The organism is Ralstonia sp. 1138 (assembly GCF_040544795.1).
In the GTDB taxonomy this organism is placed as follows: domain Bacteria; phylum Pseudomonadota; class Gammaproteobacteria; order Burkholderiales; family Burkholderiaceae; genus Ralstonia; species Ralstonia flatus.
On record NZ_JBEPKQ010000001.1, the window covers coordinates 1,652,563 to 1,708,830 of the forward strand.

Sequence of the window (56,268 nt, forward strand, 5' to 3'; positions counted from 1 at the left end):
GAGCAGATTTCCGATGACGTGAGCCGGGCGTTGCAGGCAGCGGACGTGGGTGCGTATCGCGTGCGTTCGGTGCTGTCGCCGGCATGGACGACGGACTGGATTACCGCTGAAGGGCGCCGCAAGCTGCGCGACTTTGGCATTGCCCCGCCGGCGCACGTGGCGGACGAGGGCGGGGCTCGCCCGATTCGTCTCACGCGTCCCGCGCAGGCCGGGCAGATCGCCTGTCCGCAATGCGGGTCGCACGATACGGCGCTCATTTCCGCCTTCGGCTCAACGGCCTGCAAAGCGCTGTACCGCTGCCGCGCGTGCCGCGAGCCGTTCGACTACTTCAAGCCTTACTGAGCCCACCGGGCACGACCGCCATGACCCCGCAATTCCACCCCTTGCGTGTTGCCGAAGTGCGCGGCGAGACGGCCGATACGATTTCCGTGCGCTTTGACGTGCCGAACGACCTGCGCGACGCGTACCGCTTTACGCAGGGCCAGTTCCTGACGCTGCGCGTGCCGCCGGGCCACTTGCCCGGACATGAAGAACTGCGGCGTTCGTATTCGATCTGCTGCGCCGTGCAGGACTACGACGCGCACGGCGAGTTGCGTGTGGCAGTCAAGCGTGTCGATGCGGGGGTCTTCTCCAACCATCTGCACGACCGTATCCGCGTGGGCCAGACGCTCGACGTGCTGCCGCCGGATGGGCGCTTCTATGTGCCGCTCGTCGCCGAAAGCGCTCGCCACTACGTCGCCTTTGCGGCCGGCAGCGGCATCACGCCGATCCTGTCGCTCATCAAGACGACGCTGGCGGCGGAGCCGCAGAGCCGCTTCACGCTGGTCTACGGCAACCGCAGCGTCGACAGCATCATCTTTGGCGAGGCCCTCGAAGACCTGAAGGACCGCTATCTCGATCGCTTCGCGCTGTATCACGTGCTCTCGCGCCAGGCGCAGGAGATTGCGCTGTTCAACGGCCGGCTCGACGGTGCGAAGGTGCATGCGTTTCTGGATGCGCTGATTCCGCCGGACGATATCGATGCCGCTTTCATCTGCGGCCCGTCGACGATGATCGATGCCGTGGAAGCCGCGCTGCTTGAGCGCGGTGTGCCGCGCGAGCGCGTGCATGCCGAACGCTTTGGCGTACCGGTGGGCGATGCGACGGCAGCGGCCAAACCACGCAAGCATGCCGCCGTCGCGGGCGATGTGGCGCTGACCGTTGTGCTCGACGGCAAATCGCACGAGGTGCCGATGGCGGGTGACGCCAAGGTGCTGGACAGTGCGCTGAGTGCGGGGCTGGATCTGCCCTATGCGTGCAAGGGCGGCGTGTGCTGCACGTGCCGCGCCAAGGTGCTGGAAGGCCGTGTGGAGATGGAGAAGAACTTCACGCTGGAAGACTGGGAGATCCAGCAGGGGTTTGTGCTGACCTGCCAGGCGAGGCCGCTCACGCAGCGCGTGGTGGTCAGCTACGACGAGCGCTGAACGTCAGCCCTTCCTGCCGTCCGGGCCGCTCAGCCCCCCGAGCCCGCCCAGCCCGTTCTCCAGCATGTCGATCACCATTTCCGCATAGCCTTCATACGAAAGCGGCCCGTCGGGTTTGAGCCAGGTGAAGGTCCAGTTCATCATGCCGAACAGCATCATCGTGATGGGCGTGCGGTTGGCCTCGTCCACCTTGCTCGGATAAGCCGCCCCGAGCTGTCGGCCCACCGCGGCCACCACGTCGCGTTCACGCGCGAGCACGATGTCGCGCTGCTCCGGCGCCAGGTATTTCACATCATTGAGCAAGGCCACATGCCGCGTGCGCGATGTGGCGTATTCGGCCAGGAACGTGCGGATCAGCAGATGCAGCGTGGCGCGTGCCGAGAGCTTGGCGTGGCGCGCGTCGCTCTCGGCGCGTTCAACCAGATCGGCCAGCCGGCGCGTGTAGCGGTCGAGCAGGTCGAACAGGATGGCTTCCTTGCCCTCGTAGTAGTGATACAGGCGTGATTTGGAACCGCCGCATGCAGCGGCAAGCTGGTTCATCGACACGCTCGGGTAGCTGTCGGCCGCAAAGGCTTCGGCGGCGGTGTCGAGCACGCTTTCGCGGCGCAACTCGAATTCGTCTTCGTTCTTGACGCGGGACATGGCGGGCGGCACATCGGTTGGATGGCCGCCATGTTAACCGGCTGGGTTGCCGTGTGTCGATGCTGCGTCGAGGCGTCAGACGGTTTCGTGCACGCCCAGGAAATCCAGCACGGCTTCAGCAAACGCGTCCGGCAGCTCCACGTTGGCGAGATGCACGGTGTCGAGCAGGCGCAATTGCGCGCCCGGAATGGCAGCGGCAATCTCCTCGCCATGGCGGGCAGACGTCACGGTGTCGTGCTGGCCGGCAATGACGAGCGTCGGATGCGTGATCAGCGTGATCGTGCGGCGCAGGTCGGCATCGCGCACGGCTGCCCAGCCGCCGATGATGCCCTCGCGCGGCGTTGCCAGCAGCGTGCGGCGGAACGGCGCGACGGCCGGGTCATTGGCCTCCAGCATGCGCGCCGGAAACCAGTTGCGTAGAAACGTCTCCGTTGTTGCCTGCATGTCGGGCGCTTGCTGAAGCTCGGCGATGGCCTGATCGAAATACTGCGTTGGGCCGATGTGCGCGGCCGTATTGGAGAGGACCAGCCGGTCGATGCGTTCCGGCACATGGATCGCCAGCCACTGCGCCACGATGCCGCCGAGTGACAGCCCCAGCATATGCACGCGCTGGATGCCCAGCGCATCGAGCAGCTCGACCACGTCACGACCGAGCCGATCAATCGAATAGGCGCCGGCTGGCGCATCCGACGCGCCATGGCCGCGCGCGTCGTAGCGCAGCACGTGAAAGTGTTCGGCCAGGCGCGGCACGGTCACGTCCCACATGTGCAGGTCGGTGCCGATGGAATTGGACAGCAGCAGGACGGGCTTGCCGGCGGTGCCATCAAAGCGATAGGCGAGGCGCGTACCGTCACCGGCGGTGACGAAGGAGAGGTCGTTGCGGGTGGTCATGTCGGGCTCCTGGGAAAGACGGTGGAAACGATTGGGATGCCGTCATCCTAGAAGCCGACGCGGTTGGCGGATACTATGAAGTTTGGACGAACTTTGTAGGTTTTGCCGACAATGCAGAACTTCACGCTTCATGAACTGCAGTGCTTCGATGCGGTGGTCACCGGTGGCAGTTTCCAGGCAGCGGCCGAGCGGTTGCATCGCTCGCATCCGTCTGTGTTTGCGGCGGTCGCCAAGCTGGAAGGACAGTTGGGTCTAAACCTGCTGGATCGCAGCGGTTATCGCGTGCGCTTGACGGAAGCGGGACGATCGTTCCACCGCAAGGTGCAATCGTTGCTGCGTGAGAGCGAGGAGCTGCGGACCCACGCAAAACAGCTTGCGATGGGCGAGGAGGCCGAGCTGCGCGTGGTGCTGGGTGACCTGTGTCCACTGCAGCCCGTGCTGGCACTGCTGAGTCAATTCTTCGGCCAGTGCCCGCAAACGCGGCTGCAATTGCAGTTCGAAGCGGTCACCGGGCCATGGGAGCGCTTGCTGGAAGGCGATGCGGACCTGATCGTGCACCGCGTGCCGAAAGGCGACGTGCGCATGGAGTGGATCGACTTTGGCAAGATCGCCATGGTGCCGGTGGTGGCGCCGGGGTTTTTGCCGTTCGCCATCACGTCGGCCATCACGCCTCAGCAGATGCAGCGCTTCATGCAGTGCGTCATCAACGATTCCGCGCGAAACCCGCCGGAGCAATCCCATTACGTCATCGACGGTGCGCCGCAGTGCGCCGTGCCTGACCAATTGATGAAGAAAGAGTTGATCCTCCACGGCATGGCATGGGGGCATCTGCCGCGTTTCCTGATCGAGACGGAGCTGCGCGAGGGGACGTTGCTGTCGATTGCGGGGCGCCATTTTCCCGGCATGGTGCAGGACCTGGTGGTCGCGCGCCGGCGCGATCAGCCGCATGGTCCGGTCGCCAACCGGCTGTGGGATGTTCTCGGCCACCATGCGCCGGTGCTGAAGCCTGCGTTGGGCCGCATGCTGCGTCAGCCGGGCGCGGCTGGTCGAAAACGTGCGTAATGTGCTGACACGTCCCTGCCTGGGCAGGCTCGTCATCTAGTCGGCTTGGCGGAGTGCCCGCCGCGCGGTTCCGGACTATAACCATTCATGCCCGACCCTTTCACGGGCAAAGGTGGTGAATGATGCGCGCACATGGCACCGATCAGGTTTTCTCGGGTTCCATTCCCGAGCTGTACGACACACTGCTGGTGCCGCTGATCTTCGCGCCGTATGCGCAGGACATGGCCGCGCGGGCGGCGGCATGCCAGCCGCAGCGCGTGCTGGAGGTCGCCGCCGGTACCGGCGCGGTGACGCGTGCCTTGGCGCAAGCACTCCCTTCAACCACGGAGATTGTCGCGACGGATCTGAACCCGCCGATGCTCGATCGCGCGGCTGCCGTGGGCACATGCCGGCCCGTCACGTGGCAGCCGGCGGATGCGCAGCAGCTTCCGTTTGCCGACGGCAGTTTCGATTTGGTGATCTGCCAGTTTGGCGTGATGTTCTTTCCGGACCGGCCCAAGGCCTTTGCCGAAGCACGACGTGTGCTGACGGCGGGCGGCAAGCTGCTCTTCAGCGTGTGGGACCGGATCGAAGACAACGACTTTGCGAATGCGGTGACGAAGGCGCTGGCGAAACGCTTTCCCGAAAACCCGCCGATGTTTCTCGCGCGCACGCCGCACGGCCATTACGATCCGGCGCCGATTCAGGCTGACGCCCGCGCGGGCGGCTTCACCGCAGAGGTCACGTACGACGTTGTCACCGCACGCAGCCGGGCAGACACCGCGCGCACCGTCGCCACCGCCTATTGCCAAGGCACGCCGGTGCGCGCCGAGCTGGAGGCGATCGGTGGCAATGCACTGGCCGACGCCACTGACGTGTGTGCCGATGCGTTGGCCGCCCGGTTCGGCGCAGGGCCGGTCGAAGGCAAGATCCAGGCGTTGATGTTCAGCGTGACAGCTTGAGATGGGCGATCAAGCGGCTTGCTTGGTCGCGCTCATGTAGTTGCGGTTGTAGTTGAGCACGCGGCCGGTGGCCAGGTCATAGCCGACGCGCCCCGTCAGGGTTTCCAGCGCTCGGCCATACAGGTGGAAATGGCGGGTGGGTGTGTTGCCCAGCACGTGGATGCTGTGGATGTCGTCGTCGAGGAACGTGATGGGCGTGCCGGGCTGTACTACGACTTCGCGCGACAGGGCCAGTGTGGCGCGCTCGGGGTCGCGGCCGTCGTCGGTGCGTGTGTAGACGCGGTTCAACTCTTCGCCTTCGAGCGCGACGATGACGGCCCATGTGGTGTGGTTGTGCGGCGGCGTGGTCTTGCCCGGGTTGATGGAGTTCAGGTACAGCGCAAAGGTCTGGTCGGGCTCCACGTGCAGCAGGTAACGGCTGGAGGCATCGGCATCGCCCGCAGCGGGCGGCGGGAAAGCGTCGAGCGGGAACAACGCTTCCTGCGCGGCAAGTTCATGCAGGCGATCGGCAATGCGCGCAAGCGATGCCTGCGTAATGCCATCTTGCGCGGCAATGGCGCGGATGGCGACGAGGGTCTGGCGGACGGCGTGGTCGCGTTGCTGGGCGAGGCTCATGGCAGCTCAAAGCGGATCGGTGAAGCACTCAGTGTAGGGCGCCGGCACCGCACGACCAACGCAGCATCCTGCATATGGTTAGACGCATCGGTTCGTTCTCGGGCGCGGGGTGGCGTGCCTAACATGGGCGCCTTCAGAAACGCGCGAGGCCTGCATGACACGCTCTTCCATGGACGCCCATTCCAATGCGCCGGATGCCTCGAATTCTCTTGCAACACGCCTCATCCACGCGGGCAGCCCGCCGTTCGTGGAGGGCACTGCGCCGGTCAACGTGCCGGTGGAGCGCACCAGCACCGTCCGCCATGCAAGCACCGCCGCGCAGCATGACGTCCACGCGCGCCGCAAGGCCGGCGAGAACGTCGCCAGCTATGGCCGCCACGGTTCACAAACGCATCGCGCGCTGGAAGATGCGCTGCTGGCCCTTGAAGGCGGCGTGCGCGCGTTCCTTGTGCCATCGGGCTTGTCGGCGATTTCGCTGACGTTCCTGGCGCTGTTATCGCCCGGCGATCACGTGGTCGTGACGGACAGCGTGTATGCGCCCGTGCGCCGGCTCGACACCGGTCTGCTGCAACGCCTGGGCATTGAACTGACCTATGTGGACCCGCGCGAGGGGCAGCTCGAAGCGGCTATCCGGCCGCACACGCGGCTCATCTATACGGAATCGCCGGGGTCGCTGCTCTATGAAATCCATGACTTGCGTGCCATCGCCCGAATAGCGCAACGGCACGGCATCGCGCTGGCCACAGACAACACCTGGGCGTCTGGCATTCTCTTCCGGCCGCTCGATGCAGGTGCGGACATTTCAATCCTGGCCGCCACCAAGTACGTGGCCGGGCATTCCGATGTGATGCTGGGTGCCGTCATTGCCCGCACCGATGCCGTGGCCGCGCGTATTGCCGCCGCACATGACGTGCTCGGCCTCACGATCGGCGCCGATGATGCCTATCTGGCGCTGCGCGGCGTGCGGACGTTGCCGGTGCGCATGGCCCAGCACCAGCGCAATGCCACGCGCGTGGCGCAGTGGCTGCAGGCGCAGCCGGGTGTGGGGCGGGTGTTTTATCCGGCATTGCCGGGTGACCCGGGTTACGCGCTGTGGCAGCGGGATTTCTCGGGCGCCAACGGGCTCGTTTCATTCGTGCTGGAAGGCGCGGATCAGTACGCCGCAGAACGGGTCGCCGATGCCTTGCGCCTGTTCGCGATCGGCGCGTCGTGGGGCGGGTATGAAAGCCTCGTCACCGTGGTTGCGCCCGAAAGGCTGACGGACCACGCCCAGTGGGATCAAGCCGGTGCCGTGCTGCGTCTGCATGTCGGTCTGGAAGATGCCGATGACCTGATTGCCGATCTGGAGCAGGCGCTGCAGCACGCGCCCGTGGCCGCGCTGCACGCGATTGGCGGTTGAAGCTCACAGGTCACAGGTCAAACATCAGACGGCAAACGTCGCGCTGGTGAAGGCAGCGTGCCATGGTGCATGCACGGTCGGCCGCGCACCTGCATGACCCGATAGCGCGCGCGATAGGAATGCACGTGTGCGGTCGCTCGTCGGGGCGGAGAAAACCTGTTCTGCCGAGCCGCGTTCCACCACGACACCGTGTTCCGTGAACACCACCTCGTCGCTGATGGCCCGTGCGAAGGCCATTTCATGCGTGACCAGCACGCAGGTCAAGCCATCGTCGACCAATTCGCCGATGACGTTGAGCACTTCCCCCACCGTTTCCGGATCGAGCGCGGACGTCACTTCATCGAACAGGATCAGTTCCGGTTTCATGGCCAGCGCACGCGCAATGGCCACGCGCTGTTGCTGCCCGCCGGACAGCTGCCCCGGATATGCACGCGCCTTGTCTGCCAGACCCACTTTCTTGAGCAGCGCATGCGCCGTGGCTTCAGCCTCCGAACGCGCTTTGCCGAGCACGCGCACGGGCGCGGCGACCAGGTTGTCGAGCACGCTCAGGTGCGGAAACAGGTTGTATTGCTGGAACACGAAACCGATACGCTTGCGCAGGGCGATGGTGTCTTCTTCGGTGTTGAGCTGGTCGACGCGGATGCCGTCCACGGTGATGCTGCCTCGCTGCGGCCGAAGCAAGCCGCTGATGCAGCGCAGGAGCGTCGACTTGCCCGAGCCCGACGGCCCGATGATCGACACGGCCTGGCCACGCCGCACGTCGAGGTTGATGCCCGACAGCACCGGCGTGATGCCGAAACTCAGATGCACGTCGCGGAGTGAGACAAGCGGTGGGGCAACCGGCGTAGATGCATCGAGAGGAAGAAGATCAGGCAGCGACATGCGCGCGCTCCATGCGCCGGGTCAGGCGCGAAATCGGGTAGCAGTAAACGAAGAACAGGGCGAGCACGGTGAAGTAGGTCAGCACCGTAAACGGCGTGCGGTTGACCGTGTTGCTGGCGATCTGGGCGGTGTCGAGCAGATCGTGCACGCCCACCAGCGACGCCAGTGCCGTGCCCATGGTGATGACGGCGTACAGGTTCATCCACGAAGGCAGCATGCGTCGCACGCACTGCGGCAGCACGATGCGCCAGAGGATGTCGCGCCGTGTAAACGCCAGCGACGCTGCGGCTTCCCACTGCGTATGCGGGATCGACTGCACCGCGCCACGGAAGATTTCTGCCACGTGCGCACTTGCCGGTAATGCCAGTGCGAATGTCACCTTGAGCCAATCCGGAAACGGGATCACGTGGCCGCGCACGACAATTTCGAAGGGCACCGCGTACGCAATGCCGTAGACCAGCACAAGCCAAGGTGCATTGCGAAACGCAACGACATAGCCGCCGGCGAGCTGCCTTAGCCCGCGCACCGACGACAAATGCAGCGCGCCGATCGCCAGGCCGACCAGTGTGCCGAGCCCCACGGCCAGCAAGCTGATGCCGACGTTGATGCCCAGCCCCCGCAGCAAAGCGGGCGACCAATGCAGAAGCGTGGCGAGAAGGGTGTCAGGCATGCGCGGCGCTCCCCAATGCGGCGTGGCCAGCCGCGCCGTAACCGGGCATTCGCAGCCGGCGTTCGATCCATACGCCCAGCGCATGCACGGCATAGGTCACCACGCCGTAGAACAGCAGCAACAGCACCATGCATTCGAGCACGTTGTCGCGCTGTGTCCAGATCATCAGCGCGCTATACGTGAGGTCGCCCACCGCAATGGCGGATGCCAGCGACGATGCCTTTACCAGCTCGACGGTGTTGTTCATCAGGGAGGGCCATGCCGCGCGAAGTGCGAGCGGCAGTTGCACGCGCCACAGGCGCTCGCGTGCGCTGAAGCCGAGCGAGGTTGCGGCTTCCAGCATGGGGGGCGGCACGGCTTCAATGCCGGCACGCAGGGCTTCCGCATGAAACGCCGCCTTGTGTAGCGAGAGCAACGTCACCGCCCAGAAGAACGGCGTGAGCGGATTGGTCAACTGCCACTGCGCCAGCGTTTGCGTGATGAGCGTGTTGACGACGAGAAACGCGCAGCACAACTGCACGAGCGTGGGCGTGTTGCGCGTCAGTTCGATAAAGCCCTGCGCCAGCCATCGCACGCGCTTGTGCGGCGATACAAGCAGCCGCGCGAGCCCAACACCAAAGACGAGGCTCAGCACCACGGTGCTCAGCATCACCAGCAGCGAAACTTTCGCGCCTTGCAGCAGCGCATTCCGCTCGTACGCCTCGGCCAGAAAGCCGTAGTCGAGGCCGGTGTGGCGGACCAGCGCAATCGCCCGCGCGAGCAGATCGTCAGTCAACTGCAGCCTCTCGATCAGCCGCGCGTGGCCTTCAGCTTGTCATGCCATTCGACCAGCGCGGGCGACGGCGGCAGGATGCCGTTCTTCTTCTCCGTTTCGATCAGCCAGCCGGTGCGGTGCCAGCCCTGGACGATCCGGTCGAGGGCGGCCACGGTGTCGTTCTCGCCCTTGCGCGCCCAGATGACCGTGGGCGAAGGGATGAGGTCCGGGCCGACGATGCGGTAGTCCTTCCATTCGGGGTTGCTGCGGGGCAGCGGCTGCAGCAGCGTGGCGTCGTGCACGGCAGCAGCGCAGTTGTTGCCACGCAGGGCCAGCAAGGACTCGGCCGGGCTCTTGAACCCCTTGGGCGTGGCACCAATGTCGGCGGCCAGCGGCTTGGCGTAGCTGCTGCCTTGCGACAGGCAAACGTCCTTGCCTTTCAGGTCGCTCCACTGGTGCACCGGGCTGTCTTTCGGGACCAACGCCACGCCGCCCACGCGGTAGTACGGGGTCGGCACGTGGGCGAGCAGGTCCGCGCGCTCGGGGTTCAGCTCCATCGCAGCAACCAGGACGTCAACACGTCCCTGCTGCAGAAATTGCACGCGGTTGGAAGGTTGCACCTGCACCGTCTCCACTTCCACGCCAAGCCCGCGCCCGAGTGCCTGTGCGAGGTCGATGTTGAAGCCCGTACCGCGCTGTGTAACGGGGTCGATGGAGCCGAATGGCCCGCCCGACAGCACCACGCCCACGACAAGCTTCTTGCGCTGCTGGATCTTGTCGAGCGTCGCATCAGCATGTGCCGCTGTTGCACTGAATGCGGCGGCCGCTGCCAACGCGACGGAGGCGAAGACGGATCGGCGGAACGAGGAAGAAGGGGTGGACATGGCACGCGACAGATTGTTTCTGAAGCAGCCATTGTCCGAGACGCCCGTCGCGCAACGAACGAATAAAAACCGGAAACGTTATGCGCCGCTCAGGGCTTTTGCGGCCCGAGGCGCGTGCGGAAGGCCCGCCGACGGTGGCGCATCCAGTCGATGGCGCGGCGGCCGAGGGCGATGGATGGCAGTTCGACATAGCGATGCAGCAGCACGGCCAGCGCCAGCGTGAGCGCGAGGTTGACGGCAAACAGCATCAATTGCGTGCCGAGCCACTCCGGCGCGAGCCTACCCACCACGCGATGCGTGGCTTCAATCACGCTCGGGTGCACGAGGTACAGCGCATACGACAACTCGCCCAGCCAGACGGCGACGCGCGGCACGCGAAGCTCGCCGCAGTGCTCCATGGCCACCATGCCGATCAACAACGCGCCGGCGGGCAGGCCCCGCGCGAGCAGATCGAATTTCGGGACCGGGCCGACGACCGACATCACGAACGTTGCCGCGCCAATCGCCATCAGGACACGCGCAACGGCCGGTGTCAGGCGATGCCGATGTGCCGCATACAGCCATGCCAGCCCCGCGCCCAACAGGAACTCCAGCACCAGCGGGTTGGCTGCCATGGCCTGCAATGGCGTGGCCCAGTCGTACAACGCTTCCGGGTTGCGCTGAACGACGCCGTTGTGCCAGAACGGCACGATGATCGTTGTCGTGAACAGCGCCAACGCCACCAGCCCAAGCGCGCGCCGTCCGAACAGCGCCAGCCCCACCGCGCACAACGCGTAGAAAAACACTTCGTAGTTGAGCGACCAGCCGACGTACAGCGCCGGATAGCCGAAGTACGGCGCATCCACATTGGCCTGCGGCAAAAACGCCAGCGAAGTGAGCAATACGCCCGACGAGACGGGATTGAGCCACGTGCAATGCAGCACCGACATCAGCCAGTAGGGCGGGGCCAGGCGGAACGCCCGCTTGACGAGAAATTCGTCGGCCGGTTCGGGCCCCTTGGGGCCGAGGATGGCCACCCACGCAATGATGAAGCCGCTGATGACGAAGAACACGTCCACACCGACATGCCCGCGCTTGATCACATGCGACGTCAGCCACGCAAGCGCAGGGACGTCGACATGGGCCAGGGCAAGTCCGGAATGGAACACCACGACATACAGCGCGGCGAAGCCCCGCAGCGCCTGGATGCTGAGTAGAGAAGACGAAGAACGGTTCACGCGGGACGGCTATCGATAACGCAGAGAGCAACCCACGCTGGAAAGCAAGCTACGTGCCCATCACGTCTTCGTGTGCCGGTGTTGCGGGCGTTGAGGCAAAAGGTGATGTGCGCGGCGCGCCCACCTCGCCCAGGCGAATCAGCCGGGCGCGCACCACGTTGCGGCTGACCCCGAGCACGCGCGCGGCGTCGCTTTGGCTGTAGTGGCAGTACCGGAAGACCTCCCGGAACAGCGCGTCTTCCACCACCTGATAGACACTCCCGACGCTGTCGTTGCAGAGGTGCTGGATCGCCTGGCATAGCAGGGCAGCTTCGTCTGCACTGGAGGGGTCGGGCGGTTGCGCGGTCGGCGGGGCGGTGGAGGCGATTGGCGGCTCGGTCTCGGGCCGGGCCTGCGCCACCGCCTGCGCCGGGGAACTGGCAGGGCGGCTGGACAGCCGCAGGTCGGACGCGTCGATGGTGTTTCCATCGCAGAGCAGGAGCGTCCGATGAATGACGTTTTCAAGCTCGCGCACGTTGCCGTGCCAGGGGCTCTGCGTCAGCAGGCGTTCGGCCGCCGGTGTGAGGGTCGCGCGCGCGTGGCCGAGTCGCTTGCTGTAGGTGTTGATGAAGTAGCGTGCCAGCGGAACGATGTCGCCCGGACGCTCCTTCAGCGTGAGGACGTTGAGGTTGACGACATTCAGCCGGTAGTAGAGATCCTTGCGAAAGCGCTTCTCCTGGACCAGCGTTTCCAGGTCGACGGTCGTGGCCGCGACGATCCGGAGATCGACGGGAATGGGCGTGCGCCCGCCCAGACGCACGATTTCACGCTCCTGCAGCACGCGCAGCAGCTTGTTCTGCACAGGCAAGGGCAGGTCGTTGACCTCGTCGAGGAAGATCGTCCCGCCGTTCGCCTGCTCGAACCACCCCACCTGCGTGCCGAATGCGCCGGCGAACGCGCCGTTTTCGTGGCCGAAGAGTTCTGCATCGACGAGCGTGTCGGAGAACGCGCCGCAGCTCACCACCACGAAAGGACCACCCTGCCGCGCGCTGCGGTTGTGCAGGTAGCGGGCAATCAGCTCTTTGCCCGTGCCGGTTTCACCAGAGATCAGCACCGCCGCGTCGCTGGGCGCGACCTGTTCGACTTCATCGAGCAGGGCACGGGAGCGCGGGTCCTCGAAGATCCATTCTGGCGTGCTGGCCGCCGGCTCCTGGCCAGGCGGCGGAGGCCATACAGGGAACGTCGCCATGATTTTCCATTCAGCGCGTGGGGTCAGGAATAGAAGGAAGGTTCGGGCAGCGTGCCGTTCAGCGCCCAGTCGCCCAACTCGTGCAGCTTGTAGTCGACAGGGTCGTGCAGCGTCTGCGTGCGCAGGTTGCGCCAGAAGCGGTCCAACGCGAGCGCGCCGTGGGTGGCGCGTGCGCCGGTGGTCTCGAACATTCGGCTGGTCAGATCGAGCCCGACCCGCGTGGCTGCAACCTTGGCGGTGGCGATGGCAACACCAACGTGGCCGCGCGCGCGTGCCGTCAACGACGGGCCTTGCACCCACGCTTCGTCAAACCGTGTGGCCGCTTGCCGCGCCAGCAGGCGCACGCTCTCCAGGCCGACAAAGAACTCACCGTAGTGGGCCAGCGTGTACGGGTCTTCGCTCGCCCGCTTTGCTGCAGAGCGATGCCACGGTCGCGCCTCGTGCAGCGTGTAGTGCCGGGCCTGCTCGAACGCACCTTCTGCCAGACCCAGGAACAGATGCACGAACACCAGCTGCGCCAGCAACGGGCGCAACGACGAAAAAGGCGTGGTGAGCGGCCCCGGATCGCGGAGCAGTTCGTTTTCTTCCACACGGACCTTCTCGAACAGCGCGCTGCCGCTGTCGGTCTGGCGCTGCCCGAAGGCGTTCCAGTCGTGGTTGAGCGTGATACCGGCGCGTGCAGTCGGCACCGCTGCAACCAGCAGCTTGCGACTGTGTTCATCGATGCCCGAGGCAATCAGCATTTGCGAATCCAAGGCGCCGGAGCAGAAGCTCTTCTTGCCGGAGAACTCGTACCAGCCGTCGAACCGGCGCACGATGGTGCGATCGTCCAGCGGGTTCAGCGCGTTGCCCCAGAACCAGTGCTTGCGCGCGGTCTGCTCGTACCACGGCTCCCACTGGTCTGGCCGCGCAAACAGGCGCACGGTCGCCAAGAGCAGATGGTGGAAGCCGTAAACGTGGGCGATGGAGCTATCCACCTGTGCCAACTCGCGCACGGTGTCCAACGTCTCGGCCCAACTGGCACCGTGCCCGCCATAGCGCTTGGGAATCGCCAGGGAGAGCAGGCCGCTACGCCGCAACGCGTCGCGTTCGGCCAAGGGCGTGCCGCCCGCGGCATCGCGCTCCACGGCCGTCCGGGCGAACTCGGCAGCCAGTGTCTTGGCGGATGGCGGGGCCGGCACTGCAAGGGTTTCGGTGTCAGGAAAGATTGCCGTTTCTGTTGTCATGAACACTCGGGAAAGACGAATGGACGCCGCTCACGCCAAGGCTGGCGCTTGGTGTGCAACATCGCGGCCGAAATAGAAATGCTGGATGTCCTCACGCTCGCGCAACGCTTCAGCCGTGTCATTGAGCACGGTGACGCCTGCCTCCAGCACCGTGGCGCGATCGGCGTATTGCAGGGCCACCGTGGAGTTCTGTTCAGCCACCAGGATCGACAGCCCGTCTTCACGATTGAGCTGCCGCAGCCTCGCAAAGATGTCCTGCACGACCAGGGGCGCGAGGCCCATCGACGGCTCGTCCAGCACCAGCAGGCGCGGGCGTGACATCAGCGCGCGCCCAATGGCGGCCATCTGCTGCTCACCGCCCGACGTGAGGCCGGCGGCAACCCGGCGCCGTGCTTTCAGGCGCGGGAAGATCGCGTACACGCGTTCCAGGTCGGCGGCCGTCTCCGCGCGCGAAGCGCTGCGCCCGAGCGCACCGGTAACGAGGTTCGCCTCGATGGACAGGTTCGGAAAGCAGCGCCGGCCCTCCAGCACCTGAACGAGCCCCAGGCGCACCAGCTGCGCAGGCGTGGTGCGAGCGACGTCATGCCCGTCGAAACGGATGGTGCCCGCAGTGACCTGTCCGCGTTCGGGCACCAGCAGGTTCGAGATCGCCTTGAGCGTGCTCGACTTGCCCGCACCGTTTGCGCCCAGCAGTGCGTGAACCTCACCGCGTTGTACGGTGAGGTTCACGTTGTGCAGGGCGACGATGGCATTCTGGTACGTCGCTTCGACTCCGTCGACGTGCAGCAGCACAGCAGGGTCGCGCATCGTCATCACGCTCAGGCCGCTTTGGCGATGGGCGGTGTCGCCGTGGTACCGGGCCCCGCACCGATCTGCCAGACATACGGCGGTTCGGTGCCGTTGATGTGCCAGTCGCCGATGATGCGCGCCTTGTAGATCAGCGGATTGTGCGAGGCCACCGTGCGCGCGTTGCGCCAGTGGCGGTCCAGCGCCTTGCCCGAGGCCGTGGCGGATGCGCTGAGCGCATTGAAGAACTGCGTGGATGCGCGCAACACGAGATCGGAAATCGCCACCTGCCCTTGCGCGGATTCGAGTTCGGCGTCGATGTTGGCCTGGCGCTCCTGCGCAGCGTCGCCGGCCCAGCGGGCGTCATAGGCACGCTGCGCGGCGAAGGTGGCGCGAATGGCCGTGGCCTCCGCCGCGTAGGCCAGTGCCGACACCTCGCCAACCACCTGCTGCACCTGCACGTCTTGCGCTACCGCCGAGGCGTTGCCGGTGCTGAAGATGCGTTTGCGCTCGCGCACCTGCTGCGCAACCTCGCGCGTGATGGCGCGCGCAATGCCGGCCAGCGTGGCCAGGTGGAACAGCTGGTAGAACGCGGTCTGATACTTGAAGCGGCTGCTGAACGGGAAGATGTTTTCGTCTTCCACGGCGGCGTTCTCATACACCGAGGTGCCGCTGCCGGTGGTGCGCTGGCCGAAGCCGTTCCAGTCGTCGTGGTGCGTCACGCCAGGCTGGTGCGAGCTGACGGCGGCAATCACGTCGGTGCCGTCTTCCAGGCGCGCATACAGGTCGACCCAATCGGCAAAGATGCTGCCGGTGCTGTAGTACTTGCGCCCGTTGGCAACCCAGCGGCCGTCCCGTTTGGAGATGCGCGTGATGACATCGCCAATGGCCACGTCGCCGACTTCCGTCCACGCGTTGCCGACCAGGTCGCCGGCCACGAAGCGCCGCAGCCAGACTTCGTTGCCGGCATCGCGCGGTGCGTTCAGGCGATCTTCCACGAAGGCGAAATGCCCGCGCAGCGCCTGCACGATGTTGGAGTCGGCGTCGGCCAGCTCAATCAGCAGCTGGAACAGTTGGGGCAGCGTGGCGCCGTCGCCGCCGTATTCCACCGGCACGCGCACCGCGCCGAAGCCCGCCTGCTTGAGCCACTGGATGGCATCGACGCCGAGCTGGCGGTTGTGCTCGCGTTGCAAGGCGGTATCGCGGATGCGCTGGAAGACGGGGCGGTACTTCTGCGCAAGGGTTTCGTAGGGAGTGCCGAACAGGGTCTCGGCGTGCGGCTGCGTCATGGCGAACCTCCAGGTGGGTCGGGCAGGGTGGAGAGACGGCGGAATTCAATCGTTGATGCTCGTGCGCACCTTGACGTTTTTCTCTTTGGCGTACGCCAGCGACGATTTCTCGATGATGGGCCGCAGCAGTTTCCAGTCCGGTGCGATCCAGTCGGAGATCACGTTCCATTTGGTGCCATCCCACTGCTGGAAGGCGACGCGGCCGTCTCCTTCATGGTTGTCCCACGTGACGTTGATGGAGTGGAACAGGCCCTTGGCGCCCAGCGCAGCGGCGCGGGCTTCGTCAATCTTCAGGTTCTCCAGGCCCCAGCGGACTTCGTCGCCGGTCAGCGTGCGCTTGCCGAACTTGGCCTGCGCGATGCGGATGGCTTCCACGTTCAGGATGCCGTTGAGCACGCCCAGGTTGTGGTACACGCTGCCGATGCGCTTCTTGTCTTGCAGGTTGCCCTTGCCGTGGTCGTACAGCGTCTTGGTGATCTGCTGGACCACCGGGTATTGCGCACCCGCGGCCACCGTCGTGATGGCGACGTAGCCCTTGGCGGCATCGCCGGCCGGGATCACGTCTTCTTCGGAGTTGGACCACACGTTGCCGATGATGTGGTCGGCCGGGAAGCCCGTCTTCTGCGCCGTCTTGAGCGCCACGGGGTTCATCACGCCCCAGCCGCGCAGCACGACGTAATCGGGTTTGGCGCGGCGGATGGCCAGCCACTGCGACTGCTGCTCATTGCCGGGGTGTGGCACTTCGATCTGCTGCACGGTGAAGCCGTATTTCTTCGCCAGCAGTTCATAGATGGGGATCGTCTCCTTGCCGTACGGCGAGCCGTGATACAGCACCACGATCTTCTTGCCCTTGAGCTTGTCGACGCCGCCTTCCTTGGTGCCGATGTAGTTGACGATGCCGGAGGTCTCGCTGTACGGGTTGAGCAGCAGCGGGAAGATGTACTTGAACACGCGGCCGTCCGTCGTGTCGGTGCGGCCGTGGTTGATGGTGAGCAGCGGCACCTTGTCGGCAGTCACCCGGTCGAGCAGCGCATACGCAATGCCGACCGACAGCGGATTCCATGTGGCGATGCCGGGGTGCGTCTTCAGGCGTTCGTACACCTCCACGCCGCGTTCCACTTCGTACTGCGTTTCGCCTTCTTCCCAGGTCAGCTTGACGCCGCCCACGCCGCCGTCGCGCGTGTTGACGAGGTTCAGGTAATCGATGAAGCCGCCAAAGAACCCCGTGCCGCCGGCTGCATACGGGCCGACGCGGTAGCTTTGCAGCGGAAAGAACTGCTCATCCGCATGGGCGGCTTGTACGCCCAGACCGGTCAGGCCAGAAAGGGCCAGCGCGCCGGTCAGCAACGCCATCTTGATGGTGCGGGGGAGGGACATGGTGCAGATGCTCCTGGTATCGATGCGACGTAGGTTGAGTGGAGACAGAGGACGGAATCAGCGCCGGGAAGCGGGGCGCACGACATTGCTTATCCGGCGCAGCACCCGCTGCCACAGGGCGGCAAGGCCCTGCGGCTCGGCAATCAGAAAGGCCACGATGAGCGCACCGATCACGATGCGCTGGCTGAGGTCCAGCACGCCGGAGTCGAACCGGCTGCCGAACACGAACGCGCCAAAGCGGGACAGCAGCAGCGGAAACACCACCACCAGCGCCGCCCCCAGGAACGCGCCCCGGATGGTTGCCAGGCCGCCGATGATGACGATGAACAGGATCTGGAACGATCGATCGAGATTGAAGCCCGCGGGCTCCACCGTGCGCAGATAGACGAAGCCCCACAGCACACCCGCCACGCCAATGACGAACGATGAGATGGCAAAGGCGAGCAGCTTGGTCCGCAGTACGGGCACGCCCGTAACGCGCGCCGCCATTTCGTTGTCGCGCACGGCAATGAAATGGTGTCCGGTGGGCGTTTGCACGAGCCGCCAGACCAATGCCGTGAGGATCGCCACGACCGTGAGCGCAAACACGTAGCGCAGCGCTGGCGTGTCGAATGCGAAGCCCGCCACCACGATGGGCGGCGCGTCGATCACGCCCGATGCGTTGTTGTTGCTGAACCAGCCGTACTTGGTCAGTGCCCACTGCACGAAGAATTGCGCGGCGAGGGTCGATACGGCCAGGTAGAAGCCGCGCAGGCGCAGGCTCGGCAACCCGAAGGCGACGCCGATGGCGGTGGCGGCCAGCCCGGCCAGCACGATGCTGACAGGCAGCGGCAGACCGTCAACGCGCAGGTTGAAGTTGTACGCGGCGAACGCGCCCACTGCCATGAAGGCGGCCGAGCCCACCGACAATTGGCCCGCGTAGCCCGTCAACAGGTTCAGGCCCACCGCCGCAAGCGACAGCGCGAGGAACGGAATGAGGATGGCATCCAGCCAATAGTCCGATGCGACCAGCGGCACGACGAAGTAGGCCAGCAGCAGCGTCAGCGCGGGCGTTGCCCATGCGGGCCAGGACAGGTGCGTCCGCGCAGTAGAGGGGCGCGTGGTGTGCCCGGATGGGGCGTCCAATGCAGTCGACATGGCTCAGGCTCTCTCGACAGGGCGCAGGCCGAACAGCCCGCCCGGTTTGACCAGCAGGAAGGCCAGCGCGGCCACATAGGCGATCCAGCTCTCGATGCCGCCGCCGACAAATGGCCCCAGGTACACCTCGGCGAGCTTCTCCAGCGCGCCGATGATCAAGCCACCGACCACCGCGCCCAGGATCGAATCGAAGCCGCCCAGCACCAGCACCGGCAGCGCCTTGAGCACCACCAGCGATAGCGAGAACTGCACCCCCAGGCGTGCGCCCCACAGCAGCCCCGCCACGAGGGCGATGACGCCGGCTGTGGCCCAGACCGTTGCCCAGATGCGCGGTAGCCGCAAGCCCACGGCAATGGCGGCGAATGTGTCGTCCGCCACGGCACGAAACGCCAGCCCCACGCGTGTGTAGCGGAAGAACACCGACAGCGCCGTCACCATGACGGCTGCGGTGGCGGCGGCAAACAAGTCAAAGCTGGAGACGAGGATGCCGCCGATCTGGAGCGGCGCATCGGAAATACCGAGGTTCAACTCGTGTACCTGTGTGCCCCACACCAGCTGCGCCACGCCCTCGATCACGTACGACAGGCCGAGCGTCGCCATGAACAGCGTGATGGGCGGCTGGTTGACCAGCGGCCGAAGTACCGCGCGCTCGATCCCGAGCCCCAGCAGCACCATCAACGTGAAGGTGAGCAGCAACGCGAGCGGGAACGGCACGCCGCGCTCGAGCAGGCTCACAAATGTGAGCGCAGCAAACAGCAGCTGCGCGCCCTGCGCGAAATTCAGCACGCCCGAGGTCTTGTAGATCAGCACAAAGCCAATCGCCACCAGCGAATACATCACGCCGGACAGCAGGCCGCCCACCAGCACCTCGGCAAAGAACGCCAGGTCGAAGTCGCCCATCATTGGGCCTCCGCCGCGCTTGGCGCGTCGTGTGCGACGCCGAGGTAAGCATCGATGACAGCCGGGTCGTCGCGCACGGCTTGCGGCGTGCCGTCGGCGATCTTGCGGCCGTAGTCGAGCACCGCCACGCGATCGGACAAGCCCAGCACGATGCCGATGTCGTGTTCGATCAGCACGATGGTGGTGCCCCACTGGTCGCGCGCCGCGCGGATCAGGTCGGCCATCTGGACCTTCTCCGTCACCGTCATGCCGGCGAGCGGCTCATCGAGCAGCAATAGGCGTGGCCGCGCGACCAGCGCACGCGCCAGTTCAACGCGCTTTTGCAGCCCATAGGAAAGCGTGCCCGCGAGCTGGTCCTGCACGTCCCCCAGGCCGACAAAGTGGATGACCTGTTCCGCACGCTCGCGCGCATCGGCCAGCTCGCGGCGCGCGCGGCCCAGCCCGATCAACTGCTCGACGAAGACGGAGCGGGTGTGCTGTACGCGGCCGAGCGCAATGTTGTCGCGCACGCTCAGGCCCTTGAACAACGCCAGGTTCTGAAACGTGCGTGCAATGCCAAGACCAGCCAATCGCGCCGGCGACACCTTGCGCATGGCACGGCCATTGAGCCAGATACTGCCGCGGTCCGGCTGGTACAGGCCGCTGATGATGTTGACCAGCGAGCTTTTGCCCGCGCCGTTGGGGCCGATGATCGCGCGGATCTCACCCGGCGCCACCGTGAGGTCGATGCCCTTGAGCGCCTGAATGCCGCCGAACGACAGGTCGATGTCGGCCAGCCGCAACGCGGGTGCCGCGGCCGGTACGGCATGGGTGTCAACGCTGCGCGCAGGCGATGGCGCATCGGCGTGACGCGTGTCGGCGTAGCGTGCGAGCGGCGGTGGCGGGGCAGCAAGTTCAGCGGACGTGTGAGACATGGCGGTCTCCGCAAAGCGACAGGCAACAGAACTCCCCCGCGCCCACTCAACTGAGCGGGCGCGTGCGGGAAACGCGGGTATCAGGTCAGGCGGTCAGGCAGTCAGGCGGCTGACGTGGCGGCCTCGGCCTCGCGCGTGTCGGCGCTTGTGTCGGCGCTTGTGTCGGCGCCTGACGCAGCGCTTGTGGCAGCAGCGCGTTGGGCTTCCAGCTCGCGCACCAGCGGCAGCACCTTGCGACCGAAGTACTCGACTTCTTCGATGAAGTGCAGGAAGCCCGCCAGGACCAGGTCAACGCCGATCGACTTCAGGTGCACGATGCGCTCCGCAATCTGCTGCGGCGTGCCGATCAGGTTGGTGCGGAAACCGTCGTTGTATTGAACGAGATCTTCAAACGTGGATTTCGCCCAGTTGCCTTCGCCTTCGGGCGATGCCTTGCCGGCTTGCTTCACCGCATCGCCAAAGGCATGCACGGCTTCCACGTGCGCATGCTTGATGATGTCGTCCAGCACCGCCTTGGCTTCTTCCTCGGTATCGCGCGCGATGATGAAGGCGTTCACCCCGATGCGGACCTTGTGGCCGTTCTCGCGGGCCTTCGCCTGGATATCGTCGATCTGCGCCTTGATGCCTTCGGGCGTATTGCCGTTGGTGAAGTACCAGTCCGATACGCTGGCTGCGTTGTCGCGTGCGGCACGCGAGCTGCCGCCCTGGAAGATCTCCGGGTGCGGCTTCTGCAGCGGCTTGGGGCTCAGCGTGTAGTCGTTGATGCGGTAGAAGTCGCCCTTGAAGGTGAACTTGTCCTGCGTCCAGATGCCCTTGAGCACGCGGATGAATTCGTTGGAGCGGCGATAGCGCTCATCGTGTTCGAGCCAAGGCTCCCCGAGTGCCTGGAACTCGCCCTTGAACCAGCCGCTGACGACGTTGATGGCGATGCGGCCGTTGGAGATGTGGTCGATCGTGGCCAACTGCTTGGCCACCACCGCCGGATGCCAGGGGCCCGGCAGGATGGCGGCCAGCACCTTCAGCTTGGTGGTGGCGTGCAGGATGGCCTGGCTGAACGACACCGATTCGTGCTGATGCTCGGCGCCGTAGCCGGCGGTAAACCGGATCTGGCTGAGTGCATAGTCAAAGCCGGCTTTCTCAGCCGTCTGCGCCAGCTTCTGGTTGTATTCGAGGCTCCAGTCGGTGCGCTGCGGGATGGTGCTGACGACCAGGCCGCCGCTGACGTTCGGCACCCAGTAGGCAAACTTGATAGTGGCGCTGGAAGAAGATTGGCTCATCGCGATGGTCCTTTGCTCTGTGCGGGATGGGAACGAACGAAGCGGCGCTTCAGGCGGCTTGCGCCACCGGGGCAGTGCGAAGGTCTGCGGCCGGCGCCGTGCTCAGCAGCGGCAACGCACGCGTGACGGCCAGGGCGATCCGGTCACGCAGTGCCTGACTGGTGATGTCGTAGCCGCTGAAATCCTGCTCCGATGCATACACGCCCAGCGGCAATGTGCGCGCCTGGAAGAAGCTGAAAAGCGGCCGCAGCTGATGATCGATCACCAGCGCGTGACGGTCGCTGCCGCCCGTGGCGGCCAGCAGGACAGGCACGTCGATGAGCGCTTCGTGGTGGACCAGATCAAAAAGATGCTTGAACAGACCCGTGTATGAGCCGCGATACACGGGGCTCGCGACCACGAGCACATCGGCCGATTCAATGGCGGCAAGTTCCGCCTGCACCCGGCCCGGCAGCTGGTCTCGATACGACGTGCCGCCAATGGCTGGAGCCAGCTCTTCCAGCGTGATCAGGTGGACATCGATGGGAAGAACCTCGGCGAGGGCGGCCAGCAGTTGCTCGACCAATACGAGTGTCCGCGAGGGGCGCTGCACACTGCCCGAGACGGCCACGACCTTGAACTTGCGACTCATTGTGAGTACCTCTGCGCTTGCGCGATCGACGGAACGATGTGAATGCATGAGCGCGGCCGGCCTTGAGCCATGTCCTGCGCTTGCAAATCATTCTGCGTCGCACCATGCGCAGCGGCATACGTAGAAATCGGAGCATCTATATTTCAATGCTCGCGTTTCACGCTAAGTCTCTGAGCTGTAAAGAGAATTGAATTCAGTCTTCGGCGGTGGCGCGGTGTTGCCAATCCGCAATCGCGCGATGTCATATCGAAAGACGAATTCCGGATGCGTGCACGCGCGCAATCTGCTGGAAACTTGCTTCCAAAGCATCACGATCAACGTGCAGGTCGGTGTGATGATCGACAGCGTCAGCCGCGGGCAGTGCACCCGGCTGCGCGCTCGAGGAGCAGCGCACGCTCCTGCCGATTGTGCGTGAGTGCAGCAGCACGCTCGTACTCCGCACGCGCCTCCTCCATGCGGTTGAGGCGTGCAAGAAAATCGGCGCGGACGCTGGGCAGCAGGTGATAGCTGCGCAACGCCGGTTCGGCGAGCAGCGTATCGACGATGTCGAGGCCCGCTTGCGGCCCATACGCCATTGCCACCGCAACGGCGCGGTTGAGTTCAACGACGGGCGAGGGCGTGAGTTGCGCGAGCGCGTCGTACAGCGCGGCAATGCGCGTCCAGTCGGTTTGCTCGGCGGTGCGTGCGCTTGCATGACAGGCCGCAATGGCCGCCTGCAGCCCATACGGGCCGAGCCCTCGCCCGCAGGCTTCAGCCTGCGCGAGCGCTGCAAAGCCACGCTGGATGAGCAGGTAGTCCCAACGGCTGCGGTCCTGATCCATCAGGAGGATGGGGCGGCCGCCGGGGCCCACGCGTGCACGCAGGCGCGAGGCCTGCAGCTCCATCAGCGCGAGCAGGCCGTGCACTTCAGGCTCGCCGGGCATGAGACCGGCGAGGATGCGGCCGAGGCGCTGCGCTTCTTCGCACAGCGTGGGGCGCGTCCAGTCGTCGCCGGCGGTGGCGGCATAGCCTTCGTTGAAGACGAGATAGATCACCTGCAGCACGGCCGACAGCCGCTCGGGCAACGCATCGGGCTCGGGCAATTCGAAGGGCACGCGCGCGGCGGCAAGCGTCTTTTTCGCACGCACGATGCGCTGCGCCACCGTCGGTTCGGGCACCAGAAACGCGCGGGCGATTTCGTCCGTCGTCAGCCCGCCAAGCAATCGCAGCGTCAGCGCCACGCGGCCTTCGTGCGGCAGCACCGGATGACAGGAAATGAAGACCAGCCGCAGCAGATCGTCGCCGATGGCCTCGTCACGTGCGGCTTCGGCATCGGCCTGGGCCAGCTCGTGTTCGATCTCCAGCTCGATGGCAAGCCGCGCATGTTTCTGCTCTGCCAGCGTGTGATGCCGCAGCCGGTCAATGGCGCGGTGTTTGGCGGTGGCCGTGAGCCACGCGGCCGGGTTGTCGGGGATGCCGGATGCGGGCCATTGCTCCAGCGCCGCGACCAGCGCATCCTGCGCCAGCTCTTCTGCCAGGCCCACGTCGCGCAGCAGGCGCGCAAGCCCGGCAATGATCCTGGCCGATTCGATGCGCCACACCGCGTCGATGGTGCGGTGGATGGCGGGGGCGGCCTGCGTCGAATCGGCCATGACGGCGCCGCCTATTGCTGCTTGGCCGCCAGTTCGGCGCGCAGGCGTTCTTCACGCTCGCGGGCTTCGGGCGTGAACTCCGCACCAAAATCTTCCGCTTCAAACACGCGCCGGATTTCGAGGCGCACATTGCCGCCGCCATCCAATGCCGGCCAGCGCTTGACCCATTCGAGCGCTTCTTCTTCCGACTTGACCTGCAGCATGGTGTAGCCGGCGATCAGCTCCTTGGCTTCGGTAAATGGACCATCGATCACCGTCGGCTTGCCGCCCTTGAATTCCACACGTGCGCCGCGCGAGCTGGGGTGCAGGCCTTCGCCGCCCAACAGCACGCCCGCCTTGGCCAGCTCTTCCATGTATTTGCCCATGGCGGTCAGCAGTTCTTCGCTGGGCATCACCGAGGCTTCGGTGTCTTGGTCGGCCAGTCGCAGGATCATGAATCGCATGGTGTTTCTCCTTGGTTCGGTTGGGTGAGAGGCTTCGCAAGATGTTTGCGCCTCTACTTGCACGTCGAATGAGGGGTGGGCGAAATCGACACGCTACGACTTAGAAGATGTAACTGCATGTAACTGCGACGCGGTGTGAGGCGAGCGGCGCCTTAGGCCGCCTTTTTCGGCAGCCCTCGTGTGACTTCAAGTCGCCATGGCCTCGCCACGCGCGCATTCCGGTACTTCGGCCGGCTCGCGGGACATCTCGCTCGTGCGATACGACTCGCCCCATTCGCGCAGGCTGATCAGCACCGGCGCGAGCGATTCGCCCAGCGGGGTCAGCACATATTCGACTTTGGGCGGCACCTGCGGATACACGTGCCGCGCGATGACGCCGTCCGCTTCGAGTTCGCGCAATTGCAGCGTCAGCATGCGCTGCGTGGCATTCGGAATCAGGCGGGTCAGCTCCATGAAGCGCTTCTTCCCGGACAGCAGGTGGAACAGGATCACGGGCTTCCAGACCCCGCCGATCACGGAAAGCGTGACTTCGACGGCGCAGCCGCTTTTGCCGTCCAGACGTTTCAGACGCATGGTTTTATACCTACAAAATTGATAGTACCGGTGAAAATTGTACGTTTTTGCGGTGCGGGAGGTACGCCGTGACAATGCCTGCAATGCGGTATCGCTGCAAGTTTTTGCGGCGCTGCCGTTTCGCAACCTTTCCACTTTCCATTCAGGACGTCGTGCTCATGAAAGCCATTACCCTGCGCCAGCCCGCTGGCCTCGACAAACTTCAGCGCGTTGATCTGCCCGACCCCGGCCAGCCGGGCGCCGGAGAAATCCGCGTGCGTGTGCATGCCAGCTCGCTGAACTTCCACGATCTGGGCGTGGTGACCGGCCGCATGCCCAGCGCCGACGGCCGCATCCCGATGTCCGACGGCGCCGGCGTGGTGGAGGCGGTCGGCGAAGGCGTGGACGAGTTTGCCGTGGGCGATTCGGTTGTCTCGACGTTCTTCCCGACCTGGCTGGATGGCGGCCCGACCCTCGCCGATTTTGCGACCGTGCCCGGCGACGGTGTTGACGGCTACGCACGCGAATACGTCGTTCGCCCGGCGCATTGGTTTACGCACGCACCGCGCAGCTACAGCCACACCGAAGCCGCAACGCTGACGACGGCCGGGCTGACCGCATGGCGCGCGCTGGTAGTCGACGCGCGCTTGAAGGCGGGCGATACCGTGCTGGTGCTCGGGACGGGCGGCGTGTCGATCTTTGCGCTGCAATTTGCCAAGAGCATGGGCGCCACCGTGATCGCAACCTCGTCCTCCGACGAGAAACTCGCGCGTGCGCAGGCGCTCGGTGCCGATTTCACGATCAACTACCGGCGCGATACCGACTGGGCGGCCAAGGTGCTCGAGTACACGAACGGCCGGGGCGTCGACAACGTGATCGAAGTGGGTGGGCCCGACACGCTGAGTCAGTCCATCCAGGCATGCCGCACCGGCGGCCATATCGCCCTGATCGGCGTGCTGACCGGTATTGCAGGCCCGGTGCCGACGGTGGAGCTGATGCGGCGCCACCAGACCCTGCAAGGTTTGATTGTCGGCAGCCGGAGCCACCAGCGCGACATGGTGCGCGCCATCGACGCAACCGGCATCAAGCCGGTGATCGACCGGACGTTTGCGCTGGAAGACATTGCCGATGCGTTTGCGCATCAGGCGGCGGGCAAGCACTTCGGCAAGCTCTGCCTGTCGATTTGAGTGGGGCGGGGTGGCGCGGGGCGGCGCCGCCCCGCATCTGCCGGCCCATGCGCCGGCGTGATGGTTGCCCTTATCCCGTGAAATATTCGGGCCGCTGCCGGCGCGTGATTTCCAGCACCGGCAGCACGTGATCCAGATGTTCACGCATGGCACGCACGGCGCTTTTCGGGTTGTTGGACGCCAGCGCGTCGATGACCGCGCGGTGCTCGGCCAGCACCTCGGTCATGCGGCCCTCCAGGGGCAGGGTGAGCAGCCGGTAACGATCGATCTGCGTTTTGACTTCCAGGATGATCTGCCAGACGCCGGGGTAGCCCGACAACTCGGCCAGCGTGGCGTGAAAGGCTTCGTCGGTGCGGAAGAAGCCGCGCCGGTTGCTCTCGCGCACGCATTGCGCCTGCCGCTCCAGCACGACATTGAGTTTGTGGATGCCTTCGGGCGTCATGCGTTCGGCGGCCTTCTCGATGATGGCGACTTCCAGCGCGCTGCGCACCAGCATGGCCTCTTCGAGCGTATTGAGCGGAATGCGCGACACGAATGTCCCGACGCGCGCCTGGACGTCGATCAGCCCTTCCTCGGCCAAGCGCTGGACCGCCTCGTGCACGGGCGTGCGGCTGGTCCCGAATTCTTCCGCAAGGTCCTTCTCGACAATGCGCGTTCCGGGCAGCAACTCCATCTCGACAATCCGCTCGCGCAGGCTCAGATACACGCGTCGGGCGGCGGTCATGGTGGCTTCGTCCTCAGGTGAGGCGCGAAAGGGGCGCGAAGTCATGCAGCGAGCAACGGGTTGAGGGGCGTGGAAGGGATCGCAATGGCGCGGCCTGAGGTCAATGCGACCGGAGACCCGCAGCCGCGCGGGCACCATGATAGCGGCAAACTCCGCACGCTTGAATTGCGATTCAATCCAATCAGGATCGAATATCCACGGTTTAAAGAAATGCCACTGTCACACAGCATTCCTACCATGCGGATGCCAATCGATGTGACCGATTCATTTTATGAATCGCAGGCAATCAATACAGCATCGAACGCATTCGCTAGCTGAGTTTTTTTGAGAATTGTTCGTCTCGGATGCTTGGCGCGGTTGATCTGTGTCGATGAGAATTGCCACTTTTCAGGCATGACGTTCATTTCCCTTCGCACGTTGGACCAGCCTGCGAATTGCGACGGCAATCGCTTTGCCTTCTGGGTAGCCCAAAACGTAACGGAGAGAACCATGTCAATGAAAAGTCGGGCCGATCAACAGCCGGTGACGCTGGACGATCTGGCGGCTGTTCCTGAATTGAAGCGGCGGCAGTTGCTGCGCATGATGCTGGCTTCGACCGCGGTCGGCCTGTCGGGCGCGCTGGGCGGGTGCGGTGGTGGCGATGCATCGGACGCGTCGACGGGTTCCGCCTCAACGGGTACGGGCACGTCCCCCGGCGCGGGCAATCCGGGCATCGGTACGCCAGCGCCAAAAATGGTGTCGTCATTTACGCTGGCGGCCTTGCCGGATACGCAATTCTATCCGCGCTATGCATCGGCAAAAATGGGCGAGTTGTATCAAAAGAATTATCCGACCATCAATCCGCAATTCGATAATCCATTCAAATCGCAAACGCAATGGATTGCCCAGAATGCAAAAGCGCTGAAACTGGCCTTTACCACCCATCTTGGCGATATTGTCGATCAGTCCTGGTATTACACCTCTGAGGGTTCGGCACCGTGGAGCGCGAGTACCGATCTGCTGAGCAACAGCCAGCTCAGCAACGGCACCGTGACCAAAGAGTGGGAGCTGGCGAGCCAGGCAATGCAGGTGCTGGAAAAGGCCAACTGCAACTATTCGATTTGCGCGGGCAACCACGATATCGGCGCCATCGGCTCGTCGATGCAATGGGGGCCGGACTGGGGCGTGGGCGTTTCCGGTTTCGACAACACCGACGGATACCAGGACGGCGGCAGCCACCGGCAAGGTCTTCTGGAGCCGTATCTGAAAGTGTTTCCGACCGCGCGTGCCCAACAGCAGTCAACCTTCGGCGGCCGCCACGGTTCGGGCTTTCACGAGTACCACGTCTTCCAGGCGGAGGGAAACCAGTTTCTGGTGCTGTCGATGTCGTGGCGCGCTTCGGACGATGCGATTGCCTGGGCCAACTCGGTCATCGCAAAGAACCCCGGCATTCCGGTCATCCTGATTTGCCACCAGCTCGCGGGCATTGGTTCCGATGGTGTGACGGCAACCGATACGGCCTATTCGAGCTACCTGTGGGACAAGCTGATCAAGAACAACGACCAGATTTTCATGGCCGTGTCGGGTCACTATCACGGCGCGTGCAAGATGACGAAAAAGAACGCCGCCGGCAACGACGTCATCTTCATGGTCGTCGATTATCAGATGGCGTATATGGGCGGCAACGGCCTGATGCGCCTGTTCGAATTCGATCTGACGAACAACAGGATCGTCGCCAGTTCGTTCTCGCCGTGGGTGCCGGTCAAGCCGGAAGCGAGCCTCACCCCCTTCGATTCGGCGTGGCTGACGGCGGATAACCAGAACTTCTCAATCGACATCGATTTTGCCAAGCGCTTTGCCGGCTTCAATCCCGGCTTCAAGGCCGCGGCGGGCTCGGTGTCGGGCAGCCTGACCGACGTCGCCAAGGGCCTGATCCTGGCGAACTATCACAACCCGCCGCAGGTTGCGGGCAAGCCGGCGTCGGGCCCGAACGACTACCCCGTGGTGCCGAACACGCTGGCGCACTGGCGGTTCTACAACACGGCTGCGGCGGAGGGCCAGGCACTGTCTCCGTATCAGCCGGGCTTCCAGATCAAGGATGCCTCCGTGCCGGGCGATACCACGGCGGGCGCGAATCCCATTTCGCTGAACACCTGGATGGGCGGGCAACCCGGCGATCTGGTCTGGTCGAAGGATCATCATCCGCTGTCGTCGGCCCCGGGCAGCCTCCAGTTCAAGAACGCCAACCAGACAAGGTCTTCGTACTTCACAACCGACACGACTTCGCCGCTGAATGTGCAAACGTTTGCCAATGGCTACACGATCGAGGCGTTCCTGAAGATCGATTCGGCGTGGACCGCGCAGAACAATGCGTGGATGGGCATCCTGTATCGACTCGGTGCGCGCAGCGCGGCCACCGGCGTGTCGTGGCCGGGCGATGTCGACCAGGGCGACACGATGGCGATGTTCGCGTTTTCCAACTTGATGGAGTTCCAGTGGGAGGTCATCCCGACCGACAACACCGAGAACCTGGCGTGCTGGTCAGGCGGTGTCTCGGCAGGGCAGTGGCTGCACGTTGCCATCGTCAACGATGGGAAGGGCAGCACGACGATGTACGTGGAAGGCGCGCCCATCCTGCGCAACAACAGCGGGATGGACGGCATCCGCTACGTGGCGAGCAACCAGCAGATGGCCATCGGCTGCGCGCAATACGGCGGCAGCATGGGCAACGGCTTCTTCGGCAGCCTGGGCGAGATGCGGATTGTCGGTGCGCCGCTGCCGCCCAGCCAATGGCTGACGGCGCGCGCTTCGTAAGGTAATGGTGCTCCCGCCCTTGCGATGCGGCGGGAGCGCAGCCGGAACGCGTCGATGTGGCAGGTGTGCGGGCGGCCTGAGCGTCGAAATGACGACTCAATTCCGACTCATTCGTCCTCAAAAAGCGCGTTTTACGCTTCATTTCATTGACGATGTTGGCGGCACAGCGTTTCATGTCAGCAAAGCAGCTCTTGCATGGAGACGCACGTGCCACACGAAGACAACGCGGCGCCGATGTACCGAAGCGGAACCGCCGCCCGCATGGCCAAGATGCCTGTATCCACCCTGCGTGTGTGGGAGCAGCGCTATGGCGTGATTTCGCCGGCCAAATCGGAGTCCGGCCAACGGCTGTATTCGAGCGAGGACGTGCGGCGGCTCGCGCTGCTGCGTGCGCTTGTCAACCAGGGGCACGCAATTGGTGCGATTGCGCATGCGGACAGCGCCGAACTCCAGCAGTTGCTGGAATCCTCTGTAGCCGTGGAGGCGCCTGCACCCGCGCCGTCCACCGCTGCCATTTCGCTGGCCGTCTGCGGAGCATTACTGGCAGAGCGCGTTCGGCGCAGAAAGAGCACGCTTGCGTCGCTGGGCATCGAGCCCGTCACCGAGCTGCCGTCGCTCGACGGTGAGGACCTCCTCGACCCGCCGCCGCGCACCGACGCATTGGTCGTGGAAGCAGCCTCCCTGCATCCGGAGACAGCAGAAGCCGTGCTGGCCGCCGCACGCCGTTGCGGCGCCAGTGCTGTCGGCGTGATCTACAGCTTTGGCACGGTGCGTGCCACCGACATGCTGCGCGCAGCCGGCGTGCGGTTGTATCGCGAGCCCAACGCCCAGGGCGAACTCGACCAGGTTCTGCAGGAGTTGGCGCAGCTCGTACGCGTGGATGCCGTGTACGGAAAGCTCGAGCCGTTGCGGCGCAATGCGCGCAGGTTCACGGACCGCCAGCTGGAGATCTTCGCCAACGCCTCGCAGACGCTCGCCTGCGAATGCCCACGGCATCTTGTCGGGCTGATCCGCCAGCTCGACGCATTCGAGCGGTTCAGCGATGGCTGTGCGGTGCGGTCGTCGCTCGATGAACAACTTCACCGCTATCTCGGTGATGTCGCCAACCGCGCCCGGTTGATGCTCGAAGACGCGATGGAATTCGCCATTCGGGCTGAGACGCTGCATCCACCTGCGGGTTAGCTGCGTATAGGTGGATATGCGTCCCATCCACCTCGCGCGCAGCTTGCCTGAGGCGGCATGGGCGGTGAAAGCACCGCCGACTTTTCGGAGGCAACTTCAATGAAACTGACTTTGGATCCGCCCGGATTTTCCGGCGCGGTTGGCAGCGTGCCGCTTTCTGTCCGGATTCGCGAGCGGTTGATGAGCGCCGGCCACCGCTTTCACGCCAACGACAACATCGCCGCCTACCTGCGCGATGGTGAACTGGATCTGCTCCAGGCAGAGGTGGAGGAGCGCCTGCAGGCGGTGCTGCGCGCGCTCGTCATCGACGTGGAGCAAGACCACAACAGCCGGGAAACGGCGCGCCGCGTCGCCAAGATGTTCGTGCGCGAGGTGTTTGCCGGGCGCTACGTCGAAGCCCCCGAAGTGACGGCGTTTCCGAACGCGGAGCGGCTCAACGAGCTGATGGTGGTCGGGCCGTTGCGGGTGCGCAGCGCCTGCTCGCACCACCTGTGTCCGGTGATGGGGCGCGCGTGGGTCGGCGTCATGCCGCGCCAGGACTCCCAGTTGATCGGGCTGTCCAAGTACGCCCGGCTGATCGACTGGGTCATGAGCCGTCCGCAGATCCAGGAAGAAGCCATCAAGCAGATCGCCGACTTGCTGGAAGACCGCATGGCGCCCGACGGTCTGGCCGTTGTGCTGGAGGCCGAGCACTACTGCATGCACTGGCGCGGCACGAAAGACGACGAGTCGCGCATGGTGAGCAGCGTGATGCGCGGCGTGTTTCTGACCGATCCCAGCCTGCGGCGCGAGTTTCTTGCGCTGCTGCCCGGCCGCCACGGCGGATGAGCGCCCAGCCAATCCAAGAGGCATCGCCTTGAACATTCTTCAGTTTCCTGCAAAGCGCATCGCCGTGGTCGGCTCCGGCATCTCGGGGCTGGCGGCGGCGCATTTTCTTGCGAAGCGGCATGCCGTGACGCTGTTCGAGGCCGCGCCACGGCTTGGCGGGCACACCAATACGGTCGACATTGAGGAGGGCGGGCAGGTCTTTGGCGTCGATACCGGTTTTCTCGTGTTCAATGCCCGCACGTATCCGAACCTGATTGCGTTGTTCGACGAGCTTGGCGTAGCGCATTGCGAGAGCGACATGTCGTTCAGCGTGTCGGTCGACGGCGGGGCGCTGGAATGGGCGGGCACCAGCCTCAGCACGGTCTTTGCACAGCCGCGCAATCTGGTCTCGGCCCGGTTCCTGTCGATGCTGAGCGACATCCTGCGCTTCAACCGCCAGGCGCACGCCAACCTGGCCGTGGCCCGCAATGAACGCCACAGCCTCGGCACGCTGCTGGCTGCCGGCCGCTATGGCGAGCCGTTCTGCGCGCACTATCTGCTGCCGATGGCGGCTGCCATCTGGTCGACGCCGAGCCGCGAGATCCTGGCGTTTCCGGCCGAAACATTCCTTCGGTTCTGTCTGAACCACGGCTTGCTGCAGGTCTTCAACCGGCCGCGTTGGCGGACCGTCAAAGGCGGCGCGCGCAGCTATGTGCAGGCGATTGCCGGCCGGCTGGCCGATGTGCGTGTCGGCACACCGGTGCGAGGCATCCGCCGTGCAGAAACCCATGCCGATGTCCGCACGGATGCGGGAAGCGAGCGATACGACGCCGTGGTGCTTGCCACGCATGCACCGCAGACGCTGCAGCTGCTCGACGATGCCACCGACGACGAGCGCGCCGTGCTGGGCGCCTTCCGGTACCAGCCCAACACTGCATTCCTGCATCGGGATACCCGCCTGTTGCCGCGTCGGCGGCGCGTGTGGTCGGCATGGAACTATCTGGATGCGCCCCACGCCGGCACAACGGCGGGCGCGCCGTGCGTCAGCTACCTGCTGAACCAGCTGCAACCGCTGCCGGTGTCGACGCCCGTGGTGGTCACGCTCAATCCATCCGCGCCGCCCGCGCCCGAGCTGGAGTATCGGCGCTTCGAATACGAGCATCCGGTGTTCGACCAACCGGCCATCGACGCGCAGGCCCGCCTGCCGGCATTGCAGGGCCGCAGCCGAACCTGGTTTGCGGGCGCCTGGACCGGCTACGGATTCCACGAAGACGGGCTGAAGTCCGCGTTGCGCGTTGTGGCGGATTTCGGCTGTGCTCCGGCCTGGGCACAGGTGGCGCCATGAATGGCGACGCGCAGCTTCTCGTCGGCCAGGTCATGCACCGTCGCCTGCGGCCGGTAATCAATCGCTTCGTCTATCCGGTCTTTGCCGTGCGCGTGAAGCTTTCCGCGCTCGGGCGCCTGACCGGGACGTGGTTCGGCGTGGATTGCTTCCGCCCGCTGTCCTTGCGCGCGCGCGATTACGGCCCCCGAGACGGCACGGACCTGCTCACCTGGATACGTGGCGTGCTGAGCAGTGCGGGTTTGCCTGCCGATGGCGAAGTCTGGCTGCAGACCTTTCCGCGCATTGCCGGCTGGATGTTCAACCCCGTCTCGTTCTGGTATTGCCACGACGCGGCCGGCACGCTGCGCGCGGTGTTGGCCGAGGTCAACAACACCTTTGGGCAGCACCATCGATACCTGCTGTGCGCGCACGACGGCGGGGCCATTGACGCGCACACCGTGCTGACGTGCCGCAAGCAGCTGCATGTCTCGCCCTTCTGCCGGGTCGAGGGCGGTTATCGGTTCCGCTTTGCCGAGGGCGCTGCAACGGCGCTGGTGCGCATCGATTATCACGACCGCGACGGCGCCTTGCTGCAGACCGCCATCGGTGGCCGGTTGCAGCCTTTCGATGCCGCCCACCTGCGGCGCGCGCTGCTGCGCCAGCCTTTGCTTGCCCTGCAGGTCATTGGCCGCATCCATTGGCAGGCCCTGCGCCTGTGGCTCAAGGGCGTGCCGTTCTTTGGCCGCGCCCCGCACGACAGAACTTCTCCGGAGAACTCCCGATGACAGCCTCAAGCTCCCTCGCCTGGGTGCCGTCCCATGTTCCTGCTGCCGGCCGGCTGTTTCTGGCGCTGGCCGGTCGGCTGCGGCACGGCGTCCTTCACCTTGTCACGCCCGATGGCGATGTGCAGATTGGCGATGCCGCATCGCCGCTCGTGGCAGATCTGCGCATCACCGACTGGCGCGCCTGCGGACGCATCCTGCGCAGCGGCGACGTGGGCTTTGCCGAGGCGTATCGCGACGGATGGATCGACTCGACCAACCTTACCAACCTGCTGCGGCTGGCCATCGTGAATGCCGCCACGCTGGACCAAGCGATCTTCGGGAATGCACTGGCGCGCTCCGTCCTGCGCTTGCGCCACCTGCTACGCCGGAACAGTCGCCGCGGCAGCCGTCGCAATATCCATCTGCATTACGACCTGGGCAATGACTTCTATCGCCTGTGGCTGGACGAGGGCATGGCGTATTCCTCGGCCTGGTTCAACGGCAATCTGCGGCATGGGCTTGCCGAGGCGCAAGCCGCCAAGTACCGGCGCGTGTGCGACCTGCTGAGGGTGGAGCCCGGCATGGACGTACTGGAAATCGGTTGCGGATGGGGTGGCCTGATGGAGATGGCCTGCGCGCGCGGTGCACATGTGCATGGCATCACGCTCTCGGAAGAACAGCGGCGCTACACGGCCGAGCGCCTGGCCGACGAGCCCCGCGCCCGCATTGAGCTGCGTGACTATCGGGACCTGGACGGGGCGTACGACGCCATCGCATCCATCGAGATGTTTGAGGCCGTGGGCGAGGCGTACTGGTCGGGCTACTTCCGGACGCTGGTGCGCTGCCTGCGGCATGGCGGCCGCGCGCTGGTGCAGAGCATCACCATCGACGAAGCGCATTTCGAGCGCTACCGCGCCGGCACCGATTTCATCCAGCAGTTCATCTTCCCGGGCGGCATGTTGCCCAGTCGCGAGCGCTTTATCCGGCTGGCGGAGCAACACGGCTTGCGTGTGGTCGACCGCCTTGACTTCGGCCGCGACTACGCAGAGACATTGCGCCGCTGGAGCCAGCGTTTCGAAGCCCGCCTGGAGGCCGTGCGCGCACTCGGCTTCGACGAGCCCTTCATCCGGATCTGGCGCTTGTACTTCGCGTACTGCGAGGCCGGCTTCGACGAAGGCCGGATCGGCGTGTCGCAGTTCCTCCTGGAGCGGGGGTGACGATGTCGGCGATGGGCGTTGCACTCGTTGCGCTGGTGTTCCTCGTGGCGGTGTTCAGTGCGGTGTGGGCGTGGCAGCTGCGCACGAGGAACGCCGGCATGGTCGATCCGATTTGGGCGTTCTCGCTGGGCGTGGTGGCCTTGCTCTATGCGGCGCTGAGTACAGGTTCGTTGCCGGCACGCTTGCTGGTCGGGGCCGGCGGCGCGGTGTGGGGTGCGCGCCTTGGCTGGCATCTGTGGCGGCGCAACGCCGGCAAGCCGGAAGACGCGCGCTACCGCAAGTTGCGCGAGGAGTGGGGCGCGGCCGCATCGCGAAACATGTTTGGTTTCTTCCAGTTGCAGGCGGCGGTCTCGATGTTTCTGTCGATCGCGTTTGCCGTGCCGAGCTACCGGCCAGATTCACCTGGCGCTTTTGCCATGGCGGTGGCGGTTGCGCTGTGGCTGATTGCGGTGATGGGCGAGGCGGTGGCGGACGGGCAACTGCGCCGCTTTGCAGCAGACGCGGCCAACCGCGGCAAGACGTGCCAGGTGGGGCTGTGGCGCTATTCGCGGCATCCCAACTATTTTTTTGAATGCGTGCACTGGCTGGCCTATGTGCCCCTTGCGATCGGGGCGCCTTGGGCAGGGCTCACGCTGTTGCCGCCCGTGGCCATGGCCTGGTTGCTCGTCAAGGTGTCGGGCGTTCCCATGCTTGAGGCCCATATGCACGCCACGCGCAGTGACTACGCCGAATACGCCCGCACGACGAGCGTGCTGATCCCCTGGCCGCCGCGCCACTGACAACAGACGTACAGATCCAAGGAACCGACATGACTGCACTGTCCACGCCGACCCTACCGCCGCAGGCTGCGGCCGACGCCAGTGACGGCTGGCTCATCCAGTGCTGTGAGCGCGGATGGCTGCCGGATGGGCTGGTGCGCGCAGGCATGCGTGCCCTCATGCGCCAACGCCTGCGAGACGAAGGTCTGAACGACGGCGAACTGCGTTCGCGGCGTTTCAATGCGCTGCTGGACGAGCTGCACAGCAGCCCGATTGCCATTGAGACAGACGCGGCCAACACGCAGCATTACGAATTGCCGCCCGCTTTTTTCGAGGCTCACCTGGGGCCGCAGTTGAAGTACTCCTGCGCCCTGTACCCGACCGGCAACGAAACGCTGGCCGAGGCCGAAGAGGCAATGTTTGCCTGCTATGCCGAGCGTGCCAGCCTGGCCGACGGTCAGTGCATTCTGGATCTGGGCTGCGGCTGGGGATCGTTGTCGCTGTGGATGGCCAAGCGCTATCCCAACGCACGCATCGTGGCGCTGTCGAATTCGCGGGGCCAGCGCAGCTGGATCGAGGCTCGCGCTGCCGAGCGGGGTCTGACGAACCTGACCGTGCACACCGGCAACATCGTCGATTTCGAGTTTGCCGAGATGCCCAAGGGCGGCCGCTTTGATCGTGTTGTCTCGATCGAAATGTTCGAGCACATGAAGAACTACGGCCTGCTGTTGAGCAAGATCGCGCGATGGATGCGACCGGACGCGGTGCTGTTCGTGCACATCTTTGCGCATCGCACGCTGGCGTATCACTTTCAAGTACAGGACGGCACCGACTGGATGTCGAAGTACTTCTTCACCGGCGGCACGATGCCATCGGAGGCGTTGCTGCTCGAGTTCCAGGACGACCTGCGCATGGCGCGGCACTGGTGGGTCAGCGGCACACACTACGCGCGCACCGCCGACCATTGGCTCGCCAACCTTGACGCGGCCCGTGATCGTTTGATGCCGGTGTTCGTCCAGACCTATGGCAAGGCCCAGGCGGCCGTGTGGTTTCAACGCTGGCGCATGTTCTACCTGGCAGTGTCGACGTTGTTCGGCTATGCAAACGGCAACGAATGGGGCGTGGCGCATTACCGGTTCGTCAAACGGTAGTGCGCGCGGCGGCAGTCAGGGCGAAATGCCGATGCCATCGCTGCGCTCGCCCATCCACACCAGCAGCGGCATCCATATCGCCCAACCGACAGCCAGCGCGCCCAGCGTGGCAGCCATCTCCGAAATGTGGGCTGCCCCCAGCGCGGCGCCCGCGCGAAACGAGAGCGGGCCGGCAACGGCCCCAAGCGCCATCGCCAGCCACCATCTGCCGCGTAGCCAACGAAAGAGGACATTCACTTGGATCGCGAACAGCACCCACAGCGCCAGCAGCCAGGGCGGTGCGAATCCGGCCCACAACGTGCCGTGCGGATAGGCGATGAGGCCGGCGCGTATCAGGAGCGTTTCCCACGGCGCCGCCAGCACCACCACCCACACCACCAGCCGCAATTCGCGTTGCGGTTGGCGGGCTTGCCGCAAGTGCAGCGCGAGCAGTACGGCCACGAAGACGATGCCGATCCACGCGGCGTCGCGCGCGGCACTCAGCACGCAGACAAACCAGCCGGCCTGTCCGGCCACCGCATAGAGGAGAGCACGATGAGAACGCATCAAAGAGGCCCTCGTGGGGTCAACCTGTCAGGTTGGGCACGTTGTTTGGCGGTAGCCGCGCTGGCGCTGGCCGCCGCTGCCTGCTCCGGGCCGCCGCCCAATCCCAATCCGCGCGCGGCGGTGCCGTTGCAGACGGTGCCGGTTGACTTGCCGCGCTACATGGGGCGTTGGTATGTCATCGCCAACATTCCGTACTTTGGCGAGCGGGGCAACGTCGGCAGCTATGCCGAATGGTCGCTGCGGCCCGATGGCCGTATTGACGACGCGTACGTCTATCGGCCCGGCAGTTTTGACGCACCATTCAAACGCATGCAGTTCGTCGATTCGGTGGTGGACGGCAGCGGCGGCGGCGAATGGCGCGTGCGGTTGTTCTGGCCCATCTACGTGTCGCAGCTGACGCTGTATGTCGACCCCGAATATCGCGTGACGCTGCTTGGCTATCCGGACAAAAGCCTCGGCTGGGTGTTCTCGCGCGAGCCCAACATGAGCGATGCGGACTATCGCGCGGCACTGAGCCGTTTTCAGGCGATGGGTTACGACATTTCGCGTTTCCGGCGCGTACCGCAGTTCCCGAGCCAGATCGGGCAACCGGGCTTCCAGTCGCCGGGAGACGCCAACTAGCCGTACGCGCATCAACGTGACTTGCCCAGAAGGTGACGACGCAAGGACGGAGCGCGCGTGCCGGGTGCCAGCCAGATATCGAAAAAGGCGCGCGCGAAGGCGGGATCGTTCACCTCGGTCGTCAGTTGTCCATTTGCGTAGAAGCGTGCGCCGCGCCCGGGCAGATACACGCCGCACAAAGTGTCGCCCGGTTTGACATCGGGAAAGGCGGGCGTCATCGCACGCTGCCATTGCGCGAGGGTGTCGTCGGGCGGGACGGGGGTCTGGAGCCGCCGGATCTCGTCGATGGCGGTTTCGATGAGCCGGCTTCGCTCGATTGCGCGCCGGTATGTCACTTCCAGCGCAAAGGGCGCGTCATAGCTGGGCGGCAGCTCAGCGCTCCACAACTGCGCGTCGTAGAGGCAGAACCCCAGCAGGCACAGCGCTCCCTTGCCTGACAGCTGCGGCGCGGGCACCGTGTCGCGGCAATCGGCCCGGGCGCCGACGCTCATGATGGAGGACAGAACAAGGGCCAGGGCTCGGCCGGCGTGAACGCGTTTGGCAGGCATCTTGCAAGGGCGTGCGTGGAGTCAAGCGTTGAACAGGCTGCTTTCGGAGTCTACTGACGGAGCCCCCGATGCGGAGACGCTGGTACGAAATTTTCTCGATGCAAATCGTGCTCACGACTTACACCGATCTGCAACGGGATTCATCGGGTGTAGACGCATTTGCCAACGCAAAGCGTGTTCACTGGTTGGAATGCGCCGCGGGTTCTGCTGCATTTCGTTGACGCGCTGCGTGGTGCAGCGTTTCATGTCGCCATGGGCGACATTCATGTTGGGAGGATTTGAATGGCAGGTGCGTTGACAACCGCGTTTCAACGCGCGAAGCAGGGGCTGCGTGCAGTGCGCACGCGCCTGCAATGGCTGGCCCCGCTCCTGGCGGGCGCGACGCTTCTGGCAGGCTGTTTGCCGACGAGCCCGCCCGAAGGCATCACTGCTGTCACGCCGTTCGATCTTCAACGGTATCAGGGGCGCTGGTACGAGCAGGCACGGCTCGATCATTCGTTCGAGCGAGGCTTGACCGACGTATCGGCCACGTACCAGCCCCAACCCGACGGCAGCGTGCGTGTGGTCAATCGTGGCTTCGATCCGGCCAAGAATGAATGGCGCGAGGCGGTCGGCAAAGCGCTGTTCGTGGGCAGCCCCGATACCGGCTCGCTGAAGGTGTCCTTCTTCGGTCCGTTTTATGGTGGATATCACGTGGCGGCGCTCGATCCGGGCTATCGCTGGGCGCTGGTTGTCGGGCCGGACCGCAGCTACTGCTGGGTGTTGACGCGGGACAAGCAACTCGACCCCGGGCAGCGTGAGGCGATCTTCGCCCGCGCACGTGCGCTGGGCATTGATACGAAGGCGCTCATCTCGGTATCCCATGAGCGGCAGGATCCGTCTCAGTAGCGCGAGGGCGTATGCACAAGACCGAAGGCGAGCACGCCGCGCAATGACATGAACCAAGGCGCAAAGATTCTCCGGCTGGTGCTGGGCGATCAGCTCAACCCGCTGCATTCATGGTTTGCGGAGGTGGACGCCGACGTCGTCTACGTGCTGATGGAAGTGCGTCAGGAAACGGACTACGTCCTGCACCATGCGCAAAAGATCCTTGCCATCTTTGCGGCCATGCGCGACTTTGCGCGCGGTCTCCGGGCGGCGGGGCACCGCGTGCGGTATGTGGCGATCGACGATGAAAGCAACCGCCAGTCCGTGACCGAGAATCTCGCCGCGCTCGCCCGGCACTACGGCGCCGAGCGGGTCGAATGGCAATCGCCTGACGAGTGGCGCCTGGACGATCAGTTGCGTCGTTGGGCGCAAGCGCAAACGCAGTCGCTGTCGACGTGCGAAGTCGAGTCCGAACACTTCCTGACGGGCAGGCATGACTTGGCCGCCATGTTTGACGGCCGCAAGCAATGGCTCATGGAGCGGTTCTATCGTGAGATGCGCCGCCGCTTCGACGTGCTCATCGATGGCACGGGGGCGCCGGAGGGCGGGCAGTGGAATTACGATCATGACAACCGCAAGCCCTGGCGCGGCACGCCTCCGGAGCCCGCCGACGCCCGTCCTGTGCATGACCACCGCGCTTTGTGGGAGACCATCGAACGCAGCGGTGTGAAGTCGTTCGGCAACCCGCAGGCCGGGGCATTCCGGTGGCCCCTGAACCGCGCGCAAGCGCTTGTCTGCCTGGATGCATTTGTCGAACAGGTGCTGCCGCACTTTGGCGATTTTGAAGACGCCATGAGCAGCAGCCACGAGCGGTTGTTTCACTCGTTGCTGTCCTTCTCGCTCAACGTGAAGATGCTGCATCCGCGCGAGGTGATCGACCGCGCCGAGGCAGCGTATCGGCATGGCAGGGCGCCATTGCCCGCCGTGGAAGGGTTTATCCGCCAGATCCTGGGCTGGCGCGAGTATGTACGCGGCATCTACTGGGCGCAGATGCCCGGATACGCTTCGAGCAACGTGCTGAACCACAATACGCCGCTGCCGTCCTGGTTCTGGAGCGGAAAGACGCAGATGCGCTGCCTGCAACTCGCCATCGGCCAGTCGTTGCAGACCGCCCATGCCCATCACATTCAACGCCTCATGGTAATTGGCAACTTCGCCTTGCTGGCGGGGCTCGCACCCGACGAGGTGCATCGCTGGTACCTCGGCGTGTATATCGACGCATTCGAATGGGTGGAGCTGCCGAATACCGTAGGCATGAGCCAATGGGCAGACGGCGGCCGCATTGCCACCAAGCCGTATGTCAGTAGCGCCGCTTATCTTTCCCGCATGAGCGATTACTGCAAGGGCTGCCACTACGACAGCAAGCAGCGCGTCGGTGAGCGCGCATGTCCTTACAACGCGCTGTACTGGGATTTCTTTGCGCGCCACAGTGAAGTGTTCGGCCGTAACCCGCGGCTGTCGATGGTCTATCGACAACTCGCGAAGATGGAAACCGAGGAGCGCGACGCCCTGCGCAAGCGCGCCGACGAAGTGCGTGCAAGGCTGGAAGCGTTATGACAGCGTTGAACCGCAATAAGGAGGTCGCCCCATCGTGCGCATCCTGCTGACCGGAGGCACCGGATTGATCGGGCGGGCGCTGTGCCGCCACTGGCAGGCACAGGGGCACGATCTCGTGGTCTGGAGCCGTACGCCTGAATGCGTCGCGCGGCTGTGTGCCGGGGCGCACGGCATCGCAAGGCTGCGAGAGCTGGACGGTGCCGCGCCATTGGATGCAGTCATCAATCTGGCGGGCGCGCCGATTGCCGATCGCCCGTGGAGCGCGGCTCGACGAGCACTTCTATGGCGCAGCCGCGTCGATCTGACCCGGGAACTCGTGGATTGGCTCGGCCGTTGCGAGCGGCCGCCTCGCGTGCTGGTTTCCGGATCTGCCACCGGCTGGTATGGCGATCGAGGGCAGGAGCCCCTAGATGAAGACAGCGGCGCTGGCAACGACGACTTTGGCAGTCAACTCTGCGTCGCGTGGGAGGGGGAAGCACGCCGTGCCGAGGCGCTTGGCATGCGTGTCGTGTTACTGCGCACGGCGCCCGTGTTTGCAAGCGACGGTGGCATGTTGCCCAAGCTGCGTCTGCCGTTCAGCATGGGGCTTGGCGGTCGGCTTGGCAGTGGGCGTCAATGGATGCCGTGGATCCATCTTGACGACGTGGTCGGTCTGATCGATTTCCTCTTGCACCACGCCGATTGCTGGGGCGCCTTCAATGCGTGTGCACCGGACCTCGTCAGCAACGCAGACTTTGCCAGCACGCTGGCGGCGACGCTGCGCAGGCCGATGTTCCTGTCGGTGCCTGCCTGGGTATTGCGGATGGCGCTGGGCGAAATGTCCGTGTTGCTGCTGGGCAGTCAACGTGTGCAACCGCGACGGGCCCTGGAGACCGGCTATCGGTTTCGCTTTCCGAATCTGGAGGAGGCGCTGGCTTGTCTGCTGGTGCAGGATCAGCATCCTGCTACCCGGCAACCCGCAGATTGATGTTGAGCGGCGGGAGCCGCCCCCGCGCGTAGTGGGGTAGAGACCGGTGCCCGAAGGCCCCGGTCATAGGTGTCAGCCTTGCCGCTGGCTGCGTGACGTGACCGCCACCGTGGTGGGGGATTCTGCGAGCGGCACAAAGCGGCGCGTCGCGCCATCCAGGGCGTCGATGCTGCCCCGCTCGATGTCATATACCCAGCCATGCAGGTTCATGCGGCCCTGCTCGAGGGCGAGCGCAACCGACGGGTGCGTGCGCAGGTTGGCGAGCTGCGCGATCACGTTTTCACGCACCAGGCCGTCCAGCTTGGCGCGGGGCGAATCGAACGTATGCGCCGCGTTGATGACCTTGGCGGCATCGGAGTGACGCAGCCAGTTGGCCACGGCCGGCAGGTGGTCAAGACAGGTGCAGCGCGAGATGGCGCCCATCGCGCCGCAGTCGGAGTGGCCGCAGATCACGATGTCCTGCACGCCCAGCACCGCAACGGCATATTCGACTGTGGCCGATACGCCGCCCGGCTCAGGACCGTACGACGGCACGATGTTGCCCGCGTTGCGGATGACGAACAGCTCACCGGGTTCGCGTTGTGTCAGCAGCTCAGGAACGACGCGGCTGTCGGAGCAGGTCACGAACAGCGCCTTGGGGTTCTGTGATGTTGCAAGTTGTTTGAAAAGCTCTACCCGTTGCGGATAGATGTCGCGCTGAAAGCGCAGGAAACCGTCAATGATGTCGCGCATGGCGTTTTTCCCGTTCAGTGGTTGGATGCCGGCGCGGTCATGGGGACCAACGCGCCGGCACGGCCGCTATTGTCGTCGATATCGAGCGGAAGAAAAACGGGTCCATACGGATTGCAGGGCCATGAGGGTGATACGCCGGAGCCGGCCCTCAGGCACGGAAGACCGCCGTGTGGAACCGCCAACAGCCGCGGGGTCACGCAGTTGGCCGATACATTGAGGACAGCGCATCCGACGCCCGCAAACGCGCGTATACCGTCGAACGTCTTGCCTCGACCTGAAACCGTATGCGCTTCCACTTGATCCGTATCCCATCGAGCATGGGCGGCACTGACCGCTATCTGCGCGTTTGCCCGGCTTTGATGCCGCATGGAGCATGCCGATGCGTGGCGTGACTCGTCGAGCATGGATGGCAACCGCGTTGGCGAGCCTCGCAGGGTGTTCGGCCCTGGATGTACTCAACGCCGTGTCGACGTCCGACGTAAGTGTGCCGACGCGGGGCCTGCCCTACGGCGCACATCCGCGGCAAAGGCTGGACGTCTACCGGCCGGTTCGCCCGATGGAGGGGCCGCCGCGTGCGGTCGTCTTCTTCTACGGCGGATCGTGGCGAGAGGGCGATCGCAAGGACTATGCGTTCGTTGGCGAGGCGTTGGCCGCAGCTGGGGTGATCGCAATGGTTGCCGACTACAGGCTGTATCCGGAGGTGCGCTACCCGGGTTTCCTGCTGGACTGTGCCGCCGCGACGGCCTTCGCGCGACGGTGGCTCGATCGGCAGGGCTATGCCGACGCGCGCCTGTTCGTTGCGGGGCACAGCGCAGGCGCCTACAACGCCGCGATGCTGGCAACCGACGGCCGCTGGTTGGCGATGCAGGGTTCGCGCATTGAAACGCTGTCTGGCTGGATCGGCATGGCCGGTCCTTACAACTTCCTGCCGATTCAAGCGGCCGACGTGCGGCCCGTGTTCAACCATCCGAATGAAACGGCAGATAGCCAGCCGTTGTTCCACGTCAGCGAGGACTGGTTGCCCCCGGCGTTGCTGCTCACCGGCGAGCACGATGCGTACGTGGATGTCCGGCGAAATACGCTCTCTCTCGCCGAACGTCTGACCGAGTATCAGCACCGCGTCGAACTTAAGGTCTACCCGCGCCTCGACCACAAGACACTCGTGGCCGCACTGGCGCCGCCGCTGCAGTTTCTGGGGCCCGTGCTGTCGGATGTGACGCGCTTTGTGGCCAACGCCTGAGCGCAATCCGCAATTTCGCCTTGCCAGGTCGCGAAACGTTTTGCAATGACGTGGCGGGGGTGATTTGAATCGGGAATGCGTTGGAAATTCGTGCTGGGCCAGCGCGGCGGGTCGTTCATTGCAAGACCGGGCGTCCTTATACTCAGACGGCGCGATCATGCCGCTGAAGATCAATGAGCTACACCGTCGTCTGGTTCAAGCGCGACCTGCGGGTGCACGACCACGCCCCGCTGGTCAATGCCGCCCGCCGGGGAAAAGTCTTGTGTTTGTACGTCATCGAGCCAAGCCTTTGGGCGCAGCCGGACGCCGCATCGCAGCACTACCTCTTTATCCAGGAATGCCTGCACGATCTCGCGCAGCAACTGCGCGCATGCGGCGCACGGTTGCAAGTCGCTGTGGGGGAAGTGACGGAAGTATTCGGCCGGCTGCATGCGGCCGCGGCCTTCAGTCACCTGGTGTCTCACGAAGAAACCGGCAACGGCCATACGTTCGCGCGTGACAAGGCCGTCGCACGCTGGTGCCTCGATCACGGCGTGACTTGGCGCGAGTGGCCCCAGCATGGCGTGGTGCGACGCCTGCCGACGCGGGACGTCTGGCACGATCGCTGGGCAGAGCATATGTACGCCCCCTGCGTAGCCGCGCCAGGCGTGGGCACGCTCAGCGATGTGGTCCTGCCATGGCCGGCGATGGCGTGGCCAGGGGGCGAGGCGTTGGGCCTGGATGCACATTCCCCACCGCGGCGCCAGCGCGGTGGACGCGCGCGCGGCAGTGAGGTGCTGCACGACTTCCTGCTCGAGCGGAGCCGAAACTATCGGGGAGGCATCTCTTCGCCTTTGACGGCGCCGAGCGCGTGCTCACGGCTGTCTCCCTACTTGGCATACGGATGCCTCAGCATGCGCGAAGTGGTCCAGGCCACCGAGCAACGGCTGCTCACGCTGAAGGCCAGCACAGACGACGATGCGGTGTGGCAGCGTAAGGGGCTGGCTGCATTTGTCAGTCGTCTGCATTGGCATTGCCACTTCATCCAGAAGCTGGAATCCGAGCCGGCCATCGAGTTCCGCAATCTGCACCGCGGCTACGACGGCCTGCGTGAAGACGCATGGAACGCGAGCCACTTTGCTGCGCTGGTTGCCGGGCGTACCGGCTGGCCGATGGTGGACGCCTGTGTGGCCATGCTGAAGGAAACGGGGTGGATCAACTTTCGCATGCGGGCCATGCTTGTCTCGGTGGCTTCCTACCCACTCTGGCTGCATTGGCGGCCGGTGGGCCTTTGGCTGGCCCGCCAGTTCATCGATTACGAGCCGGGAATTCACTGGAGCCAGATGCAGATGCAGGCGGGCACCACCGGCATCAATACCACGCGCGTCTACAACCCCGTCAAGCAGGCACAGGACCAGGACCCGCATGGGCGGTTTGTCAGGCGCTGGCTGCCGGCCCTGCGCCGCGTGCCGGATGCGTGGCTCTTGCAGCCGTGGCGCATGCCGCCCGATGTGCAAGCACGCTGTGGTGTGCGGGTGGGCGAAGACATCCCCGTTCCGCTGGTCGACCTTGATGCAGCAACGCGGCAGGCCAAGATGCGCATCCATGCGTTGCGTGCGCAGCCGGAAGTGCACGCCGCCAACGAGGCGATCGTCAAGAGACACGCTTCGCGCTTGCGCCGTGACCGTGTCAGCAGCCCGCGCGGGAATGCGTCCACGCCTTCGCAGCTGACTCTCGACTTTTGAATGCGCCGATGCACAAGAAGCTGAACCTGCCGGACAAACGCTGCCTGCATTGCGGCCTGCCATTCACCTGGCGCAAAAAATGGGCGCGTGACTGGGATGCGGTCAAGTACTGCTCGGAGCATTGCCGCAGAGAGGGCAAGCGGGGCAGGGCGCCGCATGGAGAGATGCGTTGAGTACCGTGTTGTTCTGGTTCCGCAGCGATCTGCGACTGCATGACCAGCCGGCATTGCGTGCCGCGTGCGAGAGCGGTGCCACGCATCTCGTCCCGGTGTACTGCCATGCTGACTACGAAGCGCAAACGCCCTGGGGTTTCGCACGTGTGGGCGTGCATCGCCGGGCCGTAGTTGCCGCGGCACTCCGCGATCTAGGTCGCCAGTTGGACGATCTCGGCAACCGCTTGCTCGAGTGCAGCGGGCCCCCGGGGAAGGCTTTGCCCGCTTTGGCGCAGGCCGTGGGTGCCAGTGCTGTGTTCTGCGAAGACATCGCCGCGCCATACGAACAGGCCGATGTGGCCGAACTGCGAAGCGCAGGGTTGCAGGTGCAGACCGTCTGGCAGAGCAGCCTGATCGATCCGCTTGCGCTGCCGTGGCCGGCCCAATCGCTGCCGGCTGTCTTCACAACATTCAGGCAAGCGATCGAGCAGGCGCGCATTGCACCGTCGACGCCTCTGCCGCCGCCAAGCGGCCTTCCGCCATGGCCCGCGGGCGTTGTCATTCCGCCCGGGCTGCAGCGCGAGTCGGCGCACGTTGCAAACGAAACGCTGCCGGTAGATTCGCGCGCGTCGTTTCCGTATGGCAGGCCGGAGTTTGATGGAGGTGAGACGGCAGGCCTTCGGCACCTCGCCACATACCTGCAGCGCAAGTTGCCTCACACGTACAAGCGCACGCGCAACGCCTTGGCTGGTGTGGACTTCTCAAGCAAATGGTCGCCGTGGCTTGCCACCGGTGCGTTGTCGCCCCGACGCGTGATGGCCCAGCTGCAGCAGTTCGAACAGTTGCACGGGCAAAGCGACGGCAGCTACTGGCTTTGGTTCGAACTGCTGTGGCGCGACTACTTCCGCTTTCTGCATCTGCAGCATGGCGCTCGGCTGTACCGCGCACGGGGCCTTGCGGATGCGCGGCAGAACCCGGAGCGCCCAGATGCGCAGGGCTTCGAGCGCTGGCGCCACGCGTCTACCGGCGAGCCGCTCGTCGATGCCGCGATGCGCGAACTGGAAGCCACCGGCTACCTCAGCAACAGGCTCAGACAGCTGGTTGCCAGCTACCTCGTGCATGAGTTGCGAGGCGACTGGCGCGCCGGTGCCGCGTGGTTTGAATCGCAACTCGTCGACTACGACGTCTACAGCAATCAAGGCAATTGGCTGTATATCGCGGGGCGCGGCACAGACCCACGCGGCGGCCGGCGGTTCAACGTCCGGAAGCAGGCTTCCGAGTACGACCCCGATGGGGCTTATCTCCGGTTATGGGCGGCGCGATAGTGCGCCGGGAGCGCCGCCGCGCAACCAAACACCGGCCGTAGAGCGCGGTCAGGAGATGCGCAGGAGATCACCAAGGCAGCGCGCCCGCTAAAGACTGGCCATGTGAGGTCGATTATTCACAGCGACGCCCCGAGCTAGCACGACATGACTGAAGCAGTACAACTGGAAAGTGGACGGCCTTCGCGGACCGAAATTCTGGCAGCCGCACTGATCACCGCCCTGATTGTTGCCGTGGCTGCGATTGCCTTCAGTCATGCGCGACGCGCGTTGCCGGAAGTCAGGCCGTTTCTGCCCATGTTCCTGACGGTGGTCGTGCTGTGCGAAGGGCTGACCGGCTACCTGCTGTTTCAACGCGCCCGCCTTGTTCAGACGCCTTTTTATGGGGCGCTTGCCGGGGCCTACTTTTTCGCGGCGTTTCTGGCGGCTGCGCAGTTGCCCACGTTCCCAGGCGTATTCAGTGCGGACGGTCTGCTCGGCGCCGGCCCTCAGTCCGCCGTGTGGCTATGGACCTTCTGGCATTCCGGCTATCCCCTGTTGCTGCTGCTGGCGGCGCTGAGCCGGCATTGCCATGAACGCGGCAGTTCTAGCCCTCTGCTCACGCAAGTGTTGCGAACATTGCCTTGGGCGGGCCCCATGTCTGCAGCGGCCGTTGTGCCCCTGTGCATCTGGGGCACTGACTTTTTACCGCCGCTCATCCAGGGTGGGGCATACATCGACCTCGTTCGCATCCTGGGTGTTCCCGTGATCGGATCAAACGTTGTTGCGCTTGCCGGACACCTTGCGCTGACCAGGCTGCGGCGCTCGGTGGATGTCTGGGTTGCCGTGGCACTCGCTGTCGGTTTGGCCGACTCGATATTGACCCTGCATGGCGGTGCTCGCTATACGTTGGGCTGGTACGCAGCACGGCTGCTCAGCGTGGTGTCGTCGGCGGTTGTGCTGTCGATGCTGATTGCGGATATCACGCGGCTATATCGGGCGCTGATGGCCGCCAATCAAAGGCTTGAGCGGCAGTCGTTGCTGGACGGTCTGACACAGGTCGGCAATCGTCAAGCATTCGACAGGCGCTGGGCGGCCGAATCGAAACGCGCCCGGCGTACGGGCCAACCGCTGTCGGTGCTCATGATCGACATCGACCATTTCAAGCAGGTCAACGACACATACGGGCATGGCAGGGGCGACGCATGTCTTGTGGAGGTTGCCAGCATCCTGTCGCGCGTTGCGGGAAAGCGCCCAACCGACTTGGTGGCGCGTTATGGCGGCGAAGAGTTCGTCGTCCTGCTGGCGGACACCGAGCGTTCGCGCGCCAAGCTCATCGCCGAGCAGGTGCGTCGCGCCGTCGAACAGGCCGCCCTGCCTGCGCCCTCCGTTCGCGGTGTCGTGACCGTCAGCATTGGCGTGGCGGCCTACGCACCGTCGGCGGGCCATGCACCTGTCGCAGACGCGACATCCGAAGCGCTGATGCAGGCCGATATGGCGCTCTACGATGCAAAGCGCGCGGGCAGGAATGCGGTGATGGTGCGCTAGCGCGTGTCGCGGCCGGGGGCGTTCCGGACTTCCCTTGATTGGGCACTGCACGGCGCGCCTGATCCGTAAAAATCAGGTCTGTCGGAAAGGGTATTGCTAACCCATTGATTTATAAGGGGTCGCAACGCTTAAAAAACGGGCGACAAGTCTGTCGGGCCCCTCAATTTGGGCCTTCGGGCCCGTACGAGATTTAGCAATGGTCTGTCGAGGCCAGGCATGACAAGCCTTTGCGGAGAACTCGATTGAGAAAAGTGTCTCTGCGTTGCTCTTTGATCGTTCCTGCTACCACGAGTGTCCGAGAAGGATAAAAAATCCCTCCGGTTGCTTTCGGCCAGAACTGCCCTTGTTACCCGAAGGCACCTCGCCCTCATGCGGATCCTGGGAAAGTCGCGCCTTGCCCTAGAAAGAAATACTGTATATTTATACAGTATCAAAAACAGACGGCATCTCATCCGCGCGCGGAGCTTTGGCGGATGCGCTCTGGGAAGGGCGGGTAAGTGCCAATGACCGTTCGCTCAGACGATGGCCGGCGATGGCGAACTCAATTACGTTACGCAGGAAGCGTCCATTCGGGTCGCTCGAACCAAGATGATGCAAACAGCACGGGTGGTACGCATGCCTTCGCGGTCCTCTAGGAACGACAAGATAGGGCCAGCCACTGCGCGCGCCGATAGCAAGGATGAAGCGCTACGGCTCGTGGGATCCGGCGGCGTCGCAGTCGTTGAACTGAACTACGAATCTGGCTGGCAAGACGCTGTTGAGCTTGGCCGGCTCGGCCGAGCGGTTGGCATTCGCGTGGAGTTTCGTGGGCACGAGAGCATCGCCGTCAAATCCCCAACGGCATTAATCGCCGGACTTGCGCGTCCGAAAGCCACGTTCAGGCAGCGAAACCTCTACTGCCAATTCGATCTTGACCGACTAGCTGCAGGCGACCTTGAGCAACTCGAAGCGAAAGCGGAAAAGCTTGGCGATTACATACTGGCCGGCCACCTGCTGCGCGACGTCGATGGGGTCTGGTCGGAGTAGTTCGGCGCTCTTTTGACTGCCCTACTGACAAGGGGATGTGCCGTCGTTCAAATGAACTCCACTTTGATCACCTGCCCTGATGGCACCACGGTATTGCTTCCGTCAAAGCACCATACGGCTCCGTGTCCCGGGAAGCCCTCTCGAAGGCTGGATTGCAGGTAACGCAATGCCACGCGCACCGCGAATTCCGCAGAGGCGCCCGCTGGTGCTACGAACTTCACGATGGCAGGTTTTAAGCGCTCCTGGAAGACTGGCAGCAACTCGAGACCGCTGGCAAGCTTCACCTCTTCACACAGGTCTTCGATGATTTCCGGCATTGCCAGATAATCGTGCTGCCCGAGCTCATTTGCATATGATGCGACCTCGCGCACCAAGATTGCATAAGGCCCCCAGTGCAGAGAGTTCCTAAGTTTGTTGCCAAAGTGGCAGCCGAAACCTCCCTCGCGGGCAAAAGCGTGATCAACTTCGCGTTTCGCTGCGGGATCGTCAAGCAAGCCCACAAGCGTTTCTTTGAGCAGGGGAATTACCTGCCCCAGGGGAAGGATGCCGGCGTCGAATGTTGTACCTACGGGAACTCGGGTGCAGTGGAACCAGCAAAACTTGGTGGGCAAGTGCGGGACCCCGAGCGCCTCGCACGCGCGCTCATATAGGAATCGGTCATATTCGGGCAGCGACCTCCAGTGTTCGTTGAAGTACGTTTCATGATCGGGATCGATCAGAAAGCGCTGGAGATTTGGCAAAGAGCAGCCGAATAGTTCAAGCAGCGAAGCTTCGGCCGACAGGCGAGTTTCGCAATCGAGAAGACGGTTTGTCACTGCGTTGGAAGTGGCCCGAATCGTCAGCTCATCTCAGTCGTCATAGCTGAATATGCCGCAGGTCAAAGCATCAAGAAGCCTGCATTGAGCATATCACGCCACTGGTTGATCTCTCTCAGTGGTTCCACCTGACGGAGGCCATCTGAAAAAATCGCAGCGTGGCGTTGTGGTGCAGCTATCTCGTTCCAGAGCTTGCCGAAGGTGAATGGCTTGGCGATACAATCGTTCGGGATTGCTAACGGGGAGGTGACCAGATCATGCCCAAGCAGCCAGTCACAAAAGGAGTCGATCGCGGCTCGTTGGATCGGGATACAGTCGCTTTCCAAGCAGCACTCCAGACGCTCGCAGCGTCTGTTGGTGCAAAAGACCCTAACGCTGTGTTCACCCCCATCTCCGTCTTCCGAAGCAGCTACACCGCAGTTTTCAACCGCGTCAGGAACGGCTCGATCGTAGTGATCACCCATAGAGAGGAACCATTTGTCCTTCTGAGTCAACGCCACCTTCTTTCGCTGATGCGCGGGAGGGAAGGGCGACAAACAGCAGCGGAACTCCTCCGTGATCTGCTGGCGGTCCAGACCGATGGCCACGTACCACGTGTCCGATCTATCCTCAAAAAGAGTCACCATCGAGTCCCTCCACAGAAGGACAAATAGACGGTTCGCCGATTCTGACGCACATGTCTACGTTGCTGACTGTGTAGCTGCTATGGCAACGGCAAAGTGCACGGAACGCTCGGAGTGTTCGTCTCCGGCTGTAATCGTTCCAACCCAGAAGCCGTTGGCGTGACGTCAGGCTCTCCGGATCGGGGGCCGGTCTATCTCTGTGCGTATATGTCTATGGAGCGTCGATAGGTCCACAAAAAGAGGTCTACCGCGAGCGCGACATTTTGGAACTCATACACACCGAGCATGGCACGCGCGTAGTCCAGAGGAGTGACACCCTCGAATGAGAGCGGCGCGCAATTGTGAAGTAGCAGTGGGATGTTGGCGGCCAGGCGGCTGGTGCGCTTGTTGCCGTCGAGAAAGGGCTGCAGATAGGCGAGGTGTACCCAGAGGAATAGGGCGGCCTCGATTGGGTTGCTGATGAGGCAAGCTTTTGCGATGACCCAATCCAGCAATTGCTCCAGAACCCCAGGGCTGTGGATTGGTACGTAGTGTGTATCGGTGATGCCGACACGGATTTTGCGGATCGTGCCAAGCAGACGACTGTCCGGCAAGAGATCTTGCATGAGTGCCGCATGCAGGTTTTTGATGACGCACGTCGAAAGTCCTTCCTGCGAGACGACATCAACGAGGAACGTGATGGCGACCTTGTGATTAAGCAACATCACGGTGTCGCTGTCACAGGGCGCGTCCTCTCCACAGAAGAGTTCCGTGACGGCTTGCCTGCTGTACTGGTTGCCCTCCAATCGACAAGAGTTCCAGGAAAGGTCGACCAGCATCTGCGCGAATACCTCACGCGCGTAGGCGCCTGGAGGGAGTATTTCGTTCAGATGTCCCACACGATAAAGGTCTTCAGCCACTTTAGGAGGCATCAGCCAAGATGCGTTTGGAGCGTAGCTTTCGAGAAATGCGCGCTGGTACGTCGCCGGGCTCCTAACAGCCAAGGGAAGGTCGAGTTGTCGAGCAAGCTTGGCGCCTGCTGGCGAGCGCGGGAGGGCAGACATAGAGGGCGGCTCGGTGAACGCCATGGTTCCTACGGTAGCCAGAAGGTCGCGAGCAAGCTCCAATAGCGTCCGGTACCGTTGTCGGGGGCGGGGAGGCTTGCTTTCAGCGATCGCATAGGGTTGGCCAAATACCCAAGGTGGCCGTAGACCGGCCAGCAGGCAACTCAACAGCGCTAGGCTGTTGCTCGACCGTACACACCAACTCGTCTCGTGGCGGCTCGCTCTGGAGTTACTCTCGAATTTTAGGACACTAGGACTGCGTTAAATTGCTGATGTGATTTGTGTAGATTTTCGATCATGCGCTCATGCGGAGGCGACTTCATGGCTTGTGGTTTTAGATCAAATCGATTCTTCGGCGGAACGTGTTGGTCTCCGCAAAACAGGCTGAACGGTGCACTCGAATGCGGCGCAGACCATAGCGGTGTCGGTGTAGATGCCTGCTTGGCGACGGTCCTGTTTGCTTCTGGTGCCGTGTTGCCATGCTGAGGCCAGTCTCGCCGGAGCAAGGCGAGTACATCCATGGACACGCCGGGCGCCTAGGATTGTGGAACGGGTTCCCATCGGCGAAAGAGATGCTCGCTGCCTTAGCCAGAAAGGTTCGTGGCGACGGTGGCGTGAGAGCCGCGGGCAATGCCTATCGACTGACGGCACGTTTTAGCGGATTGGATCCCGGAGACTATTTGAAGGCGCATTCATTGCTGCCGTTCTGCCGGATTGGTGCGCACACTGATGACGAGATGTTCGACTATGAAGGACCGGCCGATTTGAGGCCGCAAGCGGCATGGATGCAACCAAGGTCGGGGGCGTACCTGTGTCAAAGCTGTGTTGCGAAAGATGAGCGGACGCTTGGTTTTTCGTATTGGCGTGCGTTTCACCAGGTGCCCGGCATCGACACCTGTCCGACGCACTCGATAGGCCTTGCTGTTGTGGATGTCGACGGTGCTTTTGATCGGCCGCCTGGCTCATGGCGGGCGACGGCACAGCCTATCGACGACGAACTTGTCGTTCTGCGAGCGACGCCCGTTGTTGCGCGCTATGCGGAGATCGCACGCGCGTTCATGGCGACGGGCCGAAGGGTTTCCAGAGTGGCTGCCATGCAATGTATTCGTCCTAAGGTGGAGGCAATGAGCTTTCCGATCGGTCAGCACATCGAGCGGTCCAAGCTTGCGCATTGCATTCGTGGTGCTTTCCCAAAGGCATGGTTACGGGAGCACTACCCGAAATTGTTGGGAAACTGTGCAAACGTTCAGTCAGTCAATGGGCTCTGCGGTGGTTCCATTGTTAGCGGGATGGTGTATGCGATGGCGCTTGCAGCGACGTTTTCGACGAGTGAGGAGGCTGTCCATCGCTTCTACACGACACCAAGCCGAAGGAGGAGGATGCCGCATGCGCCCATCCCCGATTCCGCAGCGACATCGAAGCGTCGCGACAACCTTCTTCCTCACTATATTGCCAGCGACGGGATGGCAAGCTACGTAGCGGCAACGCTTGGTATTAGTGAGCCGACGGCGTTGAGGTGGCTTAAGAGCGTGGGATTGCCATCTCTCGGCGGGCTGGCCAGGGCAGGGCGACATAGAGTCATCGCGTTCTTGTCAAAGGCGTCAAAGGACGAGATCGATCGCTGGATCGCGGCCGGCGCGAATATCGATGCTATCTGAGGTGGATCACGCAAAGCAGTGAGAGCGCGGTGCCGTGCGAATCCCCGTAAGCTCCCCGACGGGGCATCCCTCAGATCCTTTGGCAGAAAATTGCTTTACCGCGGCCGACGACCAGTGAGGAACGTCTCTGGCTGTGTTGGCCATTGGCCACTCATCACAACCCAAGTGAGGACGACCATGCGCGAATATCGCTCCGTTACTACCACAGCGCTGGCAGCATGCACCTGTGACCGGTGTCAGCGGCGGCTCACTCCTGACGAACCGGATGAGTGGCAAGAACGTCTGTCGATCGACCACGTCTGTGGCTTCGATTCCATCTTTGGTGACGGCAACTTGGTCTGCCTCGATCTGTGTCAGCACTGTGTGCGGGACTTGCTCGGGGAATGGCTACGTATTGGGAGTGCCGAGGTGTCGCAGGACGCTGGAAGATTCGCACGTGCGCCAGTGAATATGCCGGAGGTTGGGAAAGATGGAGACTTTGAACGCCGCCACGAATGAGTGGATAGACGCGTCAGCCATCATCCTTACCCAGTCATTGCGGCGTTTCGCGAGCCATGGAGCAGGCTCGGAAGCACCGGCGGGCACTCCTACGCTCAATGTCAGAGCAAGCATTTCACTCCCATCGTTAGTCGCCGTAAGGCACTTGAATCGGCGCCGTTTTCGACGATCATTAGGAATGGAACGGCGGACGCCTCGGCCTGGACAGAACGACGTTGTGCGGTCGCTCGGGAGATCAATCTCGTCCTTAGGCGCCGCTGAAGGAATGTCCAAAAGGGACGCCCAGGCAATCATCCGAGGCTGTCTTCTTGCCCGCCATTGAGCTGAATGTGCGAGGATTCCATGATGTCCAGCTTAAAGATTCCGGCAGATTTTCCCGGCGAGCCTGCGCTAGCTTCAATCGCTGGTGCACAACCGAAGCTCGCCGCGCGGATCGTTGATGGTCAGTATGTTGTCGGCCTGACAGAAGAGGAGCGGCTGGAGCGTTACGAGGCATGCGAAGACCTGGCGCAGCAATTCAGTGTGTACTGCGCGCGCAAGGTATCGGAGAGCGAGTCCTTGACCCACGCCCTTGCTCTAGAGCGCGCTCGTAAGGGGTTCGCACGGAAGGTTGGTCAGGGGGAATGGGATTTTTCCGAGTCGGAGCAGGATTGGGTCATGAAGCGAGCGCAGCGGATACTGGGCTGGTAAGCAGAGGACCACCGTCTGCTTTCGTCGGACTAGCGCTTACAGGTCCCATCTCTCTCACAGTCACATGTTCGCGCCGCACCTGCGGGCCAGCATAGGTGGCCATCTGGGCCCCGCGATGTCCATGCGCCGCAGACCCGGGCGGTCCTGGTGAGGTGCCGTTGTCGAGTACCGTCACACCGCGACGGGTAGCGCAGGCGTATAGGAGCCGACGAGTCCGCTCATTGAAACGATGTCAAGCTGTCTAACCCTGAGCGATTGGTTGCCAGACGAGACGCTGTTCAGTTTGGTGTCGCGACAACATAGTGTGTCTGGAAACGTGTGCGCTTCGACGACGTGCCACGAGGTCTTCGGCGTGGACCGACTGGGCCCCGATGCCAACATTCCGCGTGTTCTGGCATCCTTTGTCGCAGCGACCGGCGGCCGGTACGGTACGGCTGTCGAGATCCTTTTGCGACACACTGTACTACCGTACTATTTGCCACTGGCCAGTGCCAAGGCTCACGCTGAGGTGTGGGTCGCGCTCACGTCCGAAGAATGCGAATCCACGAGATATCCGCTTGGCCAACTGACTGGCCGCTATGGCGCGCATCATCCGGTGAAAGCGTGTCCTGCGTGCATGGCCGACGATAAAGCCAGATTCGGTATTGCCTATTGGCACCGGTTGCACCAGTTGCCGAGCGTCTGGCTGTGCCCCAAACACCGCTCTGTCCTGCGCGAGTGTGTGCGTAAGCAGGAGGCAGGCACATGGGCTTCTCTTTGTATGCCCGATTCGTGTCGCTGGCGTTCAACAGCGCCAAGAGAGCAGATGCCGCTGGCAGACCTGGAACTATGGGCCAGTGTTGTCGAGAATTCGGCAAGCTACATTGAGGATGCGCCTCATCTCTCCTTGGACCGATGTCGCGTCTGCGCCGTGTTAGCTGCCCAGGCCATGCAACTCGGGGCCACGGACGAATGGGGCAAGCTGGATTTTTTCAAGTGCGCGCAAATTCTGATGCAGGCATGTGGCGCCTCGTCTTGCCTTCCAGAGTTGTCGACGTTCTGCCAGGATGAACGGCACGCGGTTTCGATGGCGCGGCAGGTGTTTGGTTCAGAGTTCCGTTCTTCTGTTCAGGGTCTCCTGATTGCTGTCTCATGCCTGCATGGCAGCTGGACCGCATTCCTCAAGGCGTATCAGGACGAGGTGTCTTCCTCGATGCCGGCCATGGGCCGCATGCACGCGTCGCGACCGGTTCGCACCTTCTTCTAGGAAACGAGAGCCCCAGTATCTTGATGCAGACATGCTCGCTCGGGATGGAATGGCGTCGCTGCGATTCAGGGTCTAACGCGTACTTTAG

General features: G+C 63.9%; 55 protein-coding genes (1 of these 55 only partly in view). 27 read left to right on the forward strand and 28 right to left on the reverse strand.

The genetic code is table 11. The annotated features are described in order from the left end of the window. Positions 1-342: the 3' portion of a 1,2-phenylacetyl-CoA epoxidase subunit PaaD gene (paaD, locus tag ABIC76_RS07330; RefSeq protein WP_180815200.1), read on the forward strand. 171 nt of this gene lie to the left of the window's left edge; only the last 342 of its 513 coding nucleotides appear in the window; its start codon lies off the left edge, out of view; it ends in the stop codon at positions 340-342. A 20-nt stretch (positions 343-362) separates the two neighbouring features. Continuing rightward, complete coding sequence (paaE, locus tag ABIC76_RS07335) at positions 363-1,463, forward strand: 1,2-phenylacetyl-CoA epoxidase subunit PaaE (RefSeq protein WP_354533477.1); 1,101 nt, start codon at positions 363-365, stop codon at positions 1,461-1,463. 3 nt (positions 1,464-1,466) lie between these two features. Here paaE and ABIC76_RS07340 read toward each other — a convergent pair whose 3' ends face one another. Then, entirely contained in the window at positions 1,467-2,105 is a 639-nt protein-coding gene (locus tag ABIC76_RS07340) for a TetR/AcrR family transcriptional regulator (RefSeq protein WP_102065261.1), read from the reverse strand. A 75-nt stretch (positions 2,106-2,180) separates the two neighbouring features. Beyond that, the gene (pcaD, locus tag ABIC76_RS07345; protein WP_102065260.1) at positions 2,181-2,996 is read right to left on the reverse strand and encodes a 3-oxoadipate enol-lactonase; all 816 of its coding nucleotides are present in this window, start codon (positions 2,994-2,996) and stop codon (positions 2,181-2,183) included. 111 nt (positions 2,997-3,107) lie between these two features. Between pcaD and ABIC76_RS07350 the strand changes: the two genes are divergently transcribed. Continuing rightward, complete coding sequence (locus ABIC76_RS07350) at positions 3,108-4,058, forward strand: LysR family transcriptional regulator (protein WP_354533478.1); 951 nt, start codon at positions 3,108-3,110, stop codon at positions 4,056-4,058. A 122-nt stretch (positions 4,059-4,180) separates the two neighbouring features. After that, a complete protein-coding gene (locus tag ABIC76_RS07355; protein ID WP_102066088.1) occupies positions 4,181-4,999 on the forward strand; it encodes a class I SAM-dependent methyltransferase in 819 nt (272 codons plus the stop codon). Between the two features lie 9 nt (positions 5,000-5,008). Here the strand turns inward: ABIC76_RS07355 and ABIC76_RS07360 are convergent, their stop codons facing one another. Then, entirely contained in the window at positions 5,009-5,614 is a 606-nt protein-coding gene (locus tag ABIC76_RS07360; protein WP_354533479.1) for a cysteine dioxygenase family protein, read from the reverse strand. A gap of 154 nt (positions 5,615-5,768) precedes the next feature. On the opposite strand from ABIC76_RS07360, the gene metC reads away from it, so the two are divergent. Next, positions 5,769-7,013 (forward strand): cystathionine beta-lyase, encoded by a 1,245-nt coding sequence (gene metC, locus ABIC76_RS07365; RefSeq protein WP_354533480.1) that lies wholly within the window; start codon positions 5,769-5,771, stop codon positions 7,011-7,013. A gap of 24 nt (positions 7,014-7,037) precedes the next feature. Here metC and ABIC76_RS07370 read toward each other — a convergent pair whose 3' ends face one another. The 18 genes from ABIC76_RS07370 to ABIC76_RS07455 all read right to left on the reverse strand — a co-directional run bounded on the left by ABIC76_RS07370 (position 7,038) and on the right by ABIC76_RS07455 (position 24,832). Then, a complete protein-coding gene (locus ABIC76_RS07370) occupies positions 7,038-7,895 on the reverse strand; it encodes an amino acid ABC transporter ATP-binding protein (protein WP_354533481.1) in 858 nt (285 codons plus the stop codon). Continuing rightward, the gene (locus ABIC76_RS07375) at positions 7,882-8,565 is read right to left on the reverse strand and encodes an amino acid ABC transporter permease (RefSeq protein WP_027680055.1); all 684 of its coding nucleotides are present in this window, start codon (positions 8,563-8,565) and stop codon (positions 7,882-7,884) included. Before ABIC76_RS07375 ends, ABIC76_RS07370 begins: the two co-directional genes overlap by 14 nt. Next, on the reverse strand, positions 8,558-9,340 hold the full coding sequence (locus ABIC76_RS07380; protein WP_102065255.1) for an amino acid ABC transporter permease: 783 nt from the start codon (positions 9,338-9,340) through the stop codon (positions 8,558-8,560). Before ABIC76_RS07380 ends, ABIC76_RS07375 begins: the two co-directional genes overlap by 8 nt. Before the next feature lie 14 nt (positions 9,341-9,354). Then, positions 9,355-10,203 (reverse strand): transporter substrate-binding domain-containing protein, encoded by an 849-nt coding sequence (locus ABIC76_RS07385; RefSeq protein ID WP_354533482.1) that lies wholly within the window; start codon positions 10,201-10,203, stop codon positions 9,355-9,357. Between the two features lie 89 nt (positions 10,204-10,292). Beyond that, entirely contained in the window at positions 10,293-11,420 is a 1,128-nt protein-coding gene (locus tag ABIC76_RS07390; protein WP_354533483.1) for an acyltransferase family protein, read from the reverse strand. Positions 11,421-11,469: 49 nt separating this feature from the next. After that, positions 11,470-12,648, reverse strand: coding sequence for a sigma-54 interaction domain-containing protein (locus tag ABIC76_RS07395; protein ID WP_332394948.1), 1,179 nt, complete (start codon positions 12,646-12,648; stop codon positions 11,470-11,472). 23 nt (positions 12,649-12,671) lie between these two features. Further along, positions 12,672-13,874, reverse strand: a complete 1,203-nt coding sequence (locus ABIC76_RS07400) for an acyl-CoA dehydrogenase family protein (RefSeq protein WP_102065251.1) — start codon at positions 13,872-13,874, stop codon at positions 12,672-12,674. A gap of 30 nt (positions 13,875-13,904) precedes the next feature. After that, on the reverse strand, positions 13,905-14,681 hold the full coding sequence (locus ABIC76_RS07405) for an ABC transporter ATP-binding protein (protein WP_354533484.1): 777 nt from the start codon (positions 14,679-14,681) through the stop codon (positions 13,905-13,907). An 11-nt stretch (positions 14,682-14,692) separates the two neighbouring features. After that, on the reverse strand, positions 14,693-15,949 hold the full coding sequence (locus ABIC76_RS07410) for an acyl-CoA dehydrogenase family protein (RefSeq protein WP_354533485.1): 1,257 nt from the start codon (positions 15,947-15,949) through the stop codon (positions 14,693-14,695). A 45-nt stretch (positions 15,950-15,994) separates the two neighbouring features. Continuing rightward, positions 15,995-17,326, reverse strand: a complete 1,332-nt coding sequence (locus tag ABIC76_RS07415) for an ABC transporter substrate-binding protein (protein ID WP_354533486.1) — start codon at positions 17,324-17,326, stop codon at positions 15,995-15,997. 57 nt (positions 17,327-17,383) lie between these two features. Further along, on the reverse strand, positions 17,384-18,463 hold the full coding sequence (locus ABIC76_RS07420) for a branched-chain amino acid ABC transporter permease (protein ID WP_354533488.1): 1,080 nt from the start codon (positions 18,461-18,463) through the stop codon (positions 17,384-17,386). 3 nt (positions 18,464-18,466) lie between these two features. Beyond that, complete coding sequence (locus ABIC76_RS07425) at positions 18,467-19,348, reverse strand: branched-chain amino acid ABC transporter permease (RefSeq protein WP_197032062.1); 882 nt, start codon at positions 19,346-19,348, stop codon at positions 18,467-18,469. Between the two features lie 14 nt (positions 19,349-19,362). Then, positions 19,363-20,277 (reverse strand): ABC transporter ATP-binding protein, encoded by a 915-nt coding sequence (locus tag ABIC76_RS07430; RefSeq protein WP_354533489.1) that lies wholly within the window; start codon positions 20,275-20,277, stop codon positions 19,363-19,365. Between the two features lie 101 nt (positions 20,278-20,378). Next, entirely contained in the window at positions 20,379-21,554 is a 1,176-nt protein-coding gene (gene sfnG / locus ABIC76_RS07435; RefSeq protein WP_354533490.1) for a dimethylsulfone monooxygenase SfnG, read from the reverse strand. Positions 21,555-21,603: 49 nt separating this feature from the next. After that, positions 21,604-22,185, reverse strand: coding sequence for an FMN reductase (gene msuE / locus ABIC76_RS07440; protein WP_027680067.1), 582 nt, complete (start codon positions 22,183-22,185; stop codon positions 21,604-21,606). Between the two features lie 347 nt (positions 22,186-22,532). After that, positions 22,533-23,816: an RNA polymerase sigma factor gene (locus tag ABIC76_RS07445; RefSeq protein WP_354533491.1), complete on the reverse strand. Its 1,284-nt coding sequence runs from the start codon at positions 23,814-23,816 to the stop codon at positions 22,533-22,535. A gap of 11 nt (positions 23,817-23,827) precedes the next feature. Next, the gene (locus ABIC76_RS07450) at positions 23,828-24,259 is read right to left on the reverse strand and encodes a YciI family protein (RefSeq protein ID WP_354533492.1); all 432 of its coding nucleotides are present in this window, start codon (positions 24,257-24,259) and stop codon (positions 23,828-23,830) included. A 186-nt stretch (positions 24,260-24,445) separates the two neighbouring features. Beyond that, a complete protein-coding gene (locus ABIC76_RS07455; protein WP_354533493.1) occupies positions 24,446-24,832 on the reverse strand; it encodes a winged helix-turn-helix transcriptional regulator in 387 nt (128 codons plus the stop codon). Between the two features lie 158 nt (positions 24,833-24,990). Here ABIC76_RS07455 and ABIC76_RS07460 point away from each other — a divergent pair, with 158 nt between their 5' ends. Next, on the forward strand, positions 24,991-25,998 hold the full coding sequence (locus ABIC76_RS07460; RefSeq protein WP_354533494.1) for a zinc-dependent alcohol dehydrogenase family protein: 1,008 nt from the start codon (positions 24,991-24,993) through the stop codon (positions 25,996-25,998). A 70-nt stretch (positions 25,999-26,068) separates the two neighbouring features. Here ABIC76_RS07460 and ABIC76_RS07465 read toward each other — a convergent pair whose 3' ends face one another. After that, positions 26,069-26,722: a GntR family transcriptional regulator gene (locus tag ABIC76_RS07465; protein ID WP_354533495.1), complete on the reverse strand. Its 654-nt coding sequence runs from the start codon at positions 26,720-26,722 to the stop codon at positions 26,069-26,071. 489 nt (positions 26,723-27,211) lie between these two features. Here ABIC76_RS07465 and ABIC76_RS07470 point away from each other — a divergent pair, with 489 nt between their 5' ends. From ABIC76_RS07470 to ABIC76_RS07505, 8 genes are all read left to right on the forward strand, one after another. Continuing rightward, positions 27,212-29,515 (forward strand): LamG-like jellyroll fold domain-containing protein, encoded by a 2,304-nt coding sequence (locus tag ABIC76_RS07470; protein ID WP_354533496.1) that lies wholly within the window; start codon positions 27,212-27,214, stop codon positions 29,513-29,515. Positions 29,516-29,722: 207 nt separating this feature from the next. Beyond that, on the forward strand, positions 29,723-30,697 hold the full coding sequence (locus ABIC76_RS07475) for a MerR family transcriptional regulator (protein WP_354533497.1): 975 nt from the start codon (positions 29,723-29,725) through the stop codon (positions 30,695-30,697). Positions 30,698-30,796: 99 nt separating this feature from the next. Then, on the forward strand, positions 30,797-31,525 hold the full coding sequence (gene folE / locus ABIC76_RS07480; protein ID WP_354533498.1) for a GTP cyclohydrolase I: 729 nt from the start codon (positions 30,797-30,799) through the stop codon (positions 31,523-31,525). A 28-nt stretch (positions 31,526-31,553) separates the two neighbouring features. Further along, entirely contained in the window at positions 31,554-32,849 is a 1,296-nt protein-coding gene (locus ABIC76_RS07485) for an NAD(P)/FAD-dependent oxidoreductase (protein WP_354533499.1), read from the forward strand. After that, positions 32,846-33,613 carry a DUF1365 domain-containing protein gene (locus tag ABIC76_RS07490; RefSeq protein WP_354533500.1) on the forward strand — a complete coding sequence of 256 codons (768 nt, stop codon included), beginning with the start codon at positions 32,846-32,848 and terminating at the stop codon, positions 33,611-33,613. Before ABIC76_RS07485 ends, ABIC76_RS07490 begins: the two co-directional genes overlap by 4 nt. Beyond that, on the forward strand, positions 33,610-34,809 hold the full coding sequence (locus ABIC76_RS07495) for a class I SAM-dependent methyltransferase (RefSeq protein ID WP_354533501.1): 1,200 nt from the start codon (positions 33,610-33,612) through the stop codon (positions 34,807-34,809). Before ABIC76_RS07490 ends, ABIC76_RS07495 begins: the two co-directional genes overlap by 4 nt. Positions 34,810-34,811: 2 nt before the next feature. After that, a complete protein-coding gene (locus ABIC76_RS07500; RefSeq protein WP_354533565.1) occupies positions 34,812-35,588 on the forward strand; it encodes a DUF1295 domain-containing protein in 777 nt (258 codons plus the stop codon). A 29-nt stretch (positions 35,589-35,617) separates the two neighbouring features. Continuing rightward, entirely contained in the window at positions 35,618-36,718 is a 1,101-nt protein-coding gene (locus tag ABIC76_RS07505) for an SAM-dependent methyltransferase (protein WP_104565014.1), read from the forward strand. Between the two features lie 15 nt (positions 36,719-36,733). Here ABIC76_RS07505 and ABIC76_RS07510 read toward each other — a convergent pair whose 3' ends face one another. Next, complete coding sequence (locus ABIC76_RS07510; RefSeq protein ID WP_354533502.1) at positions 36,734-37,264, reverse strand: DUF2878 domain-containing protein; 531 nt, start codon at positions 37,262-37,264, stop codon at positions 36,734-36,736. Here ABIC76_RS07510 and ABIC76_RS07515 point away from each other — a divergent pair. Then, the gene (locus ABIC76_RS07515; RefSeq protein WP_502947845.1) at positions 37,253-37,885 is read left to right on the forward strand and encodes a lipocalin family protein; all 633 of its coding nucleotides are present in this window, start codon (positions 37,253-37,255) and stop codon (positions 37,883-37,885) included. The genes ABIC76_RS07510 and ABIC76_RS07515 overlap by 12 nt on opposite strands. 11 nt (positions 37,886-37,896) lie before the next feature. Here ABIC76_RS07515 and ABIC76_RS07520 read toward each other — a convergent pair whose 3' ends face one another. Continuing rightward, a complete protein-coding gene (locus ABIC76_RS07520) occupies positions 37,897-38,376 on the reverse strand; it encodes a chalcone isomerase family protein (protein ID WP_354533567.1) in 480 nt (159 codons plus the stop codon). Positions 38,377-38,715: 339 nt separating this feature from the next. On the opposite strand from ABIC76_RS07520, the gene ABIC76_RS07525 reads away from it, so the two are divergent. From ABIC76_RS07525 to ABIC76_RS07535, 3 genes are read left to right on the forward strand one after another with little or no spacing between them, the layout of a single operon-like run. Further along, a complete protein-coding gene (locus ABIC76_RS07525) occupies positions 38,716-39,321 on the forward strand; it encodes a lipocalin family protein (RefSeq protein ID WP_354533503.1) in 606 nt (201 codons plus the stop codon). Positions 39,322-39,369: 48 nt separating this feature from the next. After that, on the forward strand, positions 39,370-40,917 hold the full coding sequence (locus ABIC76_RS07530) for a cryptochrome/photolyase family protein (protein ID WP_354533504.1): 1,548 nt from the start codon (positions 39,370-39,372) through the stop codon (positions 40,915-40,917). 34 nt (positions 40,918-40,951) lie between these two features. Beyond that, positions 40,952-41,884, forward strand: a complete 933-nt coding sequence (locus ABIC76_RS07535; protein WP_354533505.1) for a TIGR01777 family oxidoreductase — start codon at positions 40,952-40,954, stop codon at positions 41,882-41,884. Positions 41,885-41,956: 72 nt separating this feature from the next. Here the strand turns inward: ABIC76_RS07535 and ABIC76_RS07540 are convergent, their stop codons facing one another. Next, positions 41,957-42,616 (reverse strand): carbonic anhydrase, encoded by a 660-nt coding sequence (locus tag ABIC76_RS07540; RefSeq protein ID WP_027680092.1) that lies wholly within the window; start codon positions 42,614-42,616, stop codon positions 41,957-41,959. 379 nt (positions 42,617-42,995) lie between these two features. Here ABIC76_RS07540 and ABIC76_RS07545 point away from each other — a divergent pair, with 379 nt between their 5' ends. The 6 genes from ABIC76_RS07545 to ABIC76_RS07570 all read left to right on the forward strand — a co-directional run bounded on the left by ABIC76_RS07545 (position 42,996) and on the right by ABIC76_RS07570 (position 49,607). Then, positions 42,996-43,856 (forward strand): alpha/beta hydrolase, encoded by an 861-nt coding sequence (locus tag ABIC76_RS07545; RefSeq protein WP_354533506.1) that lies wholly within the window; start codon positions 42,996-42,998, stop codon positions 43,854-43,856. A 173-nt stretch (positions 43,857-44,029) separates the two neighbouring features. Further along, entirely contained in the window at positions 44,030-45,580 is a 1,551-nt protein-coding gene (locus ABIC76_RS07550) for a cryptochrome/deoxyribodipyrimidine photo-lyase family protein (protein WP_354533507.1), read from the forward strand. A gap of 8 nt (positions 45,581-45,588) precedes the next feature. Then, a complete protein-coding gene (locus ABIC76_RS07555; RefSeq protein ID WP_354533508.1) occupies positions 45,589-45,753 on the forward strand; it encodes a DUF2256 domain-containing protein in 165 nt (54 codons plus the stop codon). Beyond that, the gene (locus ABIC76_RS07560) at positions 45,750-47,057 is read left to right on the forward strand and encodes a DASH family cryptochrome (RefSeq protein ID WP_354533509.1); all 1,308 of its coding nucleotides are present in this window, start codon (positions 45,750-45,752) and stop codon (positions 47,055-47,057) included. Before ABIC76_RS07555 ends, ABIC76_RS07560 begins: the two co-directional genes overlap by 4 nt. Before the next feature lie 144 nt (positions 47,058-47,201). Continuing rightward, a complete protein-coding gene (locus ABIC76_RS07565) occupies positions 47,202-48,581 on the forward strand; it encodes a sensor domain-containing diguanylate cyclase (RefSeq protein WP_354533510.1) in 1,380 nt (459 codons plus the stop codon). Positions 48,582-49,196: 615 nt separating this feature from the next. Further along, positions 49,197-49,607, forward strand: a complete 411-nt coding sequence (locus ABIC76_RS07570) for a PHA-granule associated protein 4 (RefSeq protein WP_354533568.1) — start codon at positions 49,197-49,199, stop codon at positions 49,605-49,607. A 47-nt stretch (positions 49,608-49,654) separates the two neighbouring features. Here the strand turns inward: ABIC76_RS07570 and ABIC76_RS07575 are convergent, their stop codons facing one another. The 3 genes from ABIC76_RS07575 to ABIC76_RS07585 form a co-directional block, all read right to left on the reverse strand. Next, positions 49,655-50,422 carry a hypothetical protein gene (locus ABIC76_RS07575; protein WP_354533511.1) on the reverse strand — a complete coding sequence of 256 codons (768 nt, stop codon included), beginning with the start codon at positions 50,420-50,422 and terminating at the stop codon, positions 49,655-49,657. A gap of 62 nt (positions 50,423-50,484) precedes the next feature. Continuing rightward, entirely contained in the window at positions 50,485-51,009 is a 525-nt protein-coding gene (locus ABIC76_RS07580; RefSeq protein ID WP_354533512.1) for a hypothetical protein, read from the reverse strand. Between the two features lie 227 nt (positions 51,010-51,236). After that, positions 51,237-52,112, reverse strand: coding sequence for a Fic family protein (locus tag ABIC76_RS07585; RefSeq protein WP_354533513.1), 876 nt, complete (start codon positions 52,110-52,112; stop codon positions 51,237-51,239). A gap of 455 nt (positions 52,113-52,567) precedes the next feature. On the opposite strand from ABIC76_RS07585, the gene ABIC76_RS07590 reads away from it, so the two are divergent. From ABIC76_RS07590 to ABIC76_RS07600, 3 genes are all read left to right on the forward strand, one after another. After that, positions 52,568-53,746 (forward strand): TniQ family protein, encoded by a 1,179-nt coding sequence (locus tag ABIC76_RS07590; protein ID WP_354533514.1) that lies wholly within the window; start codon positions 52,568-52,570, stop codon positions 53,744-53,746. A gap of 840 nt (positions 53,747-54,586) precedes the next feature. Further along, the gene (locus ABIC76_RS07595; RefSeq protein ID WP_354533515.1) at positions 54,587-54,934 is read left to right on the forward strand and encodes a hypothetical protein; all 348 of its coding nucleotides are present in this window, start codon (positions 54,587-54,589) and stop codon (positions 54,932-54,934) included. A gap of 229 nt (positions 54,935-55,163) precedes the next feature. Further along, on the forward strand, positions 55,164-56,180 hold the full coding sequence (locus ABIC76_RS07600; protein ID WP_354533516.1) for a TniQ family protein: 1,017 nt from the start codon (positions 55,164-55,166) through the stop codon (positions 56,178-56,180). Positions 56,181-56,268: the final 88 nt, after the last annotated feature.

What these genes read in the sequence shown, in the direction of transcription:
- paaE (WP_354533477.1), top strand. Translation starts at nt 363, where the DNA reads ATGACCCCGCAATTCCACCCCTTGCGTGTTGCCGAAGTGCGCGGCGAG.
- ABIC76_RS07340 (WP_102065261.1), bottom strand. Translation starts at nt 2,105, where the DNA reads ATGTCCCGCGTCAAGAACGAAGACGAATTCGAGTTGCGCCGCGAAAGC.
- pcaD (WP_102065260.1), bottom strand. Translation starts at nt 2,996, where the DNA reads ATGACCACCCGCAACGACCTCTCCTTCGTCACCGCCGGTGACGGTACG.
- ABIC76_RS07350 (WP_354533478.1), top strand. Translation starts at nt 3,108, where the DNA reads ATGCAGAACTTCACGCTTCATGAACTGCAGTGCTTCGATGCGGTGGTC.
- ABIC76_RS07355 (WP_102066088.1), top strand. Translation starts at nt 4,181, where the DNA reads ATGCGCGCACATGGCACCGATCAGGTTTTCTCGGGTTCCATTCCCGAG.
- ABIC76_RS07360 (WP_354533479.1), bottom strand. Translation starts at nt 5,614, where the DNA reads ATGAGCCTCGCCCAGCAACGCGACCACGCCGTCCGCCAGACCCTCGTC.
- metC (WP_354533480.1), top strand. Translation starts at nt 5,769, where the DNA reads ATGACACGCTCTTCCATGGACGCCCATTCCAATGCGCCGGATGCCTCG.
- ABIC76_RS07370 (WP_354533481.1), bottom strand. Translation starts at nt 7,895, where the DNA reads ATGTCGCTGCCTGATCTTCTTCCTCTCGATGCATCTACGCCGGTTGCC.
- ABIC76_RS07375 (WP_027680055.1), bottom strand. Translation starts at nt 8,565, where the DNA reads ATGCCTGACACCCTTCTCGCCACGCTTCTGCATTGGTCGCCCGCTTTG.
- ABIC76_RS07385 (WP_354533482.1), bottom strand. Translation starts at nt 10,203, where the DNA reads ATGTCCACCCCTTCTTCCTCGTTCCGCCGATCCGTCTTCGCCTCCGTC.
- ABIC76_RS07395 (WP_332394948.1), bottom strand. Translation starts at nt 12,648, where the DNA reads ATGGCGACGTTCCCTGTATGGCCTCCGCCGCCTGGCCAGGAGCCGGCG.
- ABIC76_RS07400 (WP_102065251.1), bottom strand. Translation starts at nt 13,874, where the DNA reads ATGACAACAGAAACGGCAATCTTTCCTGACACCGAAACCCTTGCAGTG.
- ABIC76_RS07405 (WP_354533484.1), bottom strand. Translation starts at nt 14,681, where the DNA reads ATGCGCGACCCTGCTGTGCTGCTGCACGTCGACGGAGTCGAAGCGACG.
- ABIC76_RS07410 (WP_354533485.1), bottom strand. Translation starts at nt 15,949, where the DNA reads ATGACGCAGCCGCACGCCGAGACCCTGTTCGGCACTCCCTACGAAACC.
- ABIC76_RS07415 (WP_354533486.1), bottom strand. Translation starts at nt 17,326, where the DNA reads ATGTCCCTCCCCCGCACCATCAAGATGGCGTTGCTGACCGGCGCGCTG.
- ABIC76_RS07420 (WP_354533488.1), bottom strand. Translation starts at nt 18,463, where the DNA reads ATGTCGACTGCATTGGACGCCCCATCCGGGCACACCACGCGCCCCTCT.
- ABIC76_RS07430 (WP_354533489.1), bottom strand. Translation starts at nt 20,277, where the DNA reads ATGTCTCACACGTCCGCTGAACTTGCTGCCCCGCCACCGCCGCTCGCA.
- sfnG (WP_354533490.1), bottom strand. Translation starts at nt 21,554, where the DNA reads ATGAGCCAATCTTCTTCCAGCGCCACTATCAAGTTTGCCTACTGGGTG.
- msuE (WP_027680067.1), bottom strand. Translation starts at nt 22,185, where the DNA reads ATGAGTCGCAAGTTCAAGGTCGTGGCCGTCTCGGGCAGTGTGCAGCGC.
- ABIC76_RS07445 (WP_354533491.1), bottom strand. Translation starts at nt 23,816, where the DNA reads ATGGCCGATTCGACGCAGGCCGCCCCCGCCATCCACCGCACCATCGAC.
- ABIC76_RS07450 (WP_354533492.1), bottom strand. Translation starts at nt 24,259, where the DNA reads ATGCGATTCATGATCCTGCGACTGGCCGACCAAGACACCGAAGCCTCG.
- ABIC76_RS07455 (WP_354533493.1), bottom strand. Translation starts at nt 24,832, where the DNA reads ATGCGTCTGAAACGTCTGGACGGCAAAAGCGGCTGCGCCGTCGAAGTC.
- ABIC76_RS07460 (WP_354533494.1), top strand. Translation starts at nt 24,991, where the DNA reads ATGAAAGCCATTACCCTGCGCCAGCCCGCTGGCCTCGACAAACTTCAG.
- ABIC76_RS07465 (WP_354533495.1), bottom strand. Translation starts at nt 26,722, where the DNA reads ATGACCGCCGCCCGACGCGTGTATCTGAGCCTGCGCGAGCGGATTGTC.
- ABIC76_RS07470 (WP_354533496.1), top strand. Translation starts at nt 27,212, where the DNA reads ATGTCAATGAAAAGTCGGGCCGATCAACAGCCGGTGACGCTGGACGAT.
- folE (WP_354533498.1), top strand. Translation starts at nt 30,797, where the DNA reads ATGAAACTGACTTTGGATCCGCCCGGATTTTCCGGCGCGGTTGGCAGC.
- ABIC76_RS07490 (WP_354533500.1), top strand. Translation starts at nt 32,846, where the DNA reads ATGAATGGCGACGCGCAGCTTCTCGTCGGCCAGGTCATGCACCGTCGC.
- ABIC76_RS07495 (WP_354533501.1), top strand. Translation starts at nt 33,610, where the DNA reads ATGACAGCCTCAAGCTCCCTCGCCTGGGTGCCGTCCCATGTTCCTGCT.
- ABIC76_RS07500 (WP_354533565.1), top strand. Translation starts at nt 34,812, where the DNA reads ATGTCGGCGATGGGCGTTGCACTCGTTGCGCTGGTGTTCCTCGTGGCG.
- ABIC76_RS07505 (WP_104565014.1), top strand. Translation starts at nt 35,618, where the DNA reads ATGACTGCACTGTCCACGCCGACCCTACCGCCGCAGGCTGCGGCCGAC.
- ABIC76_RS07515 (WP_502947845.1), top strand. Translation starts at nt 37,253, where the DNA reads ATGAGAACGCATCAAAGAGGCCCTCGTGGGGTCAACCTGTCAGGTTGG.
- ABIC76_RS07510 (WP_354533502.1), bottom strand. Translation starts at nt 37,264, where the DNA reads ATGCGTTCTCATCGTGCTCTCCTCTATGCGGTGGCCGGACAGGCCGGC.
- ABIC76_RS07520 (WP_354533567.1), bottom strand. Translation starts at nt 38,376, where the DNA reads ATGAGCGTCGGCGCCCGGGCCGATTGCCGCGACACGGTGCCCGCGCCG.
- ABIC76_RS07525 (WP_354533503.1), top strand. Translation starts at nt 38,716, where the DNA reads ATGGCAGGTGCGTTGACAACCGCGTTTCAACGCGCGAAGCAGGGGCTG.
- ABIC76_RS07530 (WP_354533504.1), top strand. Translation starts at nt 39,370, where the DNA reads ATGAACCAAGGCGCAAAGATTCTCCGGCTGGTGCTGGGCGATCAGCTC.
- ABIC76_RS07540 (WP_027680092.1), bottom strand. Translation starts at nt 42,616, where the DNA reads ATGCGCGACATCATTGACGGTTTCCTGCGCTTTCAGCGCGACATCTAT.
- ABIC76_RS07545 (WP_354533506.1), top strand. Translation starts at nt 42,996, where the DNA reads ATGCGTGGCGTGACTCGTCGAGCATGGATGGCAACCGCGTTGGCGAGC.
- ABIC76_RS07550 (WP_354533507.1), top strand. Translation starts at nt 44,030, where the DNA reads ATGAGCTACACCGTCGTCTGGTTCAAGCGCGACCTGCGGGTGCACGAC.
- ABIC76_RS07555 (WP_354533508.1), top strand. Translation starts at nt 45,589, where the DNA reads ATGCACAAGAAGCTGAACCTGCCGGACAAACGCTGCCTGCATTGCGGC.
- ABIC76_RS07565 (WP_354533510.1), top strand. Translation starts at nt 47,202, where the DNA reads ATGACTGAAGCAGTACAACTGGAAAGTGGACGGCCTTCGCGGACCGAA.
- ABIC76_RS07570 (WP_354533568.1), top strand. Translation starts at nt 49,197, where the DNA reads ATGCCTTCGCGGTCCTCTAGGAACGACAAGATAGGGCCAGCCACTGCG.
- ABIC76_RS07585 (WP_354533513.1), bottom strand. Translation starts at nt 52,112, where the DNA reads ATGGCGTTCACCGAGCCGCCCTCTATGTCTGCCCTCCCGCGCTCGCCA.
- ABIC76_RS07590 (WP_354533514.1), top strand. Translation starts at nt 52,568, where the DNA reads ATGCTGAGGCCAGTCTCGCCGGAGCAAGGCGAGTACATCCATGGACAC.
- ABIC76_RS07595 (WP_354533515.1), top strand. Translation starts at nt 54,587, where the DNA reads ATGATGTCCAGCTTAAAGATTCCGGCAGATTTTCCCGGCGAGCCTGCG.
- ABIC76_RS07600 (WP_354533516.1), top strand. Translation starts at nt 55,164, where the DNA reads ATGTCAAGCTGTCTAACCCTGAGCGATTGGTTGCCAGACGAGACGCTG.